The sequence below is a fragment of the Arthrobacter livingstonensis genome, from assembly GCF_003219815.1.
GTDB lineage: Bacteria > Actinomycetota > Actinomycetes > Actinomycetales > Micrococcaceae > Specibacter > Specibacter livingstonensis.
The window spans coordinates 1-46551 of record NZ_QJVD01000028.1; the positions used below are offsets into that span (position 1 = coordinate 1).

The 46551-nt window shown below is 64.7% G+C and carries 49 protein-coding genes and 2 pseudogenes; 38 read left to right on the forward strand and 13 right to left on the reverse strand.

Features of this window, described 5'->3' with window-relative positions; translation table 11 throughout:
* Positions 1 to 173: 173 nt before the first annotated feature.
* Complete coding sequence (locus tag CVV68_RS18995) at positions 174 to 518, reverse strand: VOC family protein (RefSeq protein WP_110502574.1); 345 nt, start codon at positions 516 to 518, stop codon at positions 174 to 176.
* A 220-nt stretch (positions 519 to 738) separates the two neighbouring features.
* Here CVV68_RS18995 and CVV68_RS19000 point away from each other — a divergent pair, with 220 nt between their 5' ends.
* The 3 genes from CVV68_RS19000 to CVV68_RS19010 all read left to right on the forward strand — a co-directional run bounded on the left by CVV68_RS19000 (position 739) and on the right by CVV68_RS19010 (position 3649).
* Positions 739 to 1812 (forward strand): alkene reductase, encoded by a 1074-nt coding sequence (locus tag CVV68_RS19000; RefSeq protein ID WP_110502575.1) that lies wholly within the window; start codon positions 739 to 741, stop codon positions 1810 to 1812.
* A 166-nt stretch (positions 1813 to 1978) separates the two neighbouring features.
* Complete coding sequence (locus CVV68_RS19005; RefSeq protein WP_110502576.1) at positions 1979 to 3001, forward strand: isopenicillin N synthase family dioxygenase; 1023 nt, start codon at positions 1979 to 1981, stop codon at positions 2999 to 3001.
* A gap of 6 nt (positions 3002 to 3007) precedes the next feature.
* On the forward strand, positions 3008 to 3649 hold the full coding sequence (locus CVV68_RS19010) for a DUF1684 domain-containing protein (protein WP_110502577.1): 642 nt from the start codon (positions 3008 to 3010) through the stop codon (positions 3647 to 3649).
* Positions 3650 to 3685: 36 nt separating this feature from the next.
* On the opposite strand, the gene CVV68_RS19015 is transcribed toward CVV68_RS19010, so the two are convergent.
* Complete coding sequence (locus CVV68_RS19015) at positions 3686 to 4594, reverse strand: alpha/beta hydrolase (RefSeq protein ID WP_110502611.1); 909 nt, start codon at positions 4592 to 4594, stop codon at positions 3686 to 3688.
* A gap of 211 nt (positions 4595 to 4805) precedes the next feature.
* Here CVV68_RS19015 and CVV68_RS19020 point away from each other — a divergent pair, with 211 nt between their 5' ends.
* Positions 4806 to 5519 (forward strand): SDR family NAD(P)-dependent oxidoreductase, encoded by a 714-nt coding sequence (locus tag CVV68_RS19020; protein ID WP_110502578.1) that lies wholly within the window; start codon positions 4806 to 4808, stop codon positions 5517 to 5519.
* On the opposite strand, the gene CVV68_RS19025 is transcribed toward CVV68_RS19020, so the two are convergent.
* The 3 genes from CVV68_RS19025 to CVV68_RS19035 are packed head-to-tail and all read right to left on the reverse strand — an operon-like array spanning position 5516 to position 7944.
* The gene (locus CVV68_RS19025) at positions 5516 to 7099 is read right to left on the reverse strand and encodes a phytoene desaturase family protein (protein ID WP_110502579.1); all 1584 of its coding nucleotides are present in this window, start codon (positions 7097 to 7099) and stop codon (positions 5516 to 5518) included. The two genes, CVV68_RS19020 and CVV68_RS19025, sit on opposite strands and share 4 nt — an antisense overlap.
* 4 nt (positions 7100 to 7103) lie before the next feature.
* Positions 7104 to 7637 carry an HAD domain-containing protein gene (locus CVV68_RS19030; RefSeq protein ID WP_245933658.1) on the reverse strand — a complete coding sequence of 178 codons (534 nt, stop codon included), beginning with the start codon at positions 7635 to 7637 and terminating at the stop codon, positions 7104 to 7106.
* A 13-nt stretch (positions 7638 to 7650) separates the two neighbouring features.
* Entirely contained in the window at positions 7651 to 7944 is a 294-nt protein-coding gene (locus CVV68_RS19035) for a DUF503 domain-containing protein (protein ID WP_110502581.1), read from the reverse strand.
* A gap of 101 nt (positions 7945 to 8045) precedes the next feature.
* On the opposite strand from CVV68_RS19035, the gene CVV68_RS19040 reads away from it, so the two are divergent.
* The 7 genes from CVV68_RS19040 (at position 8046) to CVV68_RS19070 (ending at position 15830) form a co-directional block, all read left to right on the forward strand.
* Positions 8046 to 8930, forward strand: a complete 885-nt coding sequence (locus tag CVV68_RS19040; protein WP_110502582.1) for an AAA family ATPase — start codon at positions 8046 to 8048, stop codon at positions 8928 to 8930.
* 3 nt (positions 8931 to 8933) lie between these two features.
* Positions 8934 to 10040 carry a vWA domain-containing protein gene (locus tag CVV68_RS19045; protein ID WP_245933659.1) on the forward strand — a complete coding sequence of 369 codons (1107 nt, stop codon included), beginning with the start codon at positions 8934 to 8936 and terminating at the stop codon, positions 10038 to 10040.
* Positions 10033 to 11199, forward strand: a complete 1167-nt coding sequence (locus CVV68_RS19050) for an XdhC family protein (RefSeq protein ID WP_110502583.1) — start codon at positions 10033 to 10035, stop codon at positions 11197 to 11199. Before CVV68_RS19045 ends, CVV68_RS19050 begins: the two co-directional genes overlap by 8 nt.
* An 89-nt stretch (positions 11200 to 11288) precedes the next feature.
* The gene (locus CVV68_RS19055; protein ID WP_110502584.1) at positions 11289 to 11819 is read left to right on the forward strand and encodes a (2Fe-2S)-binding protein; all 531 of its coding nucleotides are present in this window, start codon (positions 11289 to 11291) and stop codon (positions 11817 to 11819) included.
* Complete coding sequence (locus CVV68_RS19060) at positions 11816 to 14218, forward strand: xanthine dehydrogenase family protein molybdopterin-binding subunit (protein WP_110502585.1); 2403 nt, start codon at positions 11816 to 11818, stop codon at positions 14216 to 14218. Before CVV68_RS19055 ends, CVV68_RS19060 begins: the two co-directional genes overlap by 4 nt.
* Positions 14215 to 15078, forward strand: coding sequence for an FAD binding domain-containing protein (locus CVV68_RS19065; RefSeq protein ID WP_110502586.1), 864 nt, complete (start codon positions 14215 to 14217; stop codon positions 15076 to 15078). Before CVV68_RS19060 ends, CVV68_RS19065 begins: the two co-directional genes overlap by 4 nt.
* A 20-nt stretch (positions 15079 to 15098) precedes the next feature.
* Positions 15099 to 15830, forward strand: a complete 732-nt coding sequence (locus CVV68_RS19070) for an SRPBCC family protein (protein ID WP_110502587.1) — start codon at positions 15099 to 15101, stop codon at positions 15828 to 15830.
* A gap of 289 nt (positions 15831 to 16119) precedes the next feature.
* Here CVV68_RS19070 and CVV68_RS19075 read toward each other — a convergent pair whose 3' ends face one another.
* Together CVV68_RS19075 and CVV68_RS19080 are read right to left on the reverse strand one after the other, a co-directional pair.
* Entirely contained in the window at positions 16120 to 17670 is a 1551-nt protein-coding gene (locus CVV68_RS19075) for a flotillin family protein (RefSeq protein ID WP_245933660.1), read from the reverse strand.
* A gap of 227 nt (positions 17671 to 17897) precedes the next feature.
* Positions 17898 to 18362 carry a GatB/YqeY domain-containing protein gene (locus CVV68_RS19080; protein WP_110502588.1) on the reverse strand — a complete coding sequence of 155 codons (465 nt, stop codon included), beginning with the start codon at positions 18360 to 18362 and terminating at the stop codon, positions 17898 to 17900.
* Between the two features lie 329 nt (positions 18363 to 18691).
* Here CVV68_RS19080 and CVV68_RS19085 point away from each other — a divergent pair, with 329 nt between their 5' ends.
* Positions 18692 to 19183 (forward strand): FBP domain-containing protein, encoded by a 492-nt coding sequence (locus CVV68_RS19085; RefSeq protein ID WP_110502589.1) that lies wholly within the window; start codon positions 18692 to 18694, stop codon positions 19181 to 19183.
* 82 nt (positions 19184 to 19265) lie between these two features.
* Here CVV68_RS19085 and CVV68_RS19090 read toward each other — a convergent pair whose 3' ends face one another.
* Positions 19266 to 20816, reverse strand: a complete 1551-nt coding sequence (locus tag CVV68_RS19090; protein WP_438502659.1) for a sugar porter family MFS transporter — start codon at positions 20814 to 20816, stop codon at positions 19266 to 19268.
* A gap of 360 nt (positions 20817 to 21176) precedes the next feature.
* Between CVV68_RS19090 and CVV68_RS24780 the strand changes: the two are divergent.
* From CVV68_RS24780 to CVV68_RS19115, 7 genes and pseudogenes are all read left to right on the forward strand, one after another.
* A pseudogene (locus tag CVV68_RS24780) lies at positions 21177 to 21329 on the forward strand (cation efflux transmembrane domain-containing protein); the annotation flags it as partial.
* Between the two features lie 200 nt (positions 21330 to 21529).
* Complete coding sequence (locus CVV68_RS24785; RefSeq protein ID WP_306415708.1) at positions 21530 to 21886, forward strand: cation efflux transmembrane domain-containing protein; 357 nt, start codon at positions 21530 to 21532, stop codon at positions 21884 to 21886.
* 264 nt (positions 21887 to 22150) lie between these two features.
* Positions 22151 to 22303 (forward strand): PCC domain-containing protein, encoded by a 153-nt coding sequence (locus CVV68_RS23985; RefSeq protein ID WP_211320915.1) that lies wholly within the window; start codon positions 22151 to 22153, stop codon positions 22301 to 22303.
* A 644-nt stretch (positions 22304 to 22947) separates the two neighbouring features.
* A complete protein-coding gene (locus CVV68_RS23275; protein ID WP_146238963.1) occupies positions 22948 to 23487 on the forward strand; it encodes a hypothetical protein in 540 nt (179 codons plus the stop codon).
* 175 nt (positions 23488 to 23662) lie between these two features.
* Entirely contained in the window at positions 23663 to 25432 is a 1770-nt protein-coding gene (locus tag CVV68_RS19105; protein WP_110502591.1) for a glycoside hydrolase family 15 protein, read from the forward strand.
* A 9-nt stretch (positions 25433 to 25441) separates the two neighbouring features.
* On the forward strand, positions 25442 to 26464 hold the full coding sequence (locus CVV68_RS19110; protein WP_110502592.1) for an SDR family oxidoreductase: 1023 nt from the start codon (positions 25442 to 25444) through the stop codon (positions 26462 to 26464).
* Positions 26461 to 26778 carry a hypothetical protein gene (locus CVV68_RS19115; RefSeq protein ID WP_110502593.1) on the forward strand — a complete coding sequence of 106 codons (318 nt, stop codon included), beginning with the start codon at positions 26461 to 26463 and terminating at the stop codon, positions 26776 to 26778. The genes CVV68_RS19110 and CVV68_RS19115 overlap by 4 nt, the downstream gene beginning before the upstream one ends.
* A 1-nt stretch (position 26779) precedes the next feature.
* On the opposite strand, the gene CVV68_RS19120 is transcribed toward CVV68_RS19115, so the two are convergent.
* Positions 26780 to 27352 carry a MarR family winged helix-turn-helix transcriptional regulator gene (locus CVV68_RS19120; RefSeq protein WP_245933661.1) on the reverse strand — a complete coding sequence of 191 codons (573 nt, stop codon included), beginning with the start codon at positions 27350 to 27352 and terminating at the stop codon, positions 26780 to 26782.
* A 144-nt stretch (positions 27353 to 27496) separates the two neighbouring features.
* Here CVV68_RS19120 and CVV68_RS19125 point away from each other — a divergent pair, with 144 nt between their 5' ends.
* The 6 genes from CVV68_RS19125 to CVV68_RS19150 all read left to right on the forward strand — a co-directional run bounded on the left by CVV68_RS19125 (position 27497) and on the right by CVV68_RS19150 (position 34004).
* Entirely contained in the window at positions 27497 to 27982 is a 486-nt protein-coding gene (locus tag CVV68_RS19125) for a hypothetical protein (protein WP_211320916.1), read from the forward strand.
* A complete protein-coding gene (locus CVV68_RS19130; RefSeq protein ID WP_110502595.1) occupies positions 27979 to 28626 on the forward strand; it encodes a gluconate 2-dehydrogenase subunit 3 family protein in 648 nt (215 codons plus the stop codon). Before CVV68_RS19125 ends, CVV68_RS19130 begins: the two co-directional genes overlap by 4 nt.
* Entirely contained in the window at positions 28623 to 30263 is a 1641-nt protein-coding gene (locus tag CVV68_RS19135; protein ID WP_110502596.1) for a GMC family oxidoreductase, read from the forward strand. Before CVV68_RS19130 ends, CVV68_RS19135 begins: the two co-directional genes overlap by 4 nt.
* A gap of 57 nt (positions 30264 to 30320) precedes the next feature.
* A complete protein-coding gene (locus CVV68_RS19140; RefSeq protein WP_110502597.1) occupies positions 30321 to 32114 on the forward strand; it encodes a thiamine pyrophosphate-requiring protein in 1794 nt (597 codons plus the stop codon).
* 2 nt (positions 32115 to 32116) lie between these two features.
* Positions 32117 to 33220 carry an enolase C-terminal domain-like protein gene (locus CVV68_RS19145; protein ID WP_110502598.1) on the forward strand — a complete coding sequence of 368 codons (1104 nt, stop codon included), beginning with the start codon at positions 32117 to 32119 and terminating at the stop codon, positions 33218 to 33220.
* A gap of 232 nt (positions 33221 to 33452) precedes the next feature.
* Positions 33453 to 34004, forward strand: coding sequence for a DUF1345 domain-containing protein (locus CVV68_RS19150; RefSeq protein ID WP_245933662.1), 552 nt, complete (start codon positions 33453 to 33455; stop codon positions 34002 to 34004).
* Positions 34005 to 34090: 86 nt separating this feature from the next.
* On the opposite strand, the gene CVV68_RS23990 is transcribed toward CVV68_RS19150, so the two are convergent.
* Positions 34091 to 34540 (reverse strand): hypothetical protein, encoded by a 450-nt coding sequence (locus CVV68_RS23990; protein ID WP_211320917.1) that lies wholly within the window; start codon positions 34538 to 34540, stop codon positions 34091 to 34093.
* 124 nt (positions 34541 to 34664) lie between these two features.
* Here CVV68_RS23990 and CVV68_RS19160 point away from each other — a divergent pair, with 124 nt between their 5' ends.
* Positions 34665 to 35510, forward strand: a complete 846-nt coding sequence (locus tag CVV68_RS19160; RefSeq protein WP_245933663.1) for a DUF1206 domain-containing protein — start codon at positions 34665 to 34667, stop codon at positions 35508 to 35510.
* Between the two features lie 127 nt (positions 35511 to 35637).
* Here the strand turns inward: CVV68_RS19160 and CVV68_RS19165 are convergent, their stop codons facing one another.
* On the reverse strand, positions 35638 to 36204 hold the full coding sequence (locus tag CVV68_RS19165; protein WP_170133251.1) for a hypothetical protein: 567 nt from the start codon (positions 36202 to 36204) through the stop codon (positions 35638 to 35640).
* A 251-nt stretch (positions 36205 to 36455) separates the two neighbouring features.
* Between CVV68_RS19165 and CVV68_RS19170 the strand changes: the two genes are divergently transcribed.
* Positions 36456 to 36644 carry a hypothetical protein gene (locus CVV68_RS19170; RefSeq protein ID WP_110502600.1) on the forward strand — a complete coding sequence of 63 codons (189 nt, stop codon included), beginning with the start codon at positions 36456 to 36458 and terminating at the stop codon, positions 36642 to 36644.
* Positions 36645 to 36658: 14 nt separating this feature from the next.
* Positions 36659 to 37048 (forward strand): annotated as a pseudogene (locus tag CVV68_RS19175) (Dps family protein); the annotation flags it as partial.
* Between the two features lie 94 nt (positions 37049 to 37142).
* Here the strand turns inward: CVV68_RS19175 and CVV68_RS23630 are convergent.
* Positions 37143 to 37301: a hypothetical protein gene (locus tag CVV68_RS23630; RefSeq protein WP_170133250.1), complete on the reverse strand. Its 159-nt coding sequence runs from the start codon at positions 37299 to 37301 to the stop codon at positions 37143 to 37145.
* Between the two features lie 136 nt (positions 37302 to 37437).
* On the opposite strand from CVV68_RS23630, the gene CVV68_RS19180 reads away from it, so the two are divergent.
* The 3 genes from CVV68_RS19180 to CVV68_RS24795 all read left to right on the forward strand — a co-directional run bounded on the left by CVV68_RS19180 (position 37438) and on the right by CVV68_RS24795 (position 39004).
* Positions 37438 to 38007 (forward strand): DUF488 domain-containing protein, encoded by a 570-nt coding sequence (locus tag CVV68_RS19180; RefSeq protein WP_110502602.1) that lies wholly within the window; start codon positions 37438 to 37440, stop codon positions 38005 to 38007.
* Positions 38008 to 38471: 464 nt separating this feature from the next.
* Complete coding sequence (locus CVV68_RS24790) at positions 38472 to 38771, forward strand: hypothetical protein (protein ID WP_306415706.1); 300 nt, start codon at positions 38472 to 38474, stop codon at positions 38769 to 38771.
* Positions 38768 to 39004 (forward strand): HAD family hydrolase, encoded by a 237-nt coding sequence (locus tag CVV68_RS24795; RefSeq protein ID WP_306415707.1) that lies wholly within the window; start codon positions 38768 to 38770, stop codon positions 39002 to 39004. The genes CVV68_RS24790 and CVV68_RS24795 overlap by 4 nt, the downstream gene beginning before the upstream one ends.
* Before the next feature lie 61 nt (positions 39005 to 39065).
* Here the strand turns inward: CVV68_RS24795 and CVV68_RS19190 are convergent, their stop codons facing one another.
* Positions 39066 to 39344, reverse strand: coding sequence for a DUF4235 domain-containing protein (locus CVV68_RS19190; RefSeq protein ID WP_110502603.1), 279 nt, complete (start codon positions 39342 to 39344; stop codon positions 39066 to 39068).
* Positions 39345 to 39540: 196 nt separating this feature from the next.
* On the opposite strand from CVV68_RS19190, the gene CVV68_RS19195 reads away from it, so the two are divergent.
* The 7 genes from CVV68_RS19195 to CVV68_RS19225 all read left to right on the forward strand — a co-directional run bounded on the left by CVV68_RS19195 (position 39541) and on the right by CVV68_RS19225 (position 46443).
* Entirely contained in the window at positions 39541 to 39957 is a 417-nt protein-coding gene (locus CVV68_RS19195) for a YtxH domain-containing protein (protein ID WP_110502604.1), read from the forward strand.
* 64 nt (positions 39958 to 40021) lie between these two features.
* On the forward strand, positions 40022 to 40492 hold the full coding sequence (locus tag CVV68_RS19200; RefSeq protein ID WP_110502605.1) for a hypothetical protein: 471 nt from the start codon (positions 40022 to 40024) through the stop codon (positions 40490 to 40492).
* Between the two features lie 93 nt (positions 40493 to 40585).
* A complete protein-coding gene (locus tag CVV68_RS19205) occupies positions 40586 to 41722 on the forward strand; it encodes an acyl-CoA dehydrogenase family protein (protein WP_110502606.1) in 1137 nt (378 codons plus the stop codon).
* Positions 41716 to 43077, forward strand: coding sequence for a PIG-L family deacetylase (locus CVV68_RS19210; protein WP_110502607.1), 1362 nt, complete (start codon positions 41716 to 41718; stop codon positions 43075 to 43077). Before CVV68_RS19205 ends, CVV68_RS19210 begins: the two co-directional genes overlap by 7 nt.
* Complete coding sequence (locus CVV68_RS19215; RefSeq protein ID WP_170133252.1) at positions 43074 to 43811, forward strand: glycosyltransferase family 2 protein; 738 nt, start codon at positions 43074 to 43076, stop codon at positions 43809 to 43811. The genes CVV68_RS19210 and CVV68_RS19215 overlap by 4 nt, the downstream gene beginning before the upstream one ends.
* 430 nt (positions 43812 to 44241) lie before the next feature.
* Positions 44242 to 45885 carry an ABC1 kinase family protein gene (locus tag CVV68_RS19220; RefSeq protein WP_110502609.1) on the forward strand — a complete coding sequence of 548 codons (1644 nt, stop codon included), beginning with the start codon at positions 44242 to 44244 and terminating at the stop codon, positions 45883 to 45885.
* Between the two features lie 87 nt (positions 45886 to 45972).
* A complete protein-coding gene (locus CVV68_RS19225) occupies positions 45973 to 46443 on the forward strand; it encodes a pyridoxamine 5'-phosphate oxidase family protein (protein WP_110502610.1) in 471 nt (156 codons plus the stop codon).
* Positions 46444 to 46551 lie beyond the last annotated feature (108 nt).

The following is a 46551-nucleotide window of genomic DNA, read 5'->3' on the forward strand; positions in this document are numbered from 1 at the left end:
CCCACCGGCCGCACCTACCTCGACACCCAAGACGAACCCGCCCCCTTCTAAAACGCACCACACCCCGAAGCGCCAGGCCTTGCGGCGTGGCTGGGCCGGCCCCATGAGGCGTCCAGTAAGTATCCGGTTTGCTCCGGTCGCTCCGTCCCCAACCTTGGCGAACCGGATTCACATTAGGCGTCCTTGGGACGCCAGACGCCGAAGCGGTTTCCCTGCGGGTCAAGCAGGTGGGCGAATTCGATGGCCCCGTTGTCCACGACGGGGACGGCGATGGAGGCACCCAATGCCACCGCCTTCTCAACGCTCGTCCCGACATCGTCGACTTGGACGTAGAAGATGGCCCAGTTCCCGGCACCCATGGCCGTGGTGTCCCACAATCCGCCGCGATCGCCGTCCACCATGCTGTAGCCGACGGCGGAGGGCTGGCCGACGGGCCAGTCAAACATTCCCGAATAGAATGCCTTGGAGGCCGCGGGGTCGGGGGTTCCGATTTCAAAGTAGTTGACGTTATTGGACATGACGCTCCTTCGGGGCAAACAGGGCAAGGCCCTGTCGTGGTTGGTTTCAGCTTCACCCCGCCGGGTTCTCCGCGCAAGAGTTCCGCGCCAGTTTCCTCGCAGGTTTCCGAGTTGCGGCGGGCGGACCCTCCGGCGGGAATAGCATCAGCCCCGCCGCGCGTTGTCGCAAGCAGAGTGACACCAGCCGCAACACCACACGCAACACCGTGAAAGAAGACCCATGAACCTGTTTTCCCCCGTAACCCTTGGTGAACTTGAACTGCCCAACCGAATCGTGATGGCCCCCCTCACCCGTTCGCGTTCGGGCACCGATGGCGTTCCGGGAGAGGATGTCGTCGAGTACTACCGCCAGCGGGCCTCCATGGGCCTGCTCGTCAGCGAGGGCACATACCCGAGCTTTGCGGGCCAGGGCTTCGTACGCCAGCCCGGCCTCGTGACGGAAGAACAAATCGCCGGCTGGAAGCGTGTCACCGACGCGGTCCATGCCGCCGGGGGCCTCATCATCGCCCAGGTCATGCACGCCGGACGTGTCACCCATCCCGGCACCACGGGCGGTCGGGAGGTGGTGGCGCCCAGCGCCATCGCCATTGACGGGCTCACGCGCACCTACGACGGCAAGGCGCCCTTCACCGTGCCGCACGCACTGACCGCCGCGGAACTTCCCGGCGTAATCGAAGAGTTCGTCCACGGCTCGCGCAACGCCATTGCCGCCGGATTTGACGGAGTCGAACTCCACGGCGCCAATGGCTACCTGCTCCACGAGTTCCTGGCACCCTCCGCCAACCACCGAACCGACGTGTACGGCGGCACCGCCGAAAACCGCGCCCGCTTCGTCGTCGAGACCGTGGCGGCGGTGGCCGCCGCCATCGGGGCCGGCAGGACGTGGCTGCGCATCTCCCCCGAACACAATGTCCAGGGCGCGCTGGAAACCGACGCCGCAGACACACTTGCCACGTACCAGGCACTTGCCGACGGCATTGCCCCGCTGGGCCTGGGCGGACTGAGCATCCTGCACCAGGACCCGTCCGGATCTCTCGTCCAGGAACTGCGCGCGCGCTTTGGCGGACCGTTCCTGGTCAATACGGGCTTCAGCACGGTCACGACGCTGGAGGACGCGCTGGCCGTGGCAGGCAGCGGCTGGGCCGACGCCGTGGTGGTGGGGCGCCCCGCATTGGCCAACCCGGACCTGGCCCGCCGCTGGCGCGAGGGACTGCCCCTCAACGAGGCGGACCACACAACCTTCTACTCCGAAGGTACCAAGGGGTACACCGATTACCCGTTCTGGGAAAACTAACAGCGCCGTTCGGGCGATTCCTGCGTATAAAGTTCGACGGCGGCACCCTAGCAGGGGTCGCCGTCGAATAAGTGGATGCACACCTGCTCCGGCCTCGCAAATCCACGGCGCAACAAAGCGAAATATTCCTTCGCCATTTGGGCCAAACAAGGGGCACGCTGGATACATGAGCACAACACGCACATCAGTCCCGGTCCTGGATCTCTCCACTGCCCGCAATGCGGATGGGAACTTCAGTCCGGAATTCATCGATACGCTGCGGGACGCCGCACACAATGTGGGCTTCTTTCAGGTCACCAACTACGGTGCCGCTCCCGGCCAGGCCCAGGAGCTCCTGGACACGCTCGCCGGCTTCTTCCGCCTGCCGTTGGAGCAGCGCCTGGCGCTGGACAACCGCACCTCCGCCCAATTCCGCGGCTACACGCGGCTGGGCACCGAGATCACCCGCGGACGCGCGGACTCCCGCGAACAAATCGACTTCGGACCGGACCGCGAACCTTTGGCAGACGTGCCGGCGGACAAGCTTTTCCTGCGTCTGCAGGGCCGCAACCAATGGCCTGCCGGCTACCCGGAGCTGGAGCGCATCGCACAGCAGTGGGCAGCACTCATGTCCGGCATTGGCGCCGAACTGCTGGCCGGCATCGGCGTGGCCCTGGGTCTGCCGGAGGACTACTTTGCCGCCCCGTTTGCCGACACCCCGGCCTGGATGGGCAAGCTGGTCCACTATGTTGGCGGCCAGGTGCCCGAAGCCGGCACCCAGGGAGTGGGATCCCATGCTGACTACGGCTTTGTGACCCTGCTGCTGCAGGACCAGGTGGGCGGGCTGGAAGTGCAGCCACACGGCCAGGAGGACTGGATCGCCGTGGAGCCCCTCCCCGGCGCCCTGGTGGTGAACCTCGGCGAGATGCTCGAAGTTGCCACGAAGGGCTACCTGATGGCGACCATCCACCGCGTTACCGCTCCCGCTCCCGGCGCGGACCGCTACTCGGTGCCGTTCTTCTGGTCGCCGCGGCTGGACGCCGTGATCGGGACGGTGCCGCTGCCGGTTGAGCTGGCCGCAGGGGCCCGCGGCGTCACCGACGACCCCGACAACCCCATGCTCTCCTCCTACGGCGCGAACGTGCTCAAGGGCTGGGTCCGCGCCCACCCCCAGACGGCCGCCATCCACTACCCGGAACTGGGCGGATAGCGCACCGTGGAGCCGACAGCTGCAGCAGCTGCGGCAGTCATCGACTGGCGGCTGCGGACCTTTGAGCTGTACAGCCAGGTCCGCAGCACGGCCGCGAACGACGGCGCCGCCGCGGCCCATGCGCTTTGGGTGCGGGGACGCGACGAAATGTTCGCCACCCACCCGGCGTCTGCCCTGAATGCGGAGAAAAGGGCCCGCTTCACCGGCCTGTCCGTGGCCGCCTACGACCCGGCCTTCCGCTTTGAGTGCCTGCTCTCAGCCGCGGGCGCCGGGGAGGAGATGCTGGTACGCACCGGAACCGACGGCACAGTCCCGTTCGAACGCCTCGGCACCTTCGACGTTCCCGGCGTCGGCTCGCTGGCGGCATGGCAGCTGCGCAGTTACGGCGGTGGGATCTTTGTCCCCTTCCGTGATGCCACCTCGGGGAAGCCCGCCGGCAGCTACGGCGCCGGGCGCTACCTGTTGGACACCATCAAGGGTGCATACCTGGGGGGCGCCGGTGAAGCGTTCATCCTGGATTTCAATTTTGCCTACAACCCATCGTGTGCCTATGACGAGGCTTGGGCGTGCCCGCTGCCCGGGCCGGCCAACCGGCTGGCGGCGGAGATTCCCGCAGGGGAACGCTACCTGCCGGCGCTGGCCGACTGACTGTCTTTGACGACCTTCGTCGGTTCGGTGCCGGGTTTAAGCGGTCACCTTTTTGATGAATGACTGCAATCGGCCGTAAACCTCCTGTGATTCCGGGTAGCGGAAGTTCTGCTGCCACGTGTGCTCGGTGTTGGCGCTGTCCCAGCCGTAAATGAGTGAGTCCACGGGAACCCCGTGCTGGTCGAGGCTTTGGATGAAGTTCATGTTGGAGGAGTAGAAGAAGTCCCGCTCCGATGTCGTGATGAACACGGGCGGGCACCGGTTGTCGAGCCACTCGATGGGTGACATGTAATGGGACTCCTCACGCAGCCTGTGCTTCTCCTTCCCGCCTTCCTTTCCTTTGCCGTCGTGGGGCAGGAGCATGCGGATGAAGTTCAGGCTTAGTACAAAACCCTTGTCGAAGAACACCGAGAAATCAACGATGCTGCAATGCTGCACCAGCCCCTTGAGCGAGGCGATCGGCATTGCGGGGTGCAACGCATAGTGTTCGGCCAGTTCAGGGCGGAAGGTGGCCGCCGCGGTGAGCGCCGAAATCTGTCCACCTGCGGAGTCCCCGCCCAGGACAATCCGATGCGAGTCGCCGCCAAACTCACGAATGTGGGCATCGACCCAGCCAAGCGCTTCGTTGGCGTCCTCCAGGACCTGGCCCAAGTGAAAATGCGGCGCCATGCGGTAGTTCACGTTGACCACGACCAGGCCGAAGGCGGCCTGGCTGGCACAGTATTTTGTCAATGAGGCCTTGTCGCCGGAGGTCCACCCGCCGCCGTGAAAGTAGACGTACACCGGCAGCCAGGTCTCCGGCGTGCGGCCATCGGCCGGGGCGATGACGTCCAGCCGGTGCCAGCGGATATGGTCGCCGACGAAGTCAATGTCATACCAATGCCGCACCCCGGTGATGGGATCCACATTGAGATGCTGCAGTTCGCCCTTGCTGATCGTGTGCATGAACAAGCGCCAAACCCACACGGGGACCCGACGCAGTGCGCCCCTGGCGCGGCGGCCGGAGGCAAATGCGCTGCGGGAATCATCAGGGACCCGTTCACCCATACATCAACGTTAAGCCCGTGCACTGGGTTGCGACTGTGAAATTAGGGCGCCTCTTCGCATAACGCGCCGCCGGATCTATCGTTGGTTACACCACCACGAGGAGCATCCGATGATCGTTGAAGGCAGGATTGCGCTCATCACGGGCGCCTCAAGCGGCATCGGGCTCGCCCTGGCCCGTTTGCTGGCGGCCAAGGGTGCCACCACGGCACTTGCGGCACGGTCGGCTGGTAAACTGGAGCAGCTCGCCAGCGAGCTTGCCGGCTCCCTGGCGATACCCACTGACATGCGCGACGGCGATGCGGTCCGCCGGATGGTGGAGGTCACCTACAAGCACTGCGGGCGCATCGACATCCTGGTCAACAATGCGGGCCGCGCCATGCACACCGCGATCGCCCAGGCTGACCTGCAGGAGTACAGGTACCTGTTCAATCTCAACGTCGTCGGACCGCTGCAGGCGATGCAGTTGGTCGCCCCGCTGATGAAGAAGCACGGCGGAGGGGTGATTGTGAACGTCAGTTCGGGGACCACGCTGCGGACACTGCCGGGGGTTGGGCCGTATTCCTCCAGCAAGCATGCGTTGAACAACCTGAGCAAGGTGGCACGCATGGAATTGGCGGCCGACAACATCAGTGTCGCACTGGTCTATCCGTATGTCACCGCCACGAATTTTGGCGGCGGGGCCAACGCTCCGGGACCAGCCCGGCCCGGTGTGGTGCCGGACACGGCAGAGTATGCCGCCTCCCTGGTGCTCGAAGCGATCGAAACCGAACACGAGGGCACCTACGCCGCGAAAACCGCCGCATGGCTCACCCCTAAGTCCTAGCCCTCATCGTCGCCGGCCTGCTCCTCGAGGACCGCCATGGCGGCGTTGTGCCCGCCAATTCCGCTCACACCGCCGCCGCGGCGGGCGCCGGCGCCGCACAGGAAAATGCGTGGGTTGCCGGTGTCAACGCCCCAGCGCCGGGCGGGGGTGTCGCGCGGGGCGTCGTCTTCAAGAAATGGCCACTGCAGGGGGCCGTGGAAGATGTTGCCGCCGGGCATGTTCAGCGCACGTTCCAGGTCCATGGTCGTTTTGCTTTCAATGCAGGGGGCGCCACCGGCATCCCTGAGCAACAGCTCTTCAATGGGCTCGGCCAGGACCGAGTTCAGGGACGCCAGCACGGCGTCCTGGAGCCGTTCCCGGAGAACAGCATCGTTTCCCTCGGTGACCCACCGGTGAGGGGTGTGAAGCCCAAAGACCGTCAGGGTCTGCGCTCCGGAGGCGGCGAGTGCCGGCGAGAGGATGCTGGGATCGGTCAGCGAATGGCAGTAGACCTCGCACGGCAGAGGGGCCGGGATGCTGCCGCCGGCGGCGTCGCGGTAGGAGCCTTCCAAGTGGCCGTAACCCTCGTTGATGTGGAAGGTCCCGCCGAAGGCGGCCGCAGCCGATATCGTTTCGTCCCGCAGCCGCGGAAGACGGCGCAGCAGCAGGTTGACCTTGATCTGGGCACCTTCCGGCCGTGGCGCGCCGTCGTCCGCTACGCCTATCAGTTCCCGGAGCACCGCGGGCGCCACATTGGCCAAAACGTGGCGTCCGGTGACCACAACCTCGGTTCCGCCGGAACGATACCGGACCCCGCCGTCGTCCGTCACCCCTGTCACCAGCGCACCGGTCAGCAGCTGCGCGCCGGCGTCGCGGGCGGCCCGCTCGAGTTCGGCGGTGACGGCGCCCATGCCGCCAATGGGGATGTCCCAATCCCCGGTTTCGTTGCCGATGACGTGGTAGAGGAAACAGCGGTTGGCCGCCAGGGAAGGATCGTCCAGTGAGGTGAAGGTGCCGATCAGCGCGTCGGTGGCGACGACCCCGCGCACCACGTCGTTGCTGAAGCGGGCGGTGACGGACCGGCCCACGGGCTGCTCGATGAATTCGTCCCACAGGGCATCATCCTCGAGCAGGCGGCGCGCCTCGGAGCGCGTGGGCAGAGGCTCGCAGACGGTCGGGAAAATGGCCCTCGCGAGGCGTGCGGTGTCGGAGTAAAAGCCGGCCATGGCATCAAAATCGGCAGCCGCGCCCAGGCGGGCGAAAGAGGCCCGGCTGGCCTCCGGGTCGCCATGGTCGACCAGCAGGCCGGCGGCGCCGCCGCCGGGGTCCGGCGTGTAGGAGGAGTAACGGCGCCGGACCAGTTTGAGGTCCAGGCCCAGCTCCTTGATGATGCGCTGTGGCAGCAGGCTGACAAGGTAGGCGTAGCGGGACAGCCGGGCGTCCACGCCATCGAACGCGGTGGCGGAAACCGCCGCGCCGCCGAGGTGGCCGTCCCGTTCCAGCACCAGCACGCTCTTTCCGGCGCGGGCCAGGTATGCTGCCGCGGTCAGCCCGTTGTGCCCGCCGCCAACAATGACGACGTCGTGGGTGGTGTGGATCATGGGTTCACCTTTCGCCGTGCTGCCATTGCTCCGTCGGACCGGAGTCCAGGAATGCCTTGATGCTGAGGATGTCCGTGAGGGAAATGCCCCGCCGGGGATCCGGGGAGACGCCCAGAATGCGCCGGCCCAGGATGGTCATCCATGCACCTGCCCTGTCTTCGGAGTCGAGTTGGTCGTCAATCCACACAATACGTTCCGGGCTGTGCTTTTCGATGTCCCGCTGGATGGCATCAAGCTTCCACCATTCATAACCGCCGGCCTGGTCGCCAGAGCTGAGCACGGGCCATTTCCGCCCGTCCAGGCCGATGGCCCGGCACAGGTATTTGGGGGCAAGTTCCTCCCAACTGGTCAGCCACACACAACGCACCCCCGCACAGCCGGACAGATCGTTCAGTTCGCCCACGAGCTCTGCGGCGTACTTGACCTCCATCAGGCCGACGCCGGCATACTGCCAGGCGGTGCCCCAATCCGTGGTCCCCACCGGGCCGAACGGGCAGACGACGCCGTCCACGTCCAGGTAGAGCGAGATGCTCTTCACGATGTGCCCCATTTCAGTCGTCGCTGGTTATTGTCCGACGCCGCGCACTGAGCAGGTCGACGCCGGGACGGCGGGCAACATGGTTTTCGACGGCGTCGAGCACGTCAACGATGTGGGCGCGGTCGGCGGCCACCAGGGCGGCGCCAACGACGGCGCGCCGGTGCAGGTCGTGGAGGTCCACCTCGGCGATGGAAACGCCGAAGCGTTGGTGGACGTCGGCAAGCACGGGGCGCAGCACGGACCGCTTTTCCTTCAGCGAATGAACGTCCCCGAACAAAAGATCAAATTCAATCCAGCCAATCCACATGCCTCCATCGTCCTCCCGGAAACGCCGTGTTGCCAACGGAACGCCCCCTCACAGGGGTGGATCTTGCCCGCCATCCCCGCCGATGGCCCTATGCTGGTGCCATGACGAAGACGTCGATCCCCTCAGCCGCCACCCTGGGGGACATGCTGGCCTCCACCGGCTACCTGGCCGACGAGGGCCTGTCCACCATCGGCTACCTGGCCCTGAGCATGGAGCGGCCGCTGCTGCTCGAAGGCGAGCCGGGCACGGGCAAGACGTCCCTGGCCGAGGCCCTGGCTGAGGCGTTCACGCTGCCGCTGATCCGGCTCCAGTGCTATGAAGGCATTGACGCGTCCCAAGCCCTGTACGACTGGGACTTTACGGCCCAAATCCTGCACCTGCGCAGCGTGGAGGCCGGCGGCGGCTCCGGGCTGAGCACTGCAGAGCTGGAAAGCACGCTTTACGACAAGCGCTTCCTGCTGGCCCGGCCCATACTTAAGGCGCTCCAGCTCAGTCCGGCCGTGCTGCTCATCGACGAGATCGACCGGGCCGACGACGAGTTTGAGGCTTTCCTGCTGGAGGTCCTGTCCACCTACCAGGTGTCCATCCCCGAGTTCGGCACGGTCAAGGCGGAAACCCCGCCCATTGTGGTGCTGACCTCCAACCGGACCCGCGACCTCCACGATGCGCTCAAGCGCCGCTGCCTCTATCACTGGATCGACCACCCGGGGCTGGCCCGCGAGGTGGAGATTGTGCGCTCGCGCCTCCCCCAGCTGCCGGCGCTGCTGGCCGAACAGGTGGTGCGCACCGTCCAGCAGATCCGCGCCACCGACGGCATCCTCAAGCCCCCGGGTGTCGCGGAGACGCTGGACTGGGCCCGCGCCATCCATCAGCTGGGACGCGCCGAGCTGGACCTGGCCTCCGCGGCCGCGAGCATTGGCGCCCTGTGCAAGTACCGCGAGGACACCGAACGGGTCTCCGCCGCCCTGGCGCGGATGCTGGGGTGAGCCGTGACAACTGTGGAACGACACAGCGCGGAGGAGATCCTGCTGGCCTTCGCGTCGGCCGTGCGCGCCGCCGGCGTCAAGGTGACGGCGGACCGGTCCCGCAGCTTTGTCGACGCCGTCGGACGGCTTGACCTCGGGCGCCGGCAGGACGTGTTTTGGGCCGGCCGGGCCACGCTGTGCGCCGCGCCGGAGGAGCTGGCCGCCTACCAGCGCGCCTTTGAGGCCTGGTTTGCCCCCGAGCATTCGACGGCGGCTGGCCGGGACACTGCTGCCACCACGGTCAGCGAGGCCTCCCTGGAGGACGGCCCCGGCTCCTCCGATGCGGCACAGGAAACGGTGCGGGCGGTGGCCAGCGGCCGCGAACTGCTCCGCCACCGCGACGTGGCCACGCTGGACGACGCCGATAAGGCCCTGCTGCGTCACATGTTTGGCGAACTGCGGGTCCGCCTGCCCACGCGTCCGGGCCGCCGCCGGAAGCTGAACCCGCACGGGGAGGTGGACCGGGTGCGCACCCTGCGCGAGCAACTGAGGCGCGGCGGCGAGCCGGGCCCGCTGCGCCGCGCCCGGGCCCCGCGCAAGCTGCGCAGGATTGTCTGGCTCATCGATGTCTCCGGCTCCATGTCCCCCTATGCCGACAGCCTGCTGCGGCTGGCCCACCGGGTGGTGGCGGAGGCCCCCCGCCAGGTTGAGGTTTTCACCTTGGGCACCCGGCTGACCAGGGTGACCGGCGCGCTGCGGCTGCCCGACGCCGAATACGCGCTCGCCCAGGCGGGCCGGACCGTGCCGGACTGGTCCGGCGGCACGCGGCTCGGGGAAGTCCTTCGGGCGTTCAACGACCGCTGGGGGCAGCGCGCGGTGGCGAGGGGCGCCGTCGTCGTCATTGCCAGCGACGGCTGGGAGCGTGGGGACCCCGAACTCCTGGGCCGGCAGGTGGAACGCCTCCACCACGTGGCACGGGGAATCATCTGGTCCAACCCGCACCGCGACAAGCAGGGCTACCAGCCGGTGCAGCAGGGAATCAAGGCCGTACTGCCGCACGTTGATTACTTTGTGGGGGGCCATTCAATGAGGTGCTTCGAGGAGTTGTTGGGCGTGGTATCCAATGCGTGAAGTGTTGAAGGATCTAAGCGCCGCCGTTGCGGCGGGACACACGGTGGGGCTGGGCACGGTGGTGCGCACCTTCCGCTCGGCACCGCGGCCGGCGGGTGCCGCCATGATGGTCGACGCCGACGGCCGGGCGGTGGGCTCCGTCTCGGGCGGCTGTGTGGAGGGTGCGCTGTACGAGCTCGCCACCCATGTCGTGGCGGATGGCACGCCCGTGCTGCAACGCTACGGCATCAGCGACAACGACGCCTTTGAGGTGGGCCTGACGTGCGGCGGCATCCTTGACGTCTTTGTGGAAGCCGTTTCGCGGGAGACGTTCCCGGGGCTCCAAAGGGTGGCCGACGACGTCGACGCCGGTGTGCCCGTGGCCGTTGTCACCGTCATTGAGCACCCGGACCCGGCCTGGCTGGGACGGCATCTGGTGGTGCACCCGGACGGTTTCAGCGGCTCCCTGGGCACCGAACGCGCCGACCACGCGGTCAGCGACGACGTCAAGGGACTGCTGGCAGCCGGCCGGAACACAACGCTGATGTACGGCCCGGACGGTGAGCGGCGCGGTGACGGCATGCGCGTGTTTGTCGTCAGCTTTGCCCCGCAGCCGCGCATGCTCGTGTTTGGCGCCATCGACTTTGCCGCTGCTGTGGCCAGGCAGGGCAGCTTCCTGGGCTACCGGGTCACGGTCTGCGACGCCAGGGCGGTGTTCGCCACCAAGGCTCGCTTCCCGGTGGCCGACGAGGTGGTGGTGGAGTGGCCGCACCGGTACCTGCAGGCCCAGCTCGACGCCGGCCACATTGACCCCCGCACGGTGATCTGCGTGCTCACGCACGACCCCAAGTTTGATGTGCCCCTGCTGGAGGTGGCGCTGCGCCACGACGTTGCGTACGTCGGTGCCATGGGGTCGCGCAAAACCCACGACGACCGCATGGAGCGGCTGCGGGAGGCGGGATTGACCGACGTCGAGCTTGACAAGCTTTCAAGTCCCATCGGCCTGGACCTGGGCTCGCGCACGCCGGAGGAAACGGCCGTTTCGATAGCCGCGGAGATCATTGCGTTGCAGTGGGGCGGCAAGGGCAGGCGGCTGAGCCACATGGACGTGCGAATCCACCACGAACCCCTGACCGACGGGGCCCGTGACGACCCGGTGGTGGATTCGACAGCACCCTAACTTAATCCCCCACCGTGATGTAACGTGGCACACATCGGGGCTGGAGCCGGGCTGTCGTGCACGTCTCCACAATGAAAAAGGAGATCTCAATGGCGAGTTCCAAAACCATCACGGTCGAAGTTGACGACGTCAGTTACACCGACGACGTCGAACCAAGACTTTTGCTGGTCCAGTACCTCCGCGAGCGGCTCGGCAAAACCGGCACGCTGATTGGCTGCGACACCACCAACTGCGGCGCCTGCACGGTCCACCTGGACGGTGTGAGCGTGAAATCGTGCACCATGCTGGCCGTTCAGGCGGACGGCCACAAGGTCACCACCATCGAGGGCATGGCCACGGACGGCTTGCTCGCCCCACTCCAGGAAGCCTTCCACCAGTGCCATGCACTGCAGTGCGGCTTTTGCACCCCCGGAATGATCATGCAGTCGGCCTCGCTGCTGACGGAAAACCCGCACCCCAACGAGCAGGAGATCCGGGACGGCCTGGAAGGCAACCTCTGCCGCTGCACCGGCTACCAAAACATTGTGGCCGCCGTGAAGAGCGTGGCAGACGGCACCGTGTACGGTGACTCCGGCGTTTCCACCACTGTGGACGACGCGGAGACGGCGGGTGTGTCATGACGGCCACCACGGAAGTCGGCGGCCCCGGAGCAGGCCGCGCCGAAGTTGGCAAAGCCAGATTGCGCAAGGAGGACCGCCACCTGATCACAGGCCGCTCGCGCTTCACTGACAACATGGTCCTGCCCGGCATGCTGCACCTGGCCATGGTGCGCAGCCCGTATGCGCACGCGAAGATCACCGCCATTGACGTCTCGGCCGCGAAGGCTTCCCCCGGCGTCATGGCCGTGCTCACCGGTGCGGACGTGGCCGCCGAGCAGGGCAGCCTGCCCAACGCCTGGCCCATCACGCCGGACCAAAAGGCCCCTGCCCACGGAGCCATCGCCGTCGAGGAGGTCGCGTTTGCCGGCGAGGTGGTGGCCGTGATTGTGGCGCGCACCCCGGCGGCGGCGCGCGACGCCGTCGAACTGGTGGACGTCAGCTACGACGAACTGCCGGTGGTCATGGACCTGGAGGAGGCGTTCACGGACAAGGTGCTGGCGCACTCCAGCCTGGAGTCCAACAAGTCGGCCACCTGGGTGTTTGATTCGGCCGAGGCCGGCACAGGCAGCTCCGTGCAGGAGGCCATCGACAACGCCGAGGTCCTCATCGAGCGCACGTTCTACCAGCAGCGCCTCATCCCGGCGTTCATGGAGCCGCGGTCAACGGTGGTCGACCCGACCGGCGAACAAATCACCGTGTGGACCTCGACGCAGATTCCGCACATCCTGCGGCTGATGCTGGCCCTGACGCTGGGCATCCCCGAAAGCAAGGTTCGCGTGATCGCCCCGGATGTGGGCGGCGGATTTGGCGGCAAGCTCCAGGTGACGCCGGAGGAAGCCATCACCGTCCTGGCGGCCCGGCGCACCGGCAAGCCCTGCAAATACACCGAGACCCGCAGCGAATCCCTGCAGGCCGGCCACCACGGCCGGGCGCAGGTGCAGCGGTTGAAGCTCTCGGCCACCCGGGACGGAACCGTCACCGGACTGTCCGTGAACCTGCTGGCCGACATGGGCGCCTACCTGGGCCTGGTCACCTCCGGCATCCCGATCCTTGGGGCGTTCATGTACAACTCCATCTACAAGTTCCCAGCGTACCGTTTTGAATGCAACAACGTGTTCACGAACAAAACATGGACGGACGCCTACCGCGGCGCCGGCCGGCCGGAGGCCACCTTCGCCATTGAGCGGCTGATGGACGAGCTGGCCACCGAACTGGGCATGGACCCGCTGGCGGTCCGGGAGAAGAATTGGATCCGGCACGAGGAATTCCCGTTTGCCACCGTGGCCGGCCTGGAATACGACACCGGCAACTACGAGGCGGCAACGTCGAAGGCCGTGGAGCTCTTCGACTATCAGGGGCTGCGGGCCGAACAAAAGCGGCGGCGCGAGTCCAACGACCCCATCCAGCTGGGAATCGGCGTTTCCACGTTCACCGAAATGTGCGGCCTGGCCCCGTCCCGCGTGTTGGGCTCGCTCAGCTACGGCGCCGGCGGCTGGGAACACGCCCAGGTGCGCGTGCTCCCCACCGGCAACATTGAGGTGGTCACGGGTTCCTCCGCGCACGGGCAGGGACATGAGACTGCCTGGAGCCAGCTGGTCGCGGACCGGCTCGGTGTGCCCTTTGAAAACGTCGAGGTCCTGCACGGGGACACCCAGATCTCCCAGCGGGGACTGGACACCTATGGCTCGCGCTCGCTGACGGTGGGCGGCATGGCCGTGCTGGCCGCGGCGGACAAGGTCATTGAAAAGGCGAAGGTGGTGGCCGCGCACATGATGGAGGCCAGTGAGGAGGACATCGAGTTCACCGCCGGCAGCTTCAGTGTCAAGGGCACCGATACGTCCACGTCCCTCGGCGAGATTGCACTGGCCACCTTTGCCGCCCACAACCTGCCGGACGGCTTCGAGCCCAACCTGGACTCAGACGCCACCTTCGACCCGGTGAACTTTTCCTACCCGCACGGCACCCACCTGGCCGCCATGGAGGTGGACACGGAGACGGGGCGGGTGAGCATCCGCAAGTACGTCTGCGTGGACGACGTCGGGGTGGTGGTCAACCCGATGCTCGTGGAGGGACAGGTGCACGGCGGACTGGCCCAGGGCATCGCGCAGGCCCTGTACGAGGAAGCCGTGTACGACGATGCGGGCACGCTGGTCACGGGATCGTTTGTGGACTACCTGGTCCCCGGCGCCCCGGATCTGCCGCACTACATCACGGCCCGCACTGAGACCCCGGCGACCAGCAACCAGCTCGGCGCCAAGGGCGTCGGCGAGGCGGGCACCATCGCCTCCACCCCGGCCATTGTCAACGGCATCCTGGACGCCGTGCGGCACCTCGGCGTGAAGGACATCAAGATGCCGTGCACGCCCTCGCGCGTATGGCATGCACTACAAGCTGCCCAGACCACCGGAGGTGTGCAATGATTCCGAGCGCATTTGACTACGCCGCGCCCACCACGGTCGAGGAGGCACTGGGCCTGCTGGCCGCCGCCGACTCCGCCGGTGACGACGTCAAGGTACTGGCCGGTGGCCAGAGCCTGCTGCCGGTCATGAAGCTGCGCATGGCCGATCCCTCCATGGTGGTTGACCTGGGCCGGATCACGGGGCTTTCCGGTGTCACGGACGACGGCGATTCGCTCACCATTGGTGCCATGACACCGCACCATGTGGTTGCCAGCGATCCGCTGATTGCCCGGCACCTGCCGCTGCTGGCGAAGGCCGCGGCCACGGTGGCCGATCCCCAGGTGCGGCACCGCGGCACCTTCGGTGGCGCGCTGGTCCATGCCGATCCGGCCGGGGACATGCCCGCTCCCGTCCTGGCCATGGGTGCCACCTTGGTGATTGCCGGTCCGAACGGGGAACGCAGCGTGGATGCCGCTGACTTCTTTCAGGGCTACTTCACCACCGCCGTGCGCGAGGGCGAGATCCTCACGCGCATCCGGGTGCCGAAGTTCACGGGCTGGGGTGCGCACTACGAAAAGTTCACCCGCGTGTCCCAACAGTGGTCCATCGTGGGCATTGCCGCGATGGTCCGGGTGGAGGGCGGCACCATTGCCGAGGCCAGGCTGGGGCTGACCAACATGGCCAGCACTCCCCTGCGGGCCACCGCAGTGGAGCAGGCGCTGGCCGGCGCCGCGTTGACGGCGGAGGCCATTGCCGCTGCCTGCCTGCACGCAGCGGAGGGCACCGAGCCTGCCAGCGACTTGAACGGTGATGCCGAGTACCGGCGGCATCTCGCCCAGGTGCTCGCCAAGCGTGCGGTCCTTGCGGCCGCAGGCCTGTAGCGGGATCGGGGAAGGCAGCAATGGAACTCAAACATCACTTCAGCGTCCCCAGCCCCCTGGCGGACACGTGGCATTCCTTCAACCAGTTGGAGGAAATCGCCCCGTGCTTCCCGGGCGCGGTCCTCACCTCCGTGGACGGCGACTCGTTCACCGGCACAGTCAAGGTCAAACTCGGACCCATTGCCATGATGTACGCCGGCACGGGCGAATTCCTCTCCCGCGATGAGGACACACACACGGTGGTCATCCACGCGACGGGAAAGGACAAGCGCGGCAACGGCACGGCCGGAGCCACCGTCACCGCCAGGCTGTCCGCCGACGGCGACGGCACCACCGTGGACGTGACCACCGACATGAACATCACCGGCAAACCGGCGCAGTTTGGCCGCGGCGTCATTCAAGACATCTCCGACAAGCTGCTCGAACAGTTTGTGCAGTGCGTGATCGACAAGGCCGGCGCCGGGCCGGAGCCCGCGGTGGTAGAGCCGGCGGTGGTAGAGACCGGTACACCTGCGGCCGGGGCCGGGCCGACGGTGGCCGGGCCCACGGCGCCCGAGCCTGCCGGGGCCCCGGTACCCAAGCCGGCGGCAAAGCACCTGCCTACTGCCGCCCCCGCGGCGGAACTGGACCTTGGCTCGGCCATGTGGCCGGTCCTGGCCAAGCGGTTTGCACCCGCCGCGCTCGCCATTGTGGGAGCCATCGTGGTGGCCCTCTGCCTCCGCAAGCGGAAACGGAAGCGGCGCCGCAGGTAAACGCCGCAGGTAACCAGGGACAGCTAAAAGCCCCGCGGGAACCGGCACAACACGAGGGGCACCGCCAATTCCGGCGGCGCCCCTCGTGCCAGCCCGCCGGATGCCCGGACTACTGGCGAAACGCTTTGGCACCGCAGCCTTGGGCGTGGTGGCCGCTATCTGCCGGTTGCGTGCCTGTGCCGCCGGCGCTTCCAGCCAGTCAAGCCCAACAACCAGTCAAGCCCAACAACCAAACGGCGGCGGACCACCAACAGGTGGGCCGCCGCCGTCGTTCCTTGCCGGTGGTGGACTAGCTCACGGAATCCAGGGATTCCGGCGCGTGGCCATTTTCGGCACCGGCAGTGTGGTTCGGCTCCGCCGCAGCGGCCGGCGAATCCTTGGCAATGCCCTGCAGCAGGCTGATGATGTCCAGTCCCGTGGAGTCCTTGATCAACTGCGTGGTCTGCTGCACGCCGTTGGAGACGTTCCTGCTCAGCTGGCTGGCGCCGTCGTTGGAGACCACCGTCATGTTCTTGATGGCGGACATCGGGGCGGCCACCTCGCGGGCCATGGCGGGCAGCACCTCGAGGACCTTGCTGAGGATGGCGGCCTCGTTGAACTTCTCGTAGGCTTCCGCCTGTGCGGCGATGCCGGCGGCCTCGGCCACAGCCTTGGCTTCCGTGGACTGGGCCTCGGCCTGGCCCAGCGACTTGATGACGGCAGCCTCGGCATTGCCCCTGGCCATGTTCGCCGCGGCGTCCGCCTCGGCGGCCACGCGGTCACCCTCGGCCGTGAGCTTGCGCTTGGCCAGCTCCACGGTGGCCTCAATCTCCGCAGCCTCCGAGGCCCGGCGCCGCTCCTCCAGCTTGGCATCTGCCTGCTGGATGAGGCGGTACTTTTCCGCGTCGGCGGGCTTGCGGACTTCGGTGTCCAGTTCCTTTTCGCGCAGTTCGGCGCGGCGCAGGGCCACCTGCTGGTCGCGGATGATCACCTGCTCATTTTGCTCCGCGGCGGCGAGCGGGCCGGCGGCATCGGCGCGGGCCTGGCGGGCGTCGGCCACTTCCTTCAGCTCCGCCCGTTTGATGATCAGCTGCTGCTGGGCCAGGGCCACCTGCTCGTCGGCAATCGCCTTGGCCTGCTCCGCCTCCTGCAGCGACTGGGCTTCGGCAATCTTGGCCCGCTTTTCGGCCATTGCCGCCTCGGGGCGGCCCAGGTTGTCGAGATAGCCGGAGAAGTCGTCCACGGACTGGATCTGGAAGGTGTCGATGACCAGGCCCTGGTTGTGCATGGAGTGTTCGGCCTCCTCCTTCACACTCTTGGCAAAGGTGGCACGGTCCTTGATGATCGATTCCACGGTCAGGGTGCCCACAATGGAACGCAATGAACCGGACAGGGTTTCCTGCGTGTAGTGGTCGATGGCTTCCTGCTGGTTAAGGAAGCGCTGGGCGGCCTTGCGCACGGAATCCGCGTCGCCGCCCACCTTGACCTGGGCCACGCCGGTCAGGTGCAGCTTGATCCCGTTCTGGGAGATGCCTTCAATCTTCAGCGACACCTGGCGTGAGGCGAGCGAGAGCGGGTAGGCGCGCTGCGTGAACGGGTTGATGAAGATCCGGCCGAAGACCACACGCTGCGTGTTCGGGTCGGGCTGGCTTTTGTTGTCCTTGGAGGAAATGACCAGCGCCTGGTCGGGGCTGGCTATATGCAGGGCCATTCGGGAGATGACGGCGGCGATGGCCAGCAGCACAACCAGTGCGGCCAGCCCGATGAACACGGGGATGAGAGTGAGGATCATGAGGCCCTTCAAACATTCGAAGATGGTCTTTTTCGGCAGCAGTTCTCCTGCAACCACGGCGGCGGGCATGTCCTGTGCCGCCTATGAATGATCCTACGGAAGTTCCACGAAATCTCCACTTGGTGGACTAAATGGTGCGCGGGCTGCACGCACGTGGGGCGGTGGCGGAGTGCCAACGCCCAAACACCGCACGGACGAGGTCAGGCTGGCCCAGTCCTGCGATGTCGGGCTCATCGACATGCACGCAGGGGACAACGTCAACACTCCCCCGGCAATTGGCACCGCACGGGCCGGGGCTAGGAAAGACGCTTGCGGACCATGTCGGAGACCGCCTTGCCGTCAAAACGGCCGGCGATCTTCGCCGTGATGGGTTTCATCGCCAACCCCATCTGCCGCATGGATAGTGGACCCTGCGCGGATTCAAGGTCCGTAATGGCCCCGTTGACTATTGCCTCGGCCTCCCCGGCTGTCAGCGGCTGGGGCAGATAGGCCTCGATGACCTCGGCCTCGGCGATCTCCGCCGACGCGCGGCCGGGCTCACCCGCCCCGGTGTAGATGACCGCCGTGTCGCGACGCTTGGCAGCTTCCTTTTGCAACAAGCTGATGGTCTGAGCATCGTCGAGTTCCACCGGAGTCTTGCCCGACTTTTCCCGGGTCTCAATCTCTCCCAGGACGTTGCGCACGGTAGCCAGCGCGGTCTTGTTGCCGGCCTTCATGTGGGCCACGACGTCGGATTTTAGCTGTTGCTTCAGCGTGGACATGGGATTCCTTTGGTAGGCGCTTGAAGGTGGGTTGGCCACCGCTCACCAGCAATTATCCCCCGCCGGCACTGATTACTGGCGGGTGTAGGCTGTCTTGCGTGTGTTCACTTAACCCTTGCACGGTGCCCGCGGGGCGTTCGGAGGTTGTCGGCGTCTTATTCGCCGACGCCAGATAGCGCTGTCCCCCTTTGGTGATTTTCCCGCGCCGCCATCCGGCGCGCCCACACCCGCCCGGGGTCCAAACCACCGGCGCGGGTTCGACCACCCAAAAGACACCGCCCGGCCCTGTAACGGACCGGGCGACAGGACAGACAAGGCTCACCCGCACCATGCACGCACTGACTGAACAACAAATTCGAGACTCCCTCATCAACGCCTCCCGCCGCGAGCGAACCGCACTGACCCTGCCCGCGGGCTTCGACACGCTGCCCTGGGACGCACTGGACTTTCTGGGTTGGCGCGATGCCAAGTTTCCCCAGGTTGGCTACGTGGTCCGCGAGTCCAAGGGCACCACGGAGGGCGTCATGCTCCGTCAGGTCGACGGGCGGACCCGCTCCCGGCCGCAATGCGCCTGGTGCGAGGACGTGCTCCTGCCCAACGACGTGGTGTATTTCAACGCCAAGCGCGCCGGCAAGGCGGGCCGGAACGGCAACACCGTCAGCACGCTCGTGTGTGCAAGTTTTGAATGCTCGGCCAACGTCCGCAGCCTGCCGCCCCTTCCGTACCCGGGCTTCGATCTGGAAACCGGCCGGCAGCGGCGGATCGCGGCGCTGCAGGAAAACATTGGCAATTTTGTGCAGCGGGTCACCGACGAGGACTAGCCCCGCCGGCAGCTTTCCCACGCGGAATGGGTTTCGACCCCATCCCGCGTGGGAGCCGGCAGGCTGCGGCCGGACCCCGGGCCTAACGGCGCGTGAGCTTTGACTTGTCCTCAAGTTCCAGTCCGCTGACTTCCGGCAGCAAGGCTTTCACGAACCAGAATGACAAGGCGGCGAAGAAGGCGAATCCGGCGTAGACGAAGCCCAGGCCGACTGCGTGGCTCATGATGGGGAACAGCAGGGTGACGAGGAAATTGAAGATCCAGTTGAATGCTGTCGCCACGCCCAGGGCGATCCCGCGCATCTTGTTGGGGAACACCTCGCCCAGGACCACCCACATGACCGGCCCCCAGGTCGCCGCGAAGCAGATCACGAACAGGTTTGCCCCGAGCAACGCAATGGGCCCCCACGGCGCCGGCAAGGTGATGTTGGTTCCCGAACCACTCGCCTGGGCAAAGGAAATGGCGGCAGCCACCAGACCGATGAACATGCCGACGGATCCGGCCAGGAGAAGCTTCTTCCGGCCCACGCGGTCGACGAAGAAGATGGCCACCAACGTCAGCAGAACGTTGATGGTGGCCGTGAAGACTGAAGTGGTGAAGGAGTCCTGCTGGCTAAAGCCGACGGACTGCCACAACGTGGTTGAGTAGTAGAAGATCGCGTTGATGCCCACGAGCTGCTGGAACGCCGCCATGCCTATGCCGATCCACAGTATGGGCTGCAGGCCGAAGGCGTGGCCCCGCAGGTCCCGGTAAGTGGAACGGCGTTCGCTCTCAATGCTCTCCTCAATGTCCTTGTACCGTTGTTCGGGGTCTGCGGCGCCCGTGACATTGGCAATCACGGCCAGCGCTTCCTCCTTCCGACCGCGTCGAATGAGGTACTGGGGAGATTCCGGAATGCGCAGCGACAGGATTCCGTACACGACGGCCGGAATAACGCCGACAAGCAGCATCCACCGCCAGGCGTCCAATCCCCACCACAGTTGTGAGTCGGCTCCTCCTGCAAATCTGGCCATGCCCGCGTCGGAGAGCAATGCCAGAAAGATGCCGAGTGTGATGGCCAGCTGTTGCAGGGAACTAAGCCCGCCGCGAAGGCGGGCCGGCGCTATCTCGCCTATATAGGCTGGGGCGATCACGGACGCGATCCCAATGGCCAGCCCGCCGATGATGCGCCAGGCCATCAGGTCCCAAACGGCGAACGCAAACCCGGACCCGATCGAGCTGATCACAAAAAGGCACGCGGCGAGCACCATTACCGGCCGGCGGCCCCAAACGTCGGCCAGCTGCCCGGCAAACCAGGCACCAACGGTACAGCCGAGCAAGGTAATGGCAATCGTGAAACCGAGGATCGCCGGATCCAACGAGAACGTTGACTGGATGGAATTCACGGCCCCGTTGATGACAGAGGTGTCGAATCCGAACAAAAGCCCACCCAAGGCAGCCGCTACCGTCGCGGCATAAACCTTGCGGCGCGCTGATCGGGCCCCCGCACTGTTGGCAGGGAGATCCCCCGGACCGGAATCGTCGTTTGATTGAGCTTCACTGGGCTTGTGCGTGGTCATTGACCTACCGGCTTCCAGGCCCGGCCGGCCAGTGAGCGCATATTGGCGAAGCCGGGCCATTCCTCCGGCCAACATCGTTTCGGCCCTTGGCCGCCCACATGACCGGCGCCTGGCAATGTTCCGGGTGCGGCATGGTGGCCTCCAATGACCAACCCATAAATTCATTGTGCGCTTCTGCAGTGAACACGGCAACGGCTCGAAGAGTAAGTCAGCCTAGGGGCGGGCGCCGGGTGGACGTGGTGCGGTGCAGGTCCCATCATCAACCATCCACCCAATATTGCACGGCACTCGAAGCCGCGGAGAGAAACCGCGTGAAATGGGGCACTTCCATGTCCTTGTGCTTCGGGGCACAATGAAATGGCGGTCCGCACCGCTGGACTGTCCCGAATTCCACCAGGAGGCTGCCGTAATTTCCACCCGCAGTGCCAACGCCCGATGAAAGGGCCGGCATCGACGTCGTTCACGGTGGTCCTTGCCTTCAGCGTCAATCTCTTGGTGGCCCTGGCAAAGACAGCCGCGGCGTTGATCACGGGCTCCGCATCGATGATGGCAGAGGTGGCGCACTCGTGGGCGGACACGGGTAACCAGATTTTCCTCTTCGTCGCGGAGCGAAAATCGGTGAAACCCCGGGACGCCGCCCACCCATGGGATATGGCCGCGAAGCATACGTTTGGTCGATGTTTGCCGCTTTCGGACTGTTTACGGTGGGCTCGGTGGTTTCCATCATGCACGGCGCCCAACAACTCTTTTCACCGGAGCCCGCAGCCGACTTTGCCGTCGCCTAGGTGGTGCTCGCCGCCGCATTCATCCTGGAGGGCGTTTCATTCGCCCAGGCCCTGCGCCACGCCCGGGCGGACGCACGAAAACAGGACCGCCACGTCCTTGACCAGGTGCCGAACAGTTCAGACACCCCCACCCGGGCGGCCTTCAACGAAGACGGCACGGCGCTGATCGGCCTCGTGCTGGCCTTCCTGGGCATCCTCCTGCATCACCTGAACGGATCCCCCGTGCCCGACGCCGTCGGATCCATTTTGGTCGGCATCCTGCTGGGCATCGTAGCGGTGGTTTTGATCGAGAAGAATCGCCAGTTCCTCGTTGGACAGGCAGTGGCCCCGAGCTGCGAAGGACCGTGGCCCTGCGGCTGACGGAATACACGGAGGTGGCACGGGTAACCTACCTGCACCTCGAGTTTGTCGGCCCGCGCAAGCTGTACCTCGTGGCTGCGGTTCACATGACGAGCGACCAACCGGAATCCGATGTGACGAGCAACCTTTCGAACCATCGAACGACGTCTCGAGGAACACGAGGCTGTGGAAGAAGCCGTCCTGACCCTGCCCACCCCAGATGGACCGTCCCTGACGTTTTAGATCGTGCTTGAAACTGCACACCCAACCGAGGGAGAACAAAGCATGAAATCCACCCTGTTATTTGAGAACCACGGCCTGCGGTGTTTTCTGTTGGTCATGGACAAAGGAGACGAAGCCTACGAACAAATCAGCACCTTCGCCCGGAACAATGCCGTCACAGCGGCGAGTTTGACCGCCATCGGCGCGGCCGAGTGAGCCACTCTTGGCTACTTTGACCCGAAAACGAACAAATACCTCTTCACTGATTTTGACGAACAAATGAAACTGGCTCGTGTATTGGCGACATCGCGGACAACAACGGCACACCGGCACTCCACGCCCATATCGTACAGCCATTGCCGGACACCTTCAGAAACTGCACGTCTTCCCGACCGAAACGCCCGCCCACTTGCACAAGCGCATAGACCCGCACACCGGGTTGGCGTTGATCGATCTGCACAATTCAAACGGCGGTTGAGCAAGCGCACCTTGGCACATTTGGAGGCGACGGCCGGGTGCCGCGGAAGCGACAACGAGGTAAACTTTAAGTGATGTCCCAGACACCGGCAGACCGCCTCAGCCTGAGCTTTGGAGGGGCACACCACGATGATGTCCAGCAACGAAATACCGGCTCCACCCGCCCCGGCGGCTTGGTGGGGCCACTTAAGGCCGCTGATTGTCGGCACCTGCGCGGCCCGCCCCGAAATATACGAGGGGTCTGAGAACCCATGAACGGATATGGGCGCGCTTGGCTGTCCGTGTGGCGATCGGTCGCGGTGCTGGGGGCCTGTCTGGCGCTCTTCGCCTATCCGTTTGCTTCCACGGTAGCCCTTTGCTGCACTGGTGCCGCAGTGGGAGCCGTGGCTACGTACGCCGCGTACCCCGTGGCCGGCACTTCGTCGCTCACGCATGGCAAGCTGCACAGAGCGGCTGTCAATGCCCTGTCAGTCGGAGTTGCGCTACTGGCAGTCGCAGGACTCACCGTCGTCCTCCACGCATGGCTCTGGCTACTAGTCCTGCTGGCTGCAGCCACTTCCCCGTGGGTCATCAACCGGTTGCTCCAGCACGCAACATCCCGCCTACCGGCAGTTCCCCCCGCCTCCGAAACTGCCTGCCTGCCGGATATCCCCGTCGAGGCGGACGTCTTCGTCCCGACCGTCCGGGTCCTCGTCGAGGGCGATTTGTGCCGGGCCTGGCGCGGCAGCTATCAGTGGCTCGAGAGCACCCGCTCACCAGCACTCTCCGCTTATATCGTCGCCCTCCGTCAGGCATACCTGGATGAACTGGACCGTCGCGATCCTGTCGGTTTGCACGCTTGGCTCGATTCCTGTCCACGGCCGCGCGGAGGACCCGAAAAGTACCTCCATCACGGCACCGACGGCCACCACTTGCCTGCCTGAAAGCAAAACGCTGATGCCGGACCAGGAATCCTTTCCCCCACTCCGTTGCCGGGAAATACTCCGCCATTCACCGGATATTCGTTTGAGCAGCACTGGTGGAGCACACCAATTCTTGCCATGGTTGATGCGGTTCAGGCTATTGCGCTGCCGCAATCATTGCGTCTAGTGTCGAGATATGTCGGCTGTTGACCAGGATCCCCAACCACCCCACGTGTTGCGTGAATACGCCATGATTGCAGACGGTGAGCGCGCGGCCCTGATCGGTCCGCGCGGCGACGTGGCGTGGATGTGTGCGCCGCGCTGGGACAGTGACGCCGTCTTTTCCTCCCTGATTGGCGGCGGCGGCACCTTCGCGGTGACACCGGCGAACCCCCGGTATGTCTGGGGCGGCAGTTATTTGGACGGGACGTTGATCTGGAAGAGCCGCTGGGTGACCGGCGACGGAATCATCGAATGCCGCGAGGCGCTGGCGCTACCGGCGGACCCGCATCGCGCCGTGCTGTTGCGCCGTGTGGGCGCCATCTCCGGCCCGGCCGTGGTGACTGTGGCCCTCGAAGCCGGTGCGGGCTTTGGCAACCACGGAATGACCCGGCTCAAATGTGCGGACGGCGTCTGGACGGCCCGCAGCGGAACCTTGTACGTGCGTCTGGCCGGGGCCGCGGAGGCCACGGTGCACGACGGCGCGCTGCACCTTCGCCTGGACCTTCCCGCCGGTGGTGGCCACGACCTGGTCTTGGAGCTGGCCGACGAGCCTTTCGCCTCGGGTCCGGTAGACGTGGACGCGGCGTGGGCCGCAACGGAGCACAGCTGGAACAACGACGTCCCGCAGCTGTTGGACACGATCGCCCCCGACGACGCCAGACAGTCCTATGCGGTGCTGCGCGGAATGACCGGCGCAAGCGGCGCGATGGTCGCGGCGGCGACGTTGGGCATGCCCGAAAGTGCACTGGAGAAGCGTAATTACGATTACCGTTATGCCTGGATCCGCGACCAGTGCTATGCCGGGCAGTCGGTCGCCGCGTGTGGGCCTTACCCGCTGCTCGATGACGCCGTCAGGTTCGTCACCGCCCGGCTCCTGGAAGACGGACCGGGCCTGAAACCTGCTTATACCGTAACGGGCGGCCGTGTTCCCGACGAATCTGATCTCGGGCTGCCCGGATACCCGGGCGGCTCCGCGAAGGTGGGGAACTGGGTCAATGAACAGTTCCAGCTGGATGCGTTCGGCGAGACGCTGTTGCTCCTGGCCGCTGCCGCCACCCATGACCGGTTGGACCTGGAGAACTGGCGGGCGGCCGAGGCCGCGGTACAAGCCATCACGGACCGCTGGCAGGAACCTGACGCCGGCATTTGGGAGCTTAACAATGACAGGTGGGCCCATTCGCGGCTGATCTGCGCGGCGGGCCTGCGTGCGGTTGCCGTCCACGCCCCCGCTGCGCAAGGTGCGCCATGGACGTCGCTGGCGGACGCCATCGTCGCTGATACGGCCAGGGATTGCCTGCACCCCAGCGGCCGCTGGCAGCGCAGCCCCGGTGACGACCGGGTGGATGCGGCACTGCTCCTGCCGGCACTGCGGGGCGCACTTCCTGTCAATGACCCCCGAAGCCTGGCCACGGTGGAGGCTGTCCGTGCCGAGCTGGGACGCGAGGGGTATGTCTACCGTTTCAGCCAGGACGCCCGCCCGTTGGCGCAGGCCGAGGGGGCGTTCCTGCTGTGTGGCTTCGACATGGCCATGGCGGTCCACCAGCAAGGACATGAGGTGGAGGCGATGCACTGGTTCGAACGCAACCGGGCCTCGTGCGCCACCACGGGCCTGTTCACCGAGGAATATGACGTCGAACAGCGCCAGCTCCGCGGCAATTTCCCGCAGGCGTTTGTTCATGCCGCCATGCTCGAAGCCGCCAGCCGGCTCGCCACGGCGCCAAAACTTGAGCTGGAATATCCCTAAGGAGCGACAATGAAAACAGTTCACCAGGTAGTTGTTGTCACCGGAGCCAGCGGTGGAATCGGCCGGGCCACTGCCATCGAATTTGGTCGCCGGGGCGCCACCGTTGCCCTGTTGGCCAGGGGCCAGGCAGGACTCGACGGCGCCGCCACGGAGGTGGAGGCGGCCGGAGGCACGGCATTGACGGTGCCCGTGGACACGTCGGATTTTGCAGCAGTCGATGCAGCGGCGGATCGGGTGGAGCAGGAATTGGGCCCCATCGACGTATGGGTCAATGTCGCCTTCACCTCCGTTTTCGCGCCCTTCACCCAGATCAAGCCGGAGGAGTTCGCCCGCGTCACCGCCGTGTCCTACCTTGGCTACGTCTATGGCACCATGGCGGCCCTGCACCGGATGCGCAGCCGCAACCGGGGCACAATTGTCCAGGTCGGATCCGCCCTGGCCTACCGCGGCATACCGTTGCAGAGCGCGTACTGCGGTGCCAAACATGCCATTCAGGGCTTCAACGAGTCCTTGCGGTGTGAACTGCTCCACGAGCACAGCGGTGTCCGCAACACCATGGTGCAAATGCCTGCCGTGAACACCCCACAGTTCTCCTGGGTCCTTTCCCGGCTGCCCAAAAAGGCACAGCCCGTGCCGCCCATCTACCAGCCCGAGGTGGCAGCCCGCGCCGTCGTCCATGCGGCCGACCACCCCCAGCGCCGTGAATATTGGGTCGGCGGCAGCACCGCAGCCACGCTGTTGGCCAACGCTGTGGCCCCGGGGCTGTTGGATGCGTACCTGGCCCGCACCGGATTTGCCTCACAGCAGACCAACGAGCAGCGGCCGGCGGACCAGCCGGCCAATTTGTGGGAACCGGCGGACGCGGACAAGGACTTCGGCACCCACGGCGCTTTTGACCACCGTTCCAAAGCGCGGAGCACTCAGCTGTGGGCATCCCAGCACCACGGGCCGGTGGCCGTCGGTGCCGCTGCGGGAACCCTCGGGCTTGCCGCCGTCGCCGGGGTCCTCCTGGGACGCTGGGTGCGGCGATGAAGTCACTCGAGGTCATCCGGGGCCTGGTGGGACTGTGCCAGCTGGTCCGGCCCCAGCTGCTCTATCGGGCCGTCACCGGTGCCCCGCCATCTCCGGGCGCCGTCGTGGTCATGCGGGTTCTCGGTGCCCGGCACTTGGGGCAGGCGTTGTTGCTGGCACGGGCGGGGCAAACCTTGCACCGTTGCGGCGCGCTCGTGGACCTGGCACATGCCGCAACCATGGTGGCCGTGGCCTGTGGTGACCGGCGTTGGCGCAAGCCGGCCGGAATCGATGCGGTCCTGGCCTCGACATTCGCGGCGACGGAGGCCCGATGACTCATTTATTGGGTACAGTCCGTGCCTTGGCGGGCCCATCCGTCACGCCCATGCCGTCCAAGCCAAGCTCGAAGCGTTCATCCTCGGTGACCTCCCCTGCGGCCTGCGCGAAGGCATCCAGCGCGGGACCCATGGTGCGGCGTAGATCGGCAGGCATCCGGTTCATCACCGCGGCGATGGCCGTGCGGCGGTGCCCCATGACCTGGTCCACCAGCGCGCGGCCATTCCTGCTCAGGGCAAGGAGCAGATACCGCCGGTCCGCCGGGTTGTCCCTGCGGTCCAGAAGGCCCGCGGTAACCAACCGGTCACAGGTCCTGGTGGCGTTGGAGGGATGCACACCCAGGTCGGCGGCGACCGCCCCGAGGTTTTGCGGCCCGTGGGTGGATATGAATACTAGAACCCGCAGCTGCGGGGAGGTGACCAGATGCTCAACTTCTGCCACCGATTGGGCGACGACCGCCAGGAAAACCCGCGCGGCCCGCATCGCTGCCTCGATTTCATCGAACGAATCAGCGGTGCCTTCCGCACTCAGGGCGTCATCACTGGCGGGGTCAGGGCTATATACCGGGTTCACGCTTCCGAGTATCCATCCTTTAGTTGCAGAAGTGCAATGTTTGCGTGACATCAACTATGTGGAAATCACGGACCGTTCGGTTACGGGCCCCACAGCAAGAGCGCTTCGGGGAGTCCCGGGGCAACGGCGAGGGAAGGACTGTCCATGAATAATCCATTCCAACGGCACATCCGGGCGCAGGCAGCCGGGCCGGACGACCTCGTCCATGTCATAGACAGGATGGTGCGAAATGTTGAAACGGGTCGCTTTGAGCGCTCCCTGGCCGCCCTCACGGCCGCTGGCGCGCTGGTGACGGCGGCCGAAATCTACTTTGAACATGATAAGGCCAGCTTTGGCAACAAGTGGATGTGGGTGCCGGTGATTCTTGGACCGCTGGGGGCGGCGGCGGGTGTGGCAGGGGTGTGCAGCAAGCGGATGGCAAAAACTGCGCTCCCGCTTGCATCGGCCGTCATTGTCGCCAACGGCCTCCAGGGCACGTATTTCCATGCCCGCGGCATTGCCCAGAAGCCCGGCGGTTTCTCAAACCTGCGCTACAACATGGAAATGGGGCCGCCCCTGCTGGCTCCGCTGCTGGTGACCCTGGTTGGCGGCATGGGACTGCTCGCGGCCGTGCTGAGGCGGGAAAAATGAGTACGCTTCCGCTGGCTGCCAGTGACGGCGGCGCCCGCTTTCCCGGCTTCAGTTCCGCCGGACAGGCCAAGCATTGGGATACAGCGACGGCCTCCGTCGTCATGGCCAGACTGGGCCGGCCCCCGGAGATCCACTTTTTCACCCCCGCCCAGGAGGCCGCCGCGGGAGCCCTGTGTAACCAGCTCCTGGACCAACGCGAGGAACCCCGCGTGCCCGTGACGGCCATGATCGATGCCCGCCTGGCTGCACAGGAAACGGACGGCTGGCACTACGAGGACATGCCCGTGGATGCTCAAGCGTGGCGCCAGACATTGGCCGCACTCGACGACGAAGCGCGGTTTCGCTGCGGCGCGGTGTTTGCCGCAGCGACCTGGCATGAGCAGACGCGGCTGTTGCAGGGCATCCAAAATCTCGGGCCGGCCCCCTGGCACGGGATCCCCGCGAAACAGGTTTGGAGCCTGTGGACGCGCTACGCGTGCACAGCGTTTTATTCCCATCCCTGGGCGTGGGACGAAATCGGATTTGCCGGGCCGGCCTACCCGCGAGGCTACAAGAACATGGGAGTGGACGCCTTGGAGCCGTTTGAGGTGAGGGACGTCCACCCGGGAGACGACCCGGTGCGGGGGAAGAAGGGATCCCCATGAGCAATGTGCGCGAACGCAACGAATCGGCGTGGCTGCTTCCGGCCGGTCCCGGTACTAACCACGGTTTGCGCGAACAGATGCGCCGCTTCGCGGACGATGACGAAGTGGACATCGTCATTGTTGGCTGCGGCGCCGGCGGTTCCACCTTGTTGCAGCGCCTGGCAAGGGCCGGCTGGCGGGCCGTGGCCCTGGACGCGGGGCCCTTTTGGGATCCGGAACGGGACTGGGTCAGCGATGAGGCCGGTTCACACCACCTCTATTGGACCGAGCCCCGGGTCATTGCCGGAAGTGATCCAGTGCCGCTGGGCTCCAACAACTCCGGCCGGGGCGTGGGCGGATCCATGGTCCACTATGCCGGGTACGTGCCCCGGTTTCATCCCAGCGACTTCCGCACCCGGGCGCTGGACGGAGTGGGCGCTGACTGGCCCCTGCAATATCAGGACCTCAAACACTACTATCAGGACATCGAGGAAGAGCTACCGGTCGCCGGGGAACACTGGCCTTGGGGCGACCCGCACGGCTACCCCCACCGGCCCCATCCCGTCTCCGGGAACGGCGAACTCTTTCAGCGTGGCGCCATGGCCACCGGCATCACCGCCAAAGTCGGGCCGGTGGCCATCAGCAACGGCCGCTTCGGCAACCGCCCCCACTGCATCTACCGCGGCTTCTGCCTGCAAGGGTGCAAGGTCAACGCCAAGGCCTCACCGCTGATCACGCACATTCCCGACGCGCTTGCCCACGGCGCCGAGGTCCGCCCGGATTCCATGGTGACCGGCGTCGAAGTTGATGCACGAACCGGTCTGTCCACCGGCGTGCACTATGTCCATCAGGGGGTGCCGCGTTTTCAGCGGGCCCGCATGGTCGCCGTCGCCGGCTACTCGATTGAAACTCCCCGGCTGCTGCTCAACTCCACCTCGGCGCGGTTTCCCGATGGCCTGTGCAATGACTTCGACCAGGTGGGCCGCTACCTGATGGTTCAGGGCGCGCCGCAGACGGCCGGACGCTTCGATGCCGAGGTGCGGATGTGGAAGGGTCCGCCGCCGGAAGTCAGCAGCGAGGAGTTCTACGAAACGGATCCAACAAAACCGTATAAGCGCGGCTTCTCCATCCAGACGGTCTCCCCCCTGCCGATCACCTGGGCCGAACACGTGATGGCCCAGGGGCATTGGGGAGCGGCGCTGCGCAATTACATGAGCGACTACGTCCACTGGGCCTGCCTGGGCGCCCTGTGTGAATTCCTCCCCCAGGCCGAAAACCGGGTCACCCTGGCCACGGAGCTGGACAGGCACGGCCTGCCCGTGGCCCGCTTCAGCTATTCCCAGTGCGAAAACGACGGTGCCCTCATGAAGGCGGCCCGGGAAAAAATGGAGCTCATCCTGACCGCGGCAGGCGCCGACGAGGTGATCACCATCGACCGCTACGCGCACCTGGTCGGCGGGGCACGCATGGCCGCCACGGCGGAGCATGGTGTTGTCGACGCGGACTGCCGCAGCTTCGCCGTACCGAACCTGCTCATCACCGACGGCAGCGTGCTGCCCACCCAAGGCAGCGCCAACCCGGCCCTGACCATCATGGCCGTTGCGGCCCGCGCCGCAGACCGGCTGCTCATCAACGGAGCAGCGAGCCGAAGTAACTAAATGACGTGGAGTCGCGACGACGACACCCGGACAGACCCACCATTGGAGGATGGAAACATGGCAAGGGAAACAGTTTCGGACTACCTGCTTGCACGGCTGCGCGAGTGGGGCGTGGAGCACGTGTTCGCCTTTCCCGGCGACGGGATCAACGGCACCCTGGCCGCGTTCGGGCGCGCAGGGAACCAGCCCAAATTCATCCAGTCCCGGCATGAGGAAATGTCCGCGTTCGAGGCAGTGGGCTACGCCAAGTTCTCCGGTCGGCTCGGCGTCTGCATGGCCACCTCCGGCCCTGGGGCCATCCACCTCCTCAATGGTCTCTACGACGCGAAACTTGACCACGTCCCGGTGGTGGCAATCGTGGGCCAGACGGCCCAGTCCGCCATCGGTGGTTCCTACCAGCAGGAAGTCGACCTGGTGACGCTGTTCAAGGATGTCGCCGGGGACTATGTGCAGCTGGTGACCGTTCCCGAACAGCTGCCCAACGTCTTGGACCGGGCCATCAGGATTGCACTGGCCGAACGCGCCCCCACCGCCATCATCATCCCCTCGGACGTCCAGGATCTTGAGTATTCGGCCCCCACCCACGCCTTCAAGATGGTGCCCTCCAGCCTCGGGGTGCAGTGGCCCACCATCACTCCGGGCATCGAAGGGGTCCGCGCGGCGGCGGCACTGCTCAACGCCGGCACCAAGGTGGCCATGCTCGTGGGCTCGGGGGCACGGGAGGCCCGCGAAGAGCTCCAGCAGGTGGCGGACATCCTTGGCGCGGGAGTGGCCAAGGCGCTGCTGGGCAAGGACGTCCTCTCCGATGAACTGCCGTATGTGACCGGCTCCATCGGGTTGTTGGGTACCCGACCCAGCTACGATCTCATGATGGACTGCGACACATTGCTCACCATCGGTTCCAGCTTTCCGTACACCCAGTTCATGCCCGAACCGGGCCAGGCCCGCGGGGTCCAGATCGACGTCGACGCCAAAATGATCGGCATGCGCTATGCGTACGAGACCAACATCGTTGGGGACGCGAAAATCACGCTCCGGGCCCTGATCCCCCTGCTCGAGCGCAAGGAGGACCGCGCCTGGCGCGAAACAATCGAGGCGAACGTTGCCCGCTGGTGGGAGACCATGGAGATGGAAGCTGCGGTGGAGGCCAAGCCGATCAATCCGATGCGGCTGTTCTCTGAGCTTTCGTCCCGGCTCCTGGCGAATGCCATCGTCACCGCGGATTCCGGTTCATCGGCCAACTGGTACGCCCGGCAGCTGAAGTTCCGTGGCAGCATGCGCGGCTCGCTCTCGGGCAACCTCGCCACCATGGGGCCAGGCGTGCCGTACGGCATTGGCGCCAAGTTTGCCTGCCCGGACCGGCCGGTGATTGTTTTTGCCGGTGACGGGGCCATGCAAATGAACGGCCTGGCCGAGCTGATCACGGTCAAGCACTACTGGCAGGAATGGTCCGACCCCCGCCTGATCATCGCCGTCCTGCACAACAACGACCTGAACCAGGTCACCTGGGAAATGCGGGCCATGGAGGGGGCGCCCTCGTTCACGGAGTCCCAAACACTCCCGGACGTCCCCTACGCGCAGTTCGCGGAACTCCTTGGCCTGCAGGGGATTGCCGTGGACCACGCGGACGACGTCGGGCCGGCCTGGGAACGCGCGCTGGCGGCGGACCGTCCCACCGTCCTGGACGTCCGGGTCGATCCCGACGTCCCGCCGATCCCCCCGCACGCGACCTTAGAGCAGGCCCTCGACAGCGCCAAGGCCGTACTCAAGGGCGACCAACATGCGTGGGGTTTCATCATGGAAGGCGTCAAGACCAAACTGCAGGAGTTCCTGCCCCACAAGGACAGCTAGCCATGGGCTCCGACCCGGCAATCGATCGGCTGGACGTATCCGTGTACCGGGTGCCCACGGATGCGCCGGAGGCGGACGGCACCTTCGCCTGGAACTCCACCACCATGGTCCTGGTCCAGGCCCAGGCCGGCGACGCCACCGGGCTCGGCTGGACGTACGCCCCGGCCGCCTGCGCGGAAATGATCACCGAGCTCCTGCGTCCCGGCGTCGTCGGACTGCCCGCGCTCGACGTCGGACGGGCCTCCGTGGCGATGCTCCAGGCAGTCCGCAACGCCAGCCGGCCGGGCGCCGTTGGCTATGCCATTTCCGCCGTTGATTGTGCACTGTGGGACCTCAAGGCCCGGCTGCTGGAGCTGCCCCTGCACCGGCTGCTCGGAGCAGTGCGGAACAAGGTACAGGTCTATGGCAGCGGCGGCTTCACCAGCTATGATGACCGGCAACTGGCGGACCAGCTCACGGGGTGGGCCCTGGAACAGGGAATACCACGGGTGAAAATCAAGATCGGCGAATCCTCCGGCACGGAGACGGGCCGGGACCTGGCACGAATGCGGCTGGCGCGAAACGTGATTGGCGACGGCGTCGAACTCTTTGTCGACGCCAACGGCGGCTACACCGCCAAGCATGCCATACGGGTCATGACCGAGGCACGGGACCTGGCCGTCCGCTGGCTGGAGGAACCCGTGTCCTCCGATAACCTCACCGGCCTGCGGGAGGTCCGCGACCGGGTCGATGCGGACGTTGCCGCCGGGGAATACGGGACAGACCTTCTTTACTACCAGCGAATGTGCGCGGCCGACGCCCTCGATTGTGTGCAGGCAGACGTCTCACGGTGCGGCGGCATCACACAGTGGCTGCGGATTGCCGCCGTGGCCGCGGCCCACGGGCTGGAAATCTCCGGGCACTGCGCCCCGCACCTCAGCGCGCACGTCGCGGCAGCCACCCCGAACTTCAGGCACCTGGAATGGTTCCACGACCATGTCCGCATCGAAACCATGTTCTTCGACGGCTGCCTTGATCCCGACGGCGGAACACTCACCCCCTCCGCGGCCCCAGGCAACGGGCTCAGCCTGCGCAGCGCCGATATGGCCGCCTACAGGATCAGGTAGCAATCGACAACCACCTTCACCATCCACTGGTCATCGAGCTAATACTGAGCCTCACCACGGCACCGGTGCCACAGGGCTTGCAGGACGCCGCCGCTTCCCGGCGACGTGCATGCCAAAATGGGCCATGAGTATTCCCCCGCTTTCACAGACGCGTCCACCGTTCCCGGTTTCGGCTGACCGTCATGCTCGCTGTGGGCATCGTCACCGGCGGGCTGGTTGGGTCTTTCGGCTCATGGGCTTAAGGCCCGGCCGTGGGCTGGGGGCAGCGTGCCTGACGTTCCTCTGTTGGGTCTGGGCCGTTATCGGACGGCTAGACCCTGCAGGTACCGCCGAGCATGCCGGCCGCGAAGACCCCGGCCAGGCCGCTACCGACCTACTCGTCTTGGCCGCCACAGTAGCCAGTTTCGGAGGTGTTGTTCTCATTTTGCTGGACGCAGCTTACGCCCAAGGTGGCAGGAAGGCCGCAATCCTCGGCCTGGCACTGGGCAGCGTGGCCCTCTCCTGGTTCCTGGTCCACACCTTGTTCACGCTCCGTTACGCCCGGCTCTTCTGCCGCGACCGGAAAAGGGTGGATTTTAATGAAGGCTCCCCGCCCCACCACCGTGACTTCGCCTATCTGGCCTTCACCGTGGGCATGACGTTCCAGGTCTCCGATACCGACTTGAAAACCGATGCCATGCGCTCAACCGCACTGCGCCACGCACTGCTCTCTTACCTGCTGGGCGCCATCGTGTTGGCCACCACCATCAATCTGGTCGCCGGCCTCGTCAAAGAGGGTTTGTGACCTAAAGAGGCAACGAGGCCATCCCGCCGATCTACAGAGGACCCCGCCCCGTCCCGCCAACGAACAATAGCTCCTGCACTGGCCGTTCAGTCCTCGGAATCGCTGCGCCCCTCCAACCATGTGGTGCCGTCGTCGTCGGTGTACATGATGACTTTTTCCCCGGCCGGCCCCGGGACTGATAGTTGTGTTGAACCGGACCCGGAGGGTTCATTGACAAGCGGGCTTCCAACACGGCCCAGTGGGACCCCTCTCAACCTCTGCGAATCTTCGGGCCCGACACGACCCGCGTCTTCAACCACCTCCGGGACAATTCTTCGCCTGTCCCAGTTGACACTGACCTTGATGGATCCGTTGTCGGCTCTGTCGATGGAGGTAATGATGCTGTCTTGACCGGCACCCATTTCGATGAGCCTGTCCCGATAGGATTGGACGATTTGTGGCAGGGTCTCCTCGGTCCAGTCCCCGGGTCCAATAACCGTGGAAATTTCCACCGGCTCTGATTCCAGGTCTGTCATTGCCTTCTCCTCTGCTGTCATTATTTTGCTCCTGTTCCAGTTCTACTCCTGGGATCCCCAAAGGTGAACAGGGTCCAGCAAAGTTCCCCCTCCCCTATTCGCAGGACGGCCTCCGGTGACAAAATAGTGGTAATACCACGCACAAGTGTGCCTGGCCCCCCGGCGATCGAAGGGTAAGACCATCAAAAAGGACTTGAAGGACGCCGCGGCGAACGCTTCGAACTCCCGTGTCTTTGTCCTCGCCGCCCGAACGGGCTTCGCCGTTAGCGGGTGCTTGCACATTCTCATCGGCGCCATCGCGGTACAACTGGCCTTTGGGAAGGCGAAGGAGGCGGACCAGGGCGGTGCCATGGCCCAACTGGCCAAGCAGCCCGCGGGAGCGTTCCTCCTGTGGATTGGCTTCGCCGCCTGTGCGGCGCTGGCCTTGTGGCAGCTGAGTGAAGTTGTTTTTGGACATCGGCAGTTGAAGCCCGCATCGAAGCTGGGGAAGAAACTTTCCGCAGCCGGCCAGGGAGTCGTGTTTGTGGCACTTGCTGTCCTCTTTGCCTCTTTTGGCCTTGGCGGCGGTAAAAACAGCGGACAATCCACCAGCGATGCCACGGCCCAAATCATGAAAGCGCCACTGGGGCCGCCGCTGCTGATCGTCATCGGAGTTGCCATCGCAGTGGTCGGAATAGTCTTTGGGGTGCGAGGGATCAACAGATCCTTCAAGAAGAAACTGGTCCTGCCGGCGTCGCCCGCCGGCCGGTCAATCATTACGTATTTGGGTGTGGCCGGCTTCCTCGCGAAGGGCATCGCACTGCTCCTGGTCGGGCTGCTGTTCATCATTGCCACCATCCAGGCCCGGCCCAAGGAGTCCACCGGGCTCGATGGCGCGCTGAAGGCCGTCCGTGAGCAGCCGTACGGCATCTATCTGCTGACCCTCATCGGCGCGGGCCTGATCTGCTACGGTCTGTACCAAATCACCAAGGCCAGATTCGCCAAGATGTAACAGCCAATGACGCATCTTTTCCGGCTGTCCGCAGGACCGTTGCTTGATTGTCCGGGGACGTGATGCGGCGCCGGCTGCAGTTCACACTGTGCACCATCATGTGTGGGATTGAATCAATGGGCCGATGCTAGCTCCCGTCCACCGTCCGCCGATGCGCCGGAGCCTGCGATCCAGGGTCCTCCGTCACCGGATCCTGTGCGGTTCCTTCCTGCGTCGCAGGATCCTGCGGCGTGCGCTCCCGCACGGCGGGATCCTGCACCGCGCGGTCAGGGACCGCACGCCCTTGCCGTCCCGAAGACGATGCATCCACGTCCGGATCCACCTCCGCCGCTTCGTGCAGTTTCTCCTGCGAAGCTTGCGCATCCTTGGCGGCCGCGGAACGCTGCCGCTCTGCTTCAAGCTTCAATCGTTCGGCTTCCACCGCGGCTTGCTCGGCATCCGCCGCTGTCCGATCGGCCGCTACCTGCCGGTCACGGGCGTCGAGCTCGCCCGCCTTCCCCTCGTCGCGCAACTTGGCTGCACGCCCGCGGTCCTGCTCCTTCTGCTGTTCAGCCAAGCGGCGGCGCCGCTTGGTACTGACTGCCACCAGAATGCCAATGATGACCAAAACCACGACGATCGCGACAATTACCCAAATCCAAGCCATGGTGTCCATGAAAGCCCATCTCCCATCGTTGCCGTCAAGATAGTCCAAGCGCGCCGATACTGATCAGGAGAACACCTGATCGCGCTGCCCTTCCCATCATGCACCGTCAGCACACAATTGCACAGCACACCGATGCAGGCGAAATGCCGTGGGCAATTGGGGGTGGCAGCGGCTGCCTTGTCCCGCTGGAGTACGGAACACCGGCGCCACCCGGCGCGGGTCGAGGAGTCGGCTGCGGCGTACCCAATCGGCGCCCATTGCTCCTGCAGCGATAGACCGGAAGAGTGAGGATCCCCGCGATGACCAGCCCCAGCCACACACCTCCTGACGACCAGCCACAGCCCAGCCGCACCCGCGACCACGAGGATCCCTCCTGGGGTTACGGCAATCCATTCACCGGGAAGCCGGCCGGTGTGGCCCACGACCCCGGCAGCAGGCAGGCTGAATTTGATGCCGCGCCCCTGCCCGGCACCAACAGCTTCCACTAGTAAAGAAGCAAGTGATGGCATCGAGAAAGGAAACCCGGACCGGACTCACGGTGCCGGGGCTGTCGATCAAGGACGGCCACAAGGTCGCGAAGGTCCCGCAAGGGCGGCTGCACGCCCTTAACGACCTGCAGTTCAGGCTCAAACACGCCCATTGGAACGTTGTGGGCCGGGACTTCATTGTGGTACACGAGCTACTGGACCCCCAGATCGAGCAGGTCCGCGCCATGGTTGACGGGACTGCCGAGCGCGTCGCGGCACTGGGTGCCTCTCCCACCGGTCTTCAGGTGGCCTTCGTGCGGGTGCGGGCATGGGATGACTACTCGATCGGCCGTGCCGGTACCGCCGAGCACCTTGGCGCCCTGAACCTGGTGCAGGACGGAGAGATCGCCAGCCACCGCAGCGCACGAGCGAAAGGATCTGGCACGACCGCCTGGACGGCTTGACGGCGCTGTCGCCGGGACGTCGGACCGCGGATCTTTCACATCCCCTGCCGTATGTTTACCTTGAGACGGCTTTTCGCCGGATCCAACCGATGACGCCCGTGGCAACAAACAGCACGATGCCAATAATGGCAAGCCAAAGAAGACCCTTGATGGCAAAGCCAACAATGGCCAAAATGACCCAAATGACCAGCAACACCACAAGAAGAGTAATCATGGGTTCAGCCTAGGCCCCTCCGTCGGCAATGAAAAGTGCGGGCGCCTGCCCTTCCCGCAAGAATCTGCGCACTCGCTGCATCAGCTGCGCGGTTACCTGCATTGAGCAAATGGCTGTTAGTCGGTAATGTGAAAAAATGGACGGCATAACAATTTACACGGTTGGACATTCCACACATCCGATAGATGAATTCATTGCACTCTTAAAAGCGCACGGCGTGAAGAAACTGGTCGACGTCCGAACGATTGCCAAGTCCAGACGCAATCCCCAATTCATGGAAGAGTCACTGGCGGCCAGCTTGCGGGCCGAAGGTCTCACCTACCGTCGCGCCAAGGCCCTTGGGGGTCTGCGCCACGTACGCAAGGACAGCCCAAATGGCGGTTGGCGCAACAAATCGTTTCAAGGCTATGCCGACTACATGCAAACAACTGAATTTGCCGAGGCCGTTGACGCCCTGGTGGATCGCGCAAAACACAGCGACTTGGTGATCATGTGCGCGGAAGCAGTACCGTGGCGCTGTCACCGGTCCATGATCGGGGATGCCTTGGTGGTTCGGGGCGTCACTGTGCTGGACATCATGACTGAGAAGAAGGCTACCGCGCACGTCCTGCGGTCCTTTGCCCGCGTTGAGGACACCAACGTCACGTACCCGCCCGTACTGGCTGACGTGCACACCACCCAGGCGCCCACTTCGGGAGTCGAATAACCGAAGAGCCTCGTTAGCCGCAGTTGCGCCGACTGATCCTGGGGTAGAAATAGCCACCAAGACAACCTAGACAAATGGCTTCCGCGGTGGAATTGGGTTCAGCGACGTGTTGGTGGAAAGGCACCGCCAGCAAGAACCCTGCAGAAAGTGAACGCCAGTTTGCACGCCGCGCAATTCCAATGACCGGGCCCAGTGCGCCATCATATGCCGCGGAGCAACGCTTCGTCTTTAGGATATCGACATCGTTGCAATCATCGCGGGTCCGCAATGGTCAGATATTGTCCGGAACCCGGGCCGGATACTAGTACTCCCAGTGCATCGCGACGGCGATCTCCTTAGACTGGAGCGAAGTTGGTGCACGTCCTGTTGAAAGGATCACCCATGCCTGGGAAGTTGAAGTATGCAGCGCTTTTTGACGTTGACGGGACACTGATGGATTCAACGTATTTTCATACACTGGCATGATGGCAGGCGTTTGCCCAATCCGGGAGCTCCCGGACGGGCATGCAAAAAAGTTGAAGCAGGCCCACGGCGCGATCTTCTCCACTCACTGGCCCGCGCTGGCCCCGTTCCGCGGGGCCAAGGATCTACTCATGCAGTGCGCCGACGCAGGAATCGCCGTCGTCCTCGCCTCCTCGGCGCAGCAGAAGGAACTTGACGTACTGCGGAAGGTTCTGGACGCGGAGGCCGCGATTTCCGCTGCCACGAGTTCTTCAGACGCGGATGCGGGGAAGCCGGTCCGGACATCGTTGACGCGGCCCTGAAGGCCGCCGGGGTCGACGCCGATCACGCCATTTTTATCGGCGATGCCGTATGGGACGCTGCTGCTGCCGCGAAACTCGGCTTGCCCATGGTTGGTGTCTGCAGCGGGGGAACCAGCGCGGCTGAACTTCGCGAGGCCGGCGCCTCAGCGGTTTATCAAGATGTCCAGGCGCTGCTTGACGGGCTGGCCGCCAGCCCGCTGGGACAACTGATTGCCCGGGCCCGCCAGTCTTAACTATCCCGCCTTGGCAGGTGGTGGTGGATAAATAATTGCCATCGTCACACCTGAGTCGTCGTCACACCCGCGCCTTGGCAACCTTGGGATCCGGATCGTGTTGCAGCTTCAGCATGGCCTTTTTCGTGGCACGTTGCGTAAGCACCTGGATGGCGGCGGCGGTCACGGCAGTGACCAAGGCAAAGACCAAGACCCCGGGCAAAGGATTGTCGAGGTTTGTGGCCTCCTTGGGGGGCTCGTTTCCCGTGCCCTTGCGCCACGCCGCTTCCAAGCCTTTGCGCGCCAACGTCCCGGCTGCCAGGCTTGCGCCAATGCTGATGAGCTTGATGAGAACCTTCATCCGCCTTCTCCAATCCTCGAAGTTCCACCCATCCTTTCGATAAATCGGTGGACAATCAAGGGTCGCTCCACACCAAGGTGAACAAGCCGTTCTGCCGTGGGGCGGGGGGTTCCCGACGGATTCCCGTGTGGTTACAGTAGGAGCAGGGTTCAGCAACACTGCAGTCAGTTCACTACGTTCGGGCAAGGAGTTTTCCATGAAAGCGAAATTAGCATTCGTTGCAGGTTTGGGTGCCGGATACGTGGTGGGTACCAGAGTGGGCCGCCGCGGCTACGAAGACCTCAAAAAGAGTGCACGGACTTTGTGGCAGGCGGACAAGGTTCAGGAGACCGTCACCCAACTGGAAGAATCTGTCAAGGATGAGGCTAAGGAGCTTGGCTCGCGGCTGTTGCACAAGGCCACGGGGAATGGTGCCAACGCAAAGCATGACGCCGGACAAAACGACAATGGGCAGGCTGCCGCCACGAAAGACACTGCCGCGAAGGCCATGGCATCCGAACCCAACGCCGACCACCCTCTGCCCGATGTCGAGTCAGACCCCGCATTGAACGACGCCGCGGGCCGCGACTGGGCGGACGAAGGGGGCGCACTGCCGTCCGGCCCGCCGCAGTAGTCCTGCCCCACCTTGGAGCGGCACCAAAAGCCATGCGATTCAACGAATAACCGAGGAGAAAACAATGAGCAACGACGCCCCGAATGCCAACGACTCCGCAAATGACAGCAACCCGGCCAAGGCACAGCAACCGGCTGAATCAGGTTACGGCTCCCCCTCTCCTGAGGACGAAATGCCGACCACGGCTGCAACGAACCCGGGGTCTGCAGACCCGACCCTCCGCGGTCAGCAAACAGACGCCGAAGCGCTGAAATCCGATCAAAGCCTGGGCGCACACGACCGGAATTTTCTTGACAATGAAGACGCCGGAAGTGATGGTGAACCGGGTGCGGGCAGCCTGGGCGGCACCGACGAGCAGTTCCGGGACGAAAAGGACATGGCGGATCCAAGCTTTGCCCATGTTGACCCTGCCGACGAAACCCCGTCGGAGGCCCCGTCAACTGATGCTCCCCTCGACGACGACAACGCTGGCCCGACGCGTCCGGACCGCGAGTCGTTCTCCTCCGAATCAGACGAGGACGCCTCCGGCGAATAGCCGCCGTCCACGGCGGTTCCACGGCGTTCGTAAGTCGAGGCGCCACAGTTCCTGCTTATCCACGTCCCTTTGCCACCTCAAGGAGTCGGCCCAGTGTCCCTCGCCAGCCACACTTCACCCGCAACGCACGTGGCCCCCTCCGATGCAGCAACGACTTTGGGTGTTCAGTTGGACGCAACTGCTGCGGCCCCCTCACCGGACAGCATGGCCCCGTTGAATGAAATATATGCCGCGGCGCTGAGCTGCCACGGGGAGACCGCGTCGATACTTGCCTTGGCCCGGGAGCTGGGACGCACCATGCCCCTTCCCCAACAGGGACATACACTCGACCTTTGGCAGTCGCTGGCAACGTTGGGCGCCGCCGACCTCACTGCGGCGCGCATCATCGAACCGCACCTGGACGCCTTGGCAATTCTCGCCCAGGCTGATCAAACCGAGCTCCACACAGACAACGCCACGTGGGGTGTGTTTGCGGCCCAGGGGCCCGGACAGCAGCTGCTTGCCACACCGGCAGGCAGCGGCTGGCGGTTGGACGGGGACAAACCGTGGTGTTCGCTGGCCAACGAGTTGAGCAACGCACTCGTCACCGCCCGAACCGACAACGGCATTCAACTGTTCGCCATCGACCTGCGTGTGCCAGGGATCACCAGCGCGGGGCGGCCCTGGACGGCACTGGGCTTGCCAACGGTGCCCAGCCAGGGTTTGTCGATGTCCAATGTACCTGCGGTACCGGTGGGCGCACCCGAATGGTACGTCCAAAGGCCCGGCTTTTCGTGGGGCGGGGCGGGTGTTGCAGCCATCTGGCACGGTGCGGCCACCGCACTCGCCAGACGCCTTTACCAACACTGCCGTTCACGGAAACCGGATCAAATTGCCCTTCTGCACCTCGGCAGTGCCGACCAGGCACTGTGGGCCAGCAGGTCCTCGTTTCAAGCTGCAGCCCCTGAAGCTGACGGTGCCCGCCGCACAGACGCCGGCTTCGGAACACACTCAGCCATCGTCGCAGGACGCGTCCGGGCCACCGTCGTCTCGGCAGCCGAAACCGTGCTTTCCGTGACGGCACACGGCATGGGACCGGAGCCCCTGGCCTTCGAGCCGGAACACACCCAACGGGTGGCGGATCTGCAACTCTACCTCCGCCAAGACCACGCCGAACGATCCATCGCGGCGCACGGAGCAGCAATCCTCGCCGCCGTCACAGCGTCCGACGCCGGGACAGCGCCATGGTAGCTTTCACCCACAATCAACAGACGACGGCCGAGACGGACTGGCTGTGCAGTCCGCGAATTGCCGAAATGTTGGATCTACACATCGATTGGGCCGCACTTGACAAGCTCGTAGTGATCGCCGCGCATCCCGACGACGAGACGCTCGGCGCCGCCGGTCTCCTGCAACGTGCCGCGCGACACGGTGTGCCGATCGAGGTTGTTGTCGCAACTTTGGGCGAGAACTCCCACCCTGGCTCCCCCACACATACACCCGCTGAGTTGGCAGCGGTGCGTGCCGTTGAACTTCGCAGCGCGCTTGAGCGCATGGCCCCCGACGTAGGCCACAGGGTCCTCGGCATGCCTGACGGCAGGCTGTCAGCCCACGGCACACAACTGGAAAACGAAATTGCCGCCGCCGCAACGCACAACAGTCACAAGACGCTGGTGGTTGCACCCTGGTCAGGCGACGGCCACACTGACCACGATGCGGCCGGGGCCGCAGCCGGCAGGGCCGCGCGGACGACCCACAGCCTGTTTCTGGAGTATCCAATCTGGTTGTGGCACTGGGGCTCGCCCGGCAATGATCGAGTCCCCTGGCCGGCCTTGAGAAGGCTGAACCTGACCGTGGAGGAGCAGGCGACGAAGGCGGCGGCGATATCAAGCCATGCCAGCCAAGTCGCGCCGCTGTCACCCGCCGCCGGGGATGAAGCCCTCCTTTCATCGGCCCTCCTGTCGCATTTCGAGCGGAGCTTCGAAACGTTCATTGATGCCGCGGGGCAGTTCACACGTGCGGGCACCGCATATTCCGGTTGGCTGCAGACGCAGTTCAATGCCATCCACATCGGCGGTGCCGAACCCTGGGATCCGGACTCCGGATATGAACAACGCAAGCGCTCGCTGTTGCTGGGCGCCCTGCCCCGCGCGTCGTTTAATTCCGTGTTTGAACTCGGCTGCTCCACGGGGGCCCTGACCGCGGAGCTGGCGCTCCGCTCCGTGCAGATTGTGGGGGTCGACGCCAGTGCCGAGGCGGTAAGGACAGCCACGAAACGCACCGCGGCAGCTGGGAACACCACCATCGTTCAGGCCCTGCTTCCGGACGGATGGCCCGCCGGCCGTTTCGACTTGTTCGTCCTTTCCGAGGTTGGCTACTACTTCTCCGCCGGGGAACTGTCCACCGTAATTGACCGCATGGCCGCCTCCATGCTGCCAAACGCGTGCCTGGCTGCGTGCCACTGGCGCCATCCAATATCCGGCTGGCCGCTCAACGGGGACGACGTCCACCGCCAATTGCGCACAGATGCCCGGCTCACACGTGTGGACGCCCATGCCGAAGAGGACTTCCTACTCGACATTTTCACATTCGGGAACCCGCCGTGACTACACACATAGGCGAGATCGCCGTCGTCGTGCCCGCCAGAAACGAAGCGCAACTGTTGCCGAACGCGCTCACCTCCCTCGAAGCGGCCATGGCCCATTTCGCCTGGAAGGTCTCCATTCCAACGTCGCTCACCGTCGTCCTGGACCGCACCAGCGACAATTCCGCACAAATCGTGGCGCACCATCCAAAGGTGCTCCTCAGGCATACTTCCGCCGGACGGGTAGGTGCGGCCCGGAATGTGGGCATCACCGCTGCGATGTCACTGGCAAAAGTGCCGCCTGCCCACCTTTGGATCGCCAACACGGATGCGGACAGCATGGTGCCCGCCGATTGGCTGTGGCGCCATTATGGCCTTGCCATGGCTGGCGCACACGTCGTGGCCGGCACTGTGGAACCGGTGCACGTGGACCTGAGCAGCGCCGCGTTGGCGCGGTGGTTTGCCTGCCACGATTTGAGCGAAGGCCATCCACACATTCACGGGGCCAACTTGGGGTTCCGGGCCGAGGTGTTCACAAAGCTCGGCGGATTCAGCGACCAATCGCTCCACGAGGACCGCGACTTCGTCGCCAAAGCCCGCACACAGGGCTACGCCGTCATGGCAACGGATTCCTGCCGAGTCACCACTTCAGGCCGCCGCCACAGCCGCGTCGACGGCGGATTTGCCGACTTCCTGAACCAGTTGGACAACGGCGGGGAGCGCACAGACCCATCAGCCACATCGTCCCATTGTTAAGCCGGTCAAGTCCTTGATTGTCAAGGTTTCGCATTGGGCAAACGGGCCTCCATCGAAGGCCAAACTTCACCCCACAATCCGAATACGTCCGCACTGGGGACCTTTGCCCCTACTGACTCCTCGCCGGGCGAGACAAAGTGGTTGACATGGGGAATCCAGACTCGGGCAATGTCCGCCATGGCGGGCACGATTCGCCATCATCACCACCGGCCGATATGAGCGGACACCCTTCGATCTCATTGTGGGCATCAACCGGTGGATCTACCTGCGTTCCCCAACTGAGGGACAAATATCTGCCGTTCCGATTGGACCCGGGGACTTTCGATCGGGACGAATCGGATCAACATCGCCCTTAATAACTTTCCACAACAACAGAATCATTTCCCCGACCATCCACACAAGAGAAAACAGTCAACGCTGGGAGCAAATCATGGGCAACCATTTTCAACGCTATGCCGAGGTTGCGCAAATCTTGGCGCGGCATGGCTTCGGCTCTCTGGCAGCCACGATTGGTCTCGGTCGGTTGCATCCAGGGCCTGTATCCGGGCAGGCTGGAAATGTCTCGAATCCCGAGCGGTTGAGGCGCGCACTGGAAGAGCTCGGACCGACGTTTATCAAACTCGGGCAGGTACTTTCCACGCGGCCCGACATCCTTCCACCGGGCTACCTCGCGGCACTGTCCAAACTTCAAAATGCGGCGCCGCCAGTGCCTTCGGACGTTATTCGCAACGTCATCGAGCAGGAGCTGGGTGCAACGCCCGAAGAGCTCTTCAGTACTTTTAGTGACACCCCGCTGGCCAGTGCCTCGATTGGCCAGGCTCATGCAGCAACACTGCACGACGGCACCGCCGTCGTGGTCAAGGTTCGACGCCCTGGAGTCGTTGCCCAAGTCCAGGAGGATCTGGAGATCCTGGCGAACCTTGCCCACCAGGCAAGTCGCAACTGGGCGGCAATGGCAGATTATAACCTCGAGGCCATTTCCGCAGGGTTCGCGGCAACACTGCGCGCCGAACTCGACTACCTGCAGGAAGGTCACAATGCGGAACGATTCGCCAGCAATTTTGCCAACGATTCGAGCATTCACATTCCGAAAATCTTTTGGCCCACGACCACATCCCGGGTACTGACCATCGAACGGATTTACGGCCTGAAGATCGACGACGCCGAAGTCCTCGCCATGCCTGTCATCGACAGAAACCGATTGGCCGACCAGGCGGCCAAGGCCGCGGTCAAAATGATCTTTGAGGATGGCTTCTTCCATGCAGACCCGCACCCGGGCAACCTGTTTGTTGAATCAACCGGTCGAATAGGTTTGATCGACTTCGGCATGGTGGGCGAAGTCGGCAAGGAACTCCGGGAGCACCTCGGAAGCCTGCTGTTGGCGTTCAGCTACGATGACCCGGACCGAATCTGCCGGTCGCTGCTGGAACTGTCCATCAACCGCCCCGCCGCGGATCGTGGCCTGCTACGGCAAGACGTTCTGCGCTTCATGCAGCAATATCAGGGACGGCAACTGGGGCAAATTGAAATCTCGCCCCTCATCACCCAAATACTGGCGATTCTGCGCAATCACCGCCTGCAACTGCCCAGCGAAATGGCCATGTTGACGAAAATGATCTTCATGACAGAAGGAATGGGGGCGCGGTTGAACCCGAACTTCAACCTCGGAGCAGTCGTCAGGCCCTATGCCGGCAGGTTGGCCTTCGAACGGGTAATTCCCCGCAATTTCACGCGCAAACTCTCCCGATGGGGCTTGGACGCTGCAGACTTCGGTGCCAATCTCCCGGACAAACTCCGGCGACTGCTTGACACTCTGGACGACGGCGTCGAGGTACATCTGCGGGCAGCGGAATTGGCGCCCCTGATGACTCGCGCTGAACGTATCGGTAATCGCCTCGTTGCAGGCATGATGGTGGCGGCCTTTATTCGAGGGATAGGTGACCTGACTGCTGCAGACCTCGACCGTCTGCGGACATGGCAAAACGTCCTTGTTACGGGCGGTGTAGGCGCTGTGGGTGCACTTGGTGGTTACTTGGCGTGGACCGCGCGGCACAGCGCCGGAGGCCAGCGCTAGCACGGCAGGCCGACTCCACGGATCCCGCACGGGGTTCGGGTCCTTAGACCCTGTTTAAGCGACACCTCGTGCCATAGCATCGTGCACATGAGAGATAACAACGTGGTGCCACAAGCAGAAATTCTGGATACCCAGCAATGCTGGAAGCTCCTGCGTGAAACGACGATTGGGCGGCTGGCAGTCACGGCCGACGGCCGCCCTGATGTGTTCCCGGTGAACTACAAGGTGGACCAGGAGACAATGATCTTTCGGACCGGTGACGGCACCAAATTAAGTGCAATGGAGGCCGACGCAAACGTTGCACTGGAGGCGGACGCCGTGAGTGCGGAGTTCGGCTTCGCCTGGAGCGTCGTTGTTAAGGGCCGTGCCGTGGTGGTGGCCTCCACGGACACCACCCTGGACACCGTCGGCCGCGCTCTCTTTCCCTGGCAGGGCGTCAATAAGGAGCATCTCATCCGGATTGTTCCCGAGACCGTTACAGGCAGGCGATTTACGCTGAAGGCGCCAATGTCATGGCGCACGCCGCTCAATGACGCAATCAGGGCCGGACTCGAATAGCGCCTCCAGCAGCGACGATGGGGGACTTTGTGCTCTACCGGCCCCGTGCCAGTGGATCTATGCTCGATCGCATGATGAACAAACCAGCCAACACGCAAACGGAAGATT

Bases quoted from the DNA above. Each gene is read 5' to 3' on its own strand.
- CVV68_RS19170 (WP_110502600.1), top strand. From the start codon at position 36,456: ATGACCAGCCCCAGCCACACACCTCCTGACGACCAGCCACAGCCCAGC.
- CVV68_RS23985 (WP_211320915.1), top strand. From the start codon at position 22,151: ATGAAATCCACCCTGTTATTTGAGAACCACGGCCTGCGGTGTTTTCTG.
- CVV68_RS19085 (WP_110502589.1), top strand. From the start codon at position 18,692: ATGCACGCACTGACTGAACAACAAATTCGAGACTCCCTCATCAACGCC.
- CVV68_RS19105 (WP_110502591.1), top strand. From the start codon at position 23,663: ATGTCGGCTGTTGACCAGGATCCCCAACCACCCCACGTGTTGCGTGAA.
- CVV68_RS19035 (WP_110502581.1), bottom strand. From the start codon at position 7,944: ATGTGGATTGGCTGGATTGAATTTGATCTTTTGTTCGGGGACGTTCAT.
- CVV68_RS19125 (WP_211320916.1), top strand. From the start codon at position 27,497: ATGAATAATCCATTCCAACGGCACATCCGGGCGCAGGCAGCCGGGCCG.
- CVV68_RS19080 (WP_110502588.1), bottom strand. From the start codon at position 18,362: ATGTCCACGCTGAAGCAACAGCTAAAATCCGACGTCGTGGCCCACATG.
- CVV68_RS19130 (WP_110502595.1), top strand. From the start codon at position 27,979: ATGAGTACGCTTCCGCTGGCTGCCAGTGACGGCGGCGCCCGCTTTCCC.
- CVV68_RS19015 (WP_110502611.1), bottom strand. From the start codon at position 4,594: ATGCACACGATCAGCAAGGGCGAACTGCAGCATCTCAATGTGGATCCC.
- CVV68_RS19040 (WP_110502582.1), top strand. From the start codon at position 8,046: ATGACGAAGACGTCGATCCCCTCAGCCGCCACCCTGGGGGACATGCTG.
- CVV68_RS19150 (WP_245933662.1), top strand. From the start codon at position 33,453: ATGGGCTTAAGGCCCGGCCGTGGGCTGGGGGCAGCGTGCCTGACGTTC.
- CVV68_RS19070 (WP_110502587.1), top strand. From the start codon at position 15,099: ATGGAACTCAAACATCACTTCAGCGTCCCCAGCCCCCTGGCGGACACG.
- CVV68_RS24790 (WP_306415706.1), top strand. From the start codon at position 38,472: ATGGCAGGCGTTTGCCCAATCCGGGAGCTCCCGGACGGGCATGCAAAA.
- CVV68_RS23630 (WP_170133250.1), bottom strand. From the start codon at position 37,301: ATGATTACTCTTCTTGTGGTGTTGCTGGTCATTTGGGTCATTTTGGCC.
- CVV68_RS19110 (WP_110502592.1), top strand. From the start codon at position 25,442: ATGAAAACAGTTCACCAGGTAGTTGTTGTCACCGGAGCCAGCGGTGGA.
- CVV68_RS19090 (WP_438502659.1), bottom strand. From the start codon at position 20,816: ATGTTGGCCGGAGGAATGGCCCGGCTTCGCCAATATGCGCTCACTGGC.
- CVV68_RS19225 (WP_110502610.1), top strand. From the start codon at position 45,973: ATGAGAGATAACAACGTGGTGCCACAAGCAGAAATTCTGGATACCCAG.
- CVV68_RS19140 (WP_110502597.1), top strand. From the start codon at position 30,321: ATGGCAAGGGAAACAGTTTCGGACTACCTGCTTGCACGGCTGCGCGAG.
- CVV68_RS19065 (WP_110502586.1), top strand. From the start codon at position 14,215: ATGATTCCGAGCGCATTTGACTACGCCGCGCCCACCACGGTCGAGGAG.
- CVV68_RS19190 (WP_110502603.1), bottom strand. From the start codon at position 39,344: ATGAAGGTTCTCATCAAGCTCATCAGCATTGGCGCAAGCCTGGCAGCC.
- CVV68_RS19200 (WP_110502605.1), top strand. From the start codon at position 40,022: ATGAGCAACGACGCCCCGAATGCCAACGACTCCGCAAATGACAGCAAC.
- CVV68_RS19180 (WP_110502602.1), top strand. From the start codon at position 37,438: ATGGACGGCATAACAATTTACACGGTTGGACATTCCACACATCCGATA.
- CVV68_RS19115 (WP_110502593.1), top strand. From the start codon at position 26,461: ATGAAGTCACTCGAGGTCATCCGGGGCCTGGTGGGACTGTGCCAGCTG.
- CVV68_RS19135 (WP_110502596.1), top strand. From the start codon at position 28,623: ATGAGCAATGTGCGCGAACGCAACGAATCGGCGTGGCTGCTTCCGGCC.
- CVV68_RS19020 (WP_110502578.1), top strand. From the start codon at position 4,806: ATGATCGTTGAAGGCAGGATTGCGCTCATCACGGGCGCCTCAAGCGGC.
- CVV68_RS19025 (WP_110502579.1), bottom strand. From the start codon at position 7,099: ATGATCCACACCACCCACGACGTCGTCATTGTTGGCGGCGGGCACAAC.
- CVV68_RS23990 (WP_211320917.1), bottom strand. From the start codon at position 34,540: ATGACAGCAGAGGAGAAGGCAATGACAGACCTGGAATCAGAGCCGGTG.
- CVV68_RS19145 (WP_110502598.1), top strand. From the start codon at position 32,117: ATGGGCTCCGACCCGGCAATCGATCGGCTGGACGTATCCGTGTACCGG.
- CVV68_RS19005 (WP_110502576.1), top strand. From the start codon at position 1,979: ATGAGCACAACACGCACATCAGTCCCGGTCCTGGATCTCTCCACTGCC.
- CVV68_RS19050 (WP_110502583.1), top strand. From the start codon at position 10,033: ATGCGTGAAGTGTTGAAGGATCTAAGCGCCGCCGTTGCGGCGGGACAC.
- CVV68_RS19075 (WP_245933660.1), bottom strand. From the start codon at position 17,670: ATGCCCGCCGCCGTGGTTGCAGGAGAACTGCTGCCGAAAAAGACCATC.
- CVV68_RS19220 (WP_110502609.1), top strand. From the start codon at position 44,242: ATGGGCAACCATTTTCAACGCTATGCCGAGGTTGCGCAAATCTTGGCG.
- CVV68_RS19000 (WP_110502575.1), top strand. From the start codon at position 739: ATGAACCTGTTTTCCCCCGTAACCCTTGGTGAACTTGAACTGCCCAAC.
- CVV68_RS19060 (WP_110502585.1), top strand. From the start codon at position 11,816: ATGACGGCCACCACGGAAGTCGGCGGCCCCGGAGCAGGCCGCGCCGAA.
- CVV68_RS19055 (WP_110502584.1), top strand. From the start codon at position 11,289: ATGGCGAGTTCCAAAACCATCACGGTCGAAGTTGACGACGTCAGTTAC.
- CVV68_RS19210 (WP_110502607.1), top strand. From the start codon at position 41,716: ATGGTAGCTTTCACCCACAATCAACAGACGACGGCCGAGACGGACTGG.
- CVV68_RS19195 (WP_110502604.1), top strand. From the start codon at position 39,541: ATGAAAGCGAAATTAGCATTCGTTGCAGGTTTGGGTGCCGGATACGTG.
- CVV68_RS18995 (WP_110502574.1), bottom strand. From the start codon at position 518: ATGTCCAATAACGTCAACTACTTTGAAATCGGAACCCCCGACCCCGCG.